Below are 56,907 nucleotides of genomic sequence, written 5' to 3' on the forward strand. Positions count from 1 at the left end.
GGCCTGGCTCACGGGCTACCGCCGGCTCAACCACCGCTACGAACGGAATCCCCGCAACTACCTGGCCTTTCTCGGCCTCGCCGCCGCCATCTGCTACTACAAGCGACTCGTCCGCCTCACCACGTAGGACACGGTCTAAGCGTCGTCTGGTAGCCGGGCCTGGGCAAAGCGGCGGACGATAGGCTCCAGGTAGTCCGCGTGCGGCCCGGCCAGGTCCGCAAGCTGGCCTGGCCGGCCCACCAGAGCGATCCGGTCCAGCTCAGGCTCACGCCCCTTGGCCCGCTCGGCAGTCGCAGCTGTCATGAAGCTTTCATGCATTTCGGCCGCCGACCGAGAAGGGGCCAAATAGACCAGGCCGACGCTGCGGTTCTCGCCGCGAGTGACCGCCCAAAGCCGCAGCTCCTCGGGGGCCGTGTCGAGCCCGGTCTCTTCCACCAGCTCGCGCGCGGCGTTGCGGCGCAGTGCGGCCTCATCAAGCGCTTCACCGTTCTCGGGCGGCTCAACGGAGCCGCCGGGCAGTTGCCAGCGGCCGGGGGCGGCTGTTGAAGGCGACATTCTGGCCGCCATCAGAGACCCGTCGCGCGCCGGCTGCACAATGTTCACGAACAGCGACGGCAGCCACGCGGTGTTGCCGGGTACCCGGCGCAGTGCGTAATGCCGGTAGCTCACCTGCGCCCAGGAGAGGACGACGCTGTGCGGTCCTTCCCATTCCATCCCGGCGCACGCGACCACCGGACCATCGAAGAGGGTGGGGTTGGCCTGTACTGCCATATCCCACACACGGTCTCTGGCCAGCTCATCCTCCGACGACAGCCCTGGCGGTTCAACCTCCTTCAACTGCACCTGATACACATCGAAGAGGTCAACACCCAAAGAGGGAAGCGGCTCGGTCACCCGCCCATGGTAGAGCTGCTTCGACTGCAAATGGCGAAGTGCCCAAGGCACACAGGGAGAGGATGCCTGCCGGCCGCCTTGGTTTTTGCCACTACCTAGTGCCGTATCAGGCAACGTTTGCCTTGTCGTGAGGACGACTCGCTGCGCACCTGTCAAAGCGGTGCGGCTGAGGAGCATCGAAACGGCTAGAGGAGGCACGTTGTCGACGGTCGGCTAGCTGAGCGACCGGATTATGGGGCTGCTGGTTTGTCAGTGGGCGGCCGTACGCTCAGCCCGTGAATATTGATGATCTTAAGTGGCAGTCACGGGGTCTCGGTGGCTACCCACCCGTGTTGGTGGACCTGTTGGTAGAGCAGGGGCACGTGGAGCTGCTGGTCCAGGCGGCTTCAAGGGGAGCGTGGTCCTGCGCGAGGGCGGCAGCGCGCGAACTGTGCAAGATAGCGGAGTTCGAGCGGGCTCTGGGCGTACTGAAGCCGTTTGTCGAGGTTGGCTGGGAGCCAGCACGCTGGGCGGCTGCCGACATCATGCTGCAGGCGGGACGGGTACAGCAGGCGCTGGACTGGGGCCGCCCGGACGATACGGATCTGGCGTCGGAGCACGTGTACCGTCGGCACCGTCGTCCTGGTCGTCTCGGAGCTCGTCACCAACGTCCTGCGTCACGGCGGCGGCACCTGCACCCTGGACCTGACCGAACACCCGGACAGCATCGAGGTGGCCGTCCACGACGGCAGTACGCAGCCCCCGCGCATGCGCACCCCCGACCTGAACGGCGCCACCGGAGGCTTCGGCTGGCCCATGGTCAACCGCCTCGCCCGCACCACCGCAGTGACCCACCGGACAATCTGCGGCAAGACTGTCAGCGCCCTCCTCCCCCGGTAGCACCAAGGCACCTGCGCCAGTCGGTATGCCGGAGCGCGCTCTGCAGGGCAGCGGGAGGACCTCATGGCACTGGCGCACCGCCTGCCGAGGGCGCCCCTCGTCGAGCAGCAGCCGCGCGAGCCGCAGATGGAGGTCCCCTGCGCGCCGATGGAGCCGTGCCCGTGCCGCTGGAGCACTACGCCTACGGCCCGTTGCACGACCCGCGCGTGTCCGCCTGGGTAGACGTCCACACCGAGCCCGCCCGGGACAACGAGCACTGGCCGCGCTGCGCGTTGCCCGTGCTGGAGCAGGAAACCGGGCGCTGCGGATGGACCCGAATCACCCGCCGCCGGAACGCCTATGAGGCGATCGCGTACGCCTACCAGGAGGCGACGGCGGAAGCCCGGATGCGGACCAAGCCGGACCCGAGCACAGCAGAAGTCCATGAGCTGGCCGAGCAGATGCGCGCATGGTGCTGGCGCGTGCACCGGCAGGCATGCGCCCAACAGATGCTCATCAGCGCCGGGAAGCCGCGCTAGGAGAAGCCGGAAAAGCGCAGGTCAATCGCACTCGCCTTCCACTAGGCGTGCTCAATTGGCGCTGGAATTCTTCATGTCGAGAGGTTGGCCCCTCCCGACACCCCGAACCGCAACACGCGAAGGAGTGTCACTCTATGGCTTGTGCCCGCAGGACCGGTTCCTGACTGCATAAGCTGAGCCACCTCGGCGCGGCTCAAAGCGGCATGCTCGGGTCAGTCCGGTTGAGGGCGTGCGCGTGACCATGCCGGAACCGACCTGCTCTGCCGCTCCTGCGCAATCCCGGCGTGAGGATGCTCAAGAGGTCTGCCTTGGTCGAGTTCGGAGACGGTGGCGGTGGAGGCGGGGCTCTCGGGGAAGTAGTCGGCGTCCTTGGGGCGTGTGCGCGCGGACAATGCGCGGGGTGCGGGTTCGAGGTGCGGAATGTGTTTGGAACAGTGCACGTAGGCCTCGTGGACGCTGATCAAAGTCCACAGCACGGGTCTGCGCCCCGGGGCAGTGTCGGCCGGTATCCAGGGGTGGGCGCCTCGCAGGTCGTGATCACCGACGAGCCCGGCGGAGCCGTTGACGTGCAGTCCGATATGGTCCTGGGTGAAATCCATGAAAAGCAGGCCGATGTGCGGGTTTTCGGTGATATTGCCCGCGCTGGCGAGGACGCCGTTGCCGCGGTATTCGGGGTAGGCCAGGGTCTGGTCGTCCAGAACAACGACGAAGCCGGGGGGGCCCGCGCGGAAGGTGGCATCGCACTGCCCGCGGGCATCGGCGGTGGAGAGGAAAACCATAGATTGGCGGTGGATGAAGTCACGCATGGCCGCTGTGAGGTGTGCGTGGACCTGCCGGTCGTAGAAGGCATCGGCTCGCTCCCGACTGCCCAGGTGGTCCTGCAACCGGCGTTCTCCGTGTGAGGGGGTGGTGTGGTGGTGCGTCACAGGGGGTCGTTCTCCAGACTGGTTCGCGGCGGTGTGAGGGGAGCGGTGAGCACGGGAGTGTCGATGGGGTCGTGGTGGATGTGAGCCCGTGGGGTGCCCTGACGCAGGAGGGTGTCAACGGCTGTAGTGACCATGACGGGCGGGCCGCACAGAAAGGCTTCGTGCCGGTCCCAGGGGCCGAATTCGCGCAGGACCTGCGGGAGCGTGCCTTGCTGGCCGGGAATCTCCTGGTGGGAGACGGATGCGCGGACCGTCAGCCAGTGGTGGCGCTGGGCCATACGCAGCATGTCGTCGAGGCCGTAGAGCTCCTCGGCGGTGCGGGCTCCCACGAACAGGTCGACGTACCGGCGCATATCATGGACGGCTGCTTCCTCCAGCAGGGCACGAATCGGCGCAAGGCCGGTACCGCCAGCCACACACACCAGATCTCGGTCACCTGCCGACGCGAGTGTCATGTCGCCCTGCGGCGGCCCCAGCCGCACGGTGTGACCCGGCGTTCCGTGATACACCAGCGCACTACTGACCGGCCCATCGGGAACAGCCCGCACATGAAACGTGAGGGTGCCATCCGAACGCGGCGGGTGGGAGGGGGAGTAATGCCGCCAGGCACGGGGATGCCAGGGGGTTTCCATGCTCACGTACTGCCCGGCCACGAAGGGGTAGGGCAGATCAGGACGCACGGTGATCTCAGCGATTCCGTGCCCGCGGTACGCATGATCGATGATCTGCGCCTCCCAGGTAGCCGGGCGCAGGCGCACGTCATCGGCCGCGGCCGACATCATCACGTGGGCAGCGAGGGAGTACGAGCGGGTCCAGGCGTCGGCGACCTCGTCGTTCCAGGCCGGCCCCGCATAGCGGGCCACAGCGGCCAGCAGACACTCGCCCACCGCGGGATAGTGGACGTCCATGGTCCCGAACTTGCGGTGGTCGCGTCCCAGCCGGGAGCAGAATTTCACCAGGTTGTCCACGTCGTCGACCAGGTCGATGATACGCAGCAGTCCGCGCAGCAGCCGGTCACGCTGGACGTCCATGTTGTCGGGGAACAGGCTCCGGACCTCGGGATAACGGGCGAAGAGGATGGCGTAGAAGTACACCGTCAGGTCCGTGGCCTGCGGTGCGACCACCGCCAGGCTGGAGCGCACCAGGGAGATCTCCCGACTCGTGGGCGCTATGGGCATCATCTCCAGCCACCATCCGACGCAAGGCGGAAGAGCTCTGGGGCTCGTGCATGAGACAGGTGGGGGAAGCAAGGGGCCGGGCCGGATGCTGAGGTGACCAGGATGGACAGATGTGCAGACAAGAACAGCTTCGCAATCGTGAGGGGCTTCCAACTCTGGCAGGCAATGAGCCGTGAAGCATGATCAGCGGACGCACCCTTGTGCCCGCCGCATTGCACTGCCAAACGAGTCTCATTCAACCTTCGCGACAGCTTCACTCGAAGCACAGAGAATCGGCACTCTTCAGCGGGCCCGCTCCGAACGTCAGCGGTAGCGTCGACAGCAGGCCGGCCTGGCGGCCGCGGCCCGGATGCAGGAGCGGCTGAAGCGGTTTGGCGCGCGGCGGCCGGGCGAGGACGACGTGTGGTGCGGGTTCGGATTCGCGGCGCTTTCCAACGGCACCTGCACCGGGCAAAGTTCGAGCAGCAGGATGCGCGTTGCGGACCACTTGTGTTCCCGGCGTAGCCGCTCGGTTTGCTCCACTAACTACCTCGCCCGGCGTGGCTGTCGGTTGGTGGCGAGGCGCGGAGGACCGGTCGTGCAGACCCAGTTCGCCATAGCGGCGGAACCGGTTTGCCCACTTCGACGCGCACGCCCTTGAGATCCCCATCTCCGCGGCCACGTGGGCGATCGGGCGGGACTTACAGCGTTCGACGAGGCGGCGTCGGCCTTCAACGGACAGCGGGGCGTTGCGGTGAAGCGACGGCCTCTTCACGCTCATCGGGTGTGCCGTGTGGGTGCAGAAACGACAGGAAGGCGAACTGCTACCAGCGGTAGGAAGCAGCCGACGAGGGGCCCCATGCACAGTGCGATCAGCACGGTGCCGACCCCGACGGTTCCACCCAAGAGCCAGCCGCCGCCAGCAACGGCGACGTCGATGCCGGTGCGCACAAGGGCGACGGGTAGGTGGGTGAGCCGAACGAGTCCGGTCATGATGCCGTCGCGTGGTCCCGGCCCGAACTGCGCGCCGAGGTAGAGCGCGTCAAAGAATGCCAGTGCGACGAGGCCGAGGACGAGGTATCCGATCTCGGCGAGTGGCCCCTGTGCGTTGGGGAGCACAGCCGCGGTGGCATCTGCGGCGAAGCCGACGATCGCGACGTTGAGGAGCGTGCCAAGCCCGGGCAGTTCTCGCAGGGGATCCATGCAATAAGCACAAGCAGCGAGATCAGATTTGTCGCCCTACCGAACCCGGAACGGTTCAGGCGCAGTGACGACGGAACCTCGAGCCATCAACACCAAGACGCGCGTGCACCTGACGGCGACACCTCCGACGTCCAGTACGCCTCCCGAGCAGGGCGCCCTCTGGTGAGGAGACCCTGAGGGCGCACCAACTACGCGACGGGACTCGCCTGAACAGGCCGGCAAGCTCGCCGCGTCAGGGCCCGCCCATGCAGAACCCGTGTCGGAACAAGCCGCCAGAAGTGCCTCACGTGTCACGCATCTATCACCAACAGCGTTGACGCCCCTGGACCACAGCAACCAGACCTACGCAAACGCTTCTGAACTGGACCAGCTAGACCCCACAGGACGCATTCGCCAACCTGTGCCATGTGGTGCCACAGGATCAATCCCCAGCTCCACGTTCAAGACGACGCCGCCCGCCTACCAAGATCCGGACCATACGCGGGCCAACTCCGCATGTTCGACGCGTCGGACCAGCATCATTGCTGTTCAGAAGGGCGTAGCCGCCTGTACCACCAGCAGACGAAGAACCTCCTGGTCTCGTACTCGCCGAAGAAGCTGGGCTTCTTCTAGACACAGAAGAAAGGCGCCTGACCAGGGGGTTTCCCCATCAGGCGCCCTTCCTTCCGCACATCGAAGGCACAGGTCGGAATATGAAGCCAATCCCGGTACCGTCCCGGGTCATTTCCGGGCCAAGGTCCTGACCGGGCGCGCCCTACGCACCGCTCTCCGGCTCGTCCCACCGCCGCATCGAATGCGCAACACACGCGTCACCACCGCGACACGCCGTGAATCCTCGTTCCTTGATCAGAAATGCACTTCGAACTTGGGTGTTGTGACGCGTGTATCTGTTCGATACGATCGCAACGCTCAACGTCCGTAAGTCCGCCTATTGCAGGGGGCATTGTGGGTGCGTCAGCGTCAGCAATACCCTCCGAGCGGGACTCTTGATGGGCGAGGCCGAGGAGAAATCAAGAACTTCCGAGCCTGAATTATCGAAGGAATCGTCCTCGTCACCATTCCGAAGACGGGACTTCTCCCTCTTCTGGGCTGCGGGCACCGTCGACGGTCTCGGCACCTGCGCATCCTCCCTCTTTCTCCCGCTGATCCTGCTGGGCGCCGGGTATCCGCCCGGACTCGCCGGACTCGTCGCATCGGTGGCACTCATCAGCGGACTGGTGGTCTCGCCGGTCGCGGGCGTGTTCGCCGACCGGTGGCCGCGCAAGCCGATGATGTACGCGGCGGCCCTGGTCGCGGCGGGCGCCATGGGATCGGTGTTCGTGGCCGTGGCCCTCGGCCACGTCGTCCTCGTCCACGTACTCGTCGCCGCCGCGGTCGAGCAGGCGGCCAGCGCCACCTACGGAGCGGCGGCCAGCGGAACGATCCGGCGGCTGGTGCCGCCCGAGGGGTACGCCCGGGCGATCGGGTACCTGCAAGCGCGGGACCAGGCGGTGCAGATCGTCGGACCGACGCTGGGTGGCGTTCTGTACCAGCTGGCGCGATGGGTGCCGCTGCTCGCGGACGCGGCGTCGTTCCTGCTGGTGGCGGTGTTGACCAAGGCGATCCGCGCGGATCTGACGCCCGGCCGGGAGGGCCCGGCCGCGTCGTTCGCCCGTGACCTCGCCGAAGGACTGCGCTTCGTGTGGGCCGAGCCCTTCCTGCGCTTCGTGGTGGTGTGGACCGCCGGGATCAACGCGCTGCTCGGCGCTCTGTACTTCCACGCGGTGTTCGCCTCCCACGCCCAAGGCGCCAGCCCTTCCTCGATCGGGCTCATCCTCACCCTGGCAGGCGTCGGCGGGCTGCTGGGCGCACTCGCCGCGCCGTGGCTGGTCAGGCGGGTCCCGGCCGCGCGGATCGTGACGGGTGCCTCGTGGGCCATGGTGCCGACGGCGGCCGGGCTCGCGTTCGCGTCCCGGACCTGGTCCTACGGGCTGCTGTTGAGCGGGGTGTCGTTGATCGTGCCGTCCGTGGTGATCGTGCTGCAGACCCGGGCGGTGCTGGTCACCCCCGACCGGTTACTGGCCCGGATGGGGACGGTGCTGGGCACCGCCGGCCAGGGCGTCGCGGTGCTGGCGCCGGTGGCGGCGGGGGTCCTGGTGGCCGCGTACGGGGGCCGGACGGTGGCGTTGGGCTGCTCGGGCGCGTTCGCCGGGCTGGCGCTGTACGCGACCGTCAGCGCCGGGCTCGTGGCCCGGGAGGCACCGTGACACCGGCCCCGCCGAAAGCGGCCACGCGCACCTACGGCGTCTACCGGCCGGTGCTGCCGGTGACCAGCCCTCGGAATCCGGACCGGATGGTGTACACCGGCGATGCCGACGGCCGGTGTGAGATCTTCACATGGGACCGCTCCAGCGGCGCCGGACGCCAGGTGACGGACCGTCCGCACGGCACGCTGCTGTGCGCCATCGACGGCGACGAGGCCGTGTGGTGGTTCGACGAGGACCGCGGCGGCAGTGGTGGCTGGCGCACCCAGGACTTCGACGGCGGCCCGGACCGTCCTGCGCTGGCCGGGGTGCCGTACGGGCGGCCCGCCGGACTGGCGCTGGCGGACGGGGGCGCGGTGGCCGTCGGCATCCGCAGCTCCGATGGACTCAGCGTGCATCTGGGGCGACGCGGCGGCACGGGCGCACCCGTCCTGCACACGACGGATGCCGGCACGCTGTGCGACCTGGCGCCGGACGGACGGCTGCTGGCGGTGTCCGGACCCGCGCACTCCGCCCGTGCTGTGACGCTGCTGACCCCGGACGGGACCACCGTCGCGGTGCTCTCCGGCACCAGGGAACGCACCTGGGCGCTCGGCTTCGCGCCCGCGCTCGCGTCATTACCCGGGCCGGTGCCCTCACCCGGTCCGACGCCGCTATCCGGACCGAGGTCGTTATCCGGACCGACCCCGTTATCCGGACCCGGACCGATGCCCGGCCGCACCCTGCTGCTGGTCATGCGCGAGCGGGCCGGCCGCTACCACCTCGGCACCTGGGCCCCCGGACGCGGACTGAAGCTGCTCCCCTGGTGCTCGTTCGACACCGAGACGACCGCCCGCTGGTATCCCGGCCCGGGTAGCGCGCGGGTGCTGATCCGGCAGGACCGGCACGGCCGCAGCCGGCTGTTCACCGCCGACCTGGACCGCCGCGAGCTGACCCCGGTGCCCACCCCGGAAGGCAGCATCCTGGACGCGTCACCGGCTGCCGACAGCGACGTGCATTTCATCTGGACCGACGCGGTGAACGTACCGCGGGCGCTGTCCCTGTCGGGTGCGCCGCTGCCGGGGCAGAGCCAGTGGCGCCTTCCCCGGTTCGGCCGCCGCCAGGACCTGTGGACGCCCGGGCCCGACGGCGAGGTGCACACGTTGGTCACCACACCCGCCGACCGTCCCGCACCATATCCGCTGGTCTTCCTCGTGCACGGCGGCCCGGCCGACCACGACCGCGACGCGTACGACCCCATGGTGCAGGCACTCGTCGGCTCGGGTTACGCCGTGGCCCGCGTCAACTACCGGGGCTCGACCGGCTACGGGCCGCGCTGGCGCTCCGCCTACTCCGAGGGCGTCGGCCACACCCAGGTCGCCGACCTGGTACGGGCCCGAGCCGCGCTGCTGGACCAGGGCATCGGCCGCGAGGGCGCCGTGGGCCTGTGCGGCACGTCGTGGGGCGGCTATCTGACGTTGTTGGCCATGGGGACCCGTCCGGACCTCTGGGACGCCGGTGTGGCCGTCAAGCCGCTCGCCGACTGCGCCACGGCGTTCCGGCACTCCACGCCCGCCCTCCAGGCACTGGACACCGCACTGTTCGGAGGTACTCCGGACCATGTGCCCGACGCCTACGCCCACGCCTCCCCGTCCTCGTACGCGGCCGCCATCCGCTCCCCGCTGCTGGTCGTCGCCGCACGGCAGGACGCCAAGTGCCCGCCGGAACAGGTCGAGGCCTACCTGGCCGTGCTGCGTGCGGGCGGTGTGACCCACGAGGTGATGTGGCTGGACTCGGGCCACGACGGCTACGACGGAGCCGACCACCTGGCCGTGATCCAGCGGTCCCTCAGATTTCTCGGCCGAGGGCTGCCTTCGGCACCCGTACGGGCCGAGCCGCTCCCACCCCCGGAGGGGAGGTGAACATCATGCAGAAGGACATCATCCACGGCGACCCGCTCGACGGCGACGAGGAGAGCCGCAAGCCGGGCGTCGGCGTCGTCGTCTACCTCCGCTCCGCGGAGGAGATGGAAGACGAAGACAAGTAGCACCAGGGGGCCGGCCCGCACCCCGTGTGCGACCGGCCCCTACCACGCCGGGCTGGCCGGACCGTGACTGGACCGGGCCAGACCCCCGGCTCCAACCAGGAGCCGGTCCCGGGCCTGGCGCCCCGTGCGGTGCCCACCCGGGGAAGTCGGCAGGTGCCCGGTCCGGTGCCTGCCGGCTACCCCGGCCGGGTGCCTGACAGCTCTCCGTGCACTGATCACATGAGAAGAGGCGAGCCATGCGCGTACTCCTGGTAAACATGCCCTGGGCCCCGATCGATCTCCCGTCGCTGGCTCTCGGAATTCTCAAGCGCAGTGTCGACGAGCGCGTCCCGAACGGATCAGCGGACGTTCTCCACGCCAACATCGAATACGTCGACTGGATCACCAAGAACACGGAATTCACCTTGGAGGACTACTCCTACTACGCGCTCGGCTCCTACTTCCTGGGCTGCGGCGACTGGGTGTTCTCCTCCGCCCTTTACGACGACCCCGAGTGGCGGGTTCCCGAATTCACCGAGGCGATGAGCAGCCGGGTACGCGGAGCCCGGATGGAGATGACGAAGGCGCTGCACGTGACCGCGCCCGATTTCGTCAGATACATTGCCGAACGAATCGTCGAACTGGCCCCGGACGTCGTCGGTTTCACCTCGACGTTCCAGCAGAACACGGCTGCCCTGGCGGCCGCCAAGTACGTCAAGCGCCTCGCCCCGCACATCGTGACGGCCATGGGCGGCGCCAACTGTGACGGCAAGCAGGGCGAGGCCGTTCACCGCAACTTCCCCTTCGTCGACTACGTCCTGCGCGGCGAGGGAGAGGTGTCGTTCCCCGCGCTGATCAGGGCGCTGGACGCCGGCGAGCCGCTGTCAGAGGTTCCCGGACTGTGCCGGCGCGACGCGGACGGCGCCTCCGTGGTCAACGCCATGAGCACCAAACCGCTGCCGCCGGCCGCGATCCTGCCGCCGGACTACTCCGGGTACTTCGAGAGGCTCGCCTCGTCACACGCGCGGCACTGGGTCGAGCCGAAGCTGGTCGTCGAGGGCGCGCGGGGATGCTGGTGGGGCGAGAAGCACCACTGCACCTTCTGCGGGTTGAACGGCTCGTTCATGGAGTTCCGCAGCAAGAGCCCGGACGTGTTCTACGACGAGATCATGGAGATGGCCCGCAGGCACCGGGTCCTGGACATGTACGTCGTGGACAACATCCTGGACATGGGGTACGTGAACACGGTGCTGCCGCGCATCATCGACAGCGGGTTCGACCTGCGCATGCACATCGAGATCAAGTCCAACATGCGGCGGGGACAGCTCCAGACCCTCGCCGACGCGGGCCTGATCTTCGTCCAGCCGGGCATCGAGAGCCTCAACAGCCGGGTGCTGACGCTGATGGACAAGGGCGTGACCGGCGGCCAGAACGTCCGCATGCTCCGCGACGCCGCCACCGTCGGCCTCTCGGTGGCCTGGAACTACCTGCACGGCTTCCCCGGTGAGGACCGCGAGGACTACGACGACGTGGTGGCCCAACTGGCCGCGCTGGAACACCTCAACCCGCCCGTGGGCCCGTCCTCCCGGATAGCGATCGAGCGGTTCAGCCCGTACTTCAGCAACCCCGGGCTCGGCTTCTCCGAACTGCGCCCGGCCGAACCGTACCGGCTCACCTACGACCTTCCCGACGCCGAGATGTTCGACCTGGCGTACGTCTTCGACGTGCCGCCGCGCGGGATCGGCGAGGACGTCGTCGACCGCCTCGACAAAGGCATCTCGCACTGGAGGCGGAACTACGCCGGCAGCCGTCTCACCCACTGCGATCTGGAAGACCGGATCGTCCTGGTCAGTAAGCGCCGGGCCTTCGACTGGACGCACCTGGAACTGACCGACCCGTTCGAGCTGGCCCTGTTCCGGCTGCTCGACCAGCCGCACACGGTGAAGGCGGCAGCCCGCAAGCTGGACAAGGACCACCATGTGGGCGAGGACGCACTGCGGCAGGTACTGACGCGGTGGCGGGCGCTCGGGGTGGTCTTCGAGGACAGCGGGCAGTTCGTGCAGATCGCGCCGCCGGCACGCAACGAGGAGTACCTGCGGATCGACTTCATGCGGCACGGCTCCGCCCGCGAGACCGAACTCGCCGCGACGACCGCCTGACGACTGCCCGACAGAGAGACGACGATGACTCCTGCACTCACCGGCCCCGCACCCTTCACCGTGACCGCCTCACGGGACTACGACCCCGAGGTGGGCATGCTGCCCGCCATGGCCCTGGGCCGCTACGAGATCGACATGAGCGGCGGCGAGGCCGCCCGCCGGCTGTTCGCCGCCGGGGCCAGGCACGTCACGCTGCCCCGCCCGGTCGACGTGACGGACACCGCCGACGCGGCCTGGTCGGTCAGGGCGCTCAGCTTCGTGGGAGACCTGTCCAGCATGGCCATCTCGGTCGACTGGCAACTCCACACCGGCCCGGACCCCGACGCCTGGCGCCACTACAGCCATCTCCACCCGCCGACCGCCGTCCTCGGCACCGCCGACCCGGCCGCGACGGCACTCGCGTGGCGCAACGCGTACTACATCTGCAAGTGCATCTTCCGGTACGGCCCCGGATTCATCCAGGTCCGCGACCGGCGCTACGGCGAGCTGCGCCGCTTCACCATCGACGAACCGGAGTACCACGAGGCCATCGAGGCCCTCACCGACGGTGCCCTTGCCGACGCCATCCCCCGGGCGGTCCTGGACGACCTCATGGCCGAGACCCTCGTTCTCCGCCTCGGCGACCACGTGTGGTGGGCCCCGTACCGGGTCCGCCGCTGGTCGGAGGCACCGCTGGTGATCTGATCGCCCGGCCCGCGCCGCCTGGGGGCAAGGCGCGGGCTCGCCACCCTGGGTGACCGTTCCGACGAGACGGTGGCCGTCGCCGACGGGCTGGGGCACCACGCGGGCGCACGCGCACATGTCGGTCGAAGCAGTGCTCGACGACGTGGCAGCGTCGGCAGGCGGCCGATGAGGTCCAAGTTCACGCCAACTCACTGCGGTTTTCAGGCGGTCTTCGGAAGGAAACGTTCAGTTAACCCAGCGAACAACTGCGCCGGGTTAGTGTGTTTCTTGACCGACCCTTGACCATCCATTGGTGCACGCATGGGGTAGTGAACTGCTCAGGAAGGGGCGCACGACGTGCGGATTACGACGCGGACCGTCCTTTCGCTCCGCGCCGCCGCCCTGTTCGCCCTCCAGCTCTTCGCCCCCACCGCACCCTTCGCATCTGCACAGACGGTCCGTTAAGCCGTGGCCAACGCTCAACCCGGAATCAAGCTTTCCGGAATACCACCGCGTGCGAAGTCCCCCACCCGCCGGGGCTCCGACACCCTCCGGGACCCGAACGGTCCCCCGCGTACCCGCGACCGTCACCGTACGGCCGACTCGGCACCCAATACGTCCGACCGCCCGCTCGTGAGGTTCTGCGCCCCGACCGCGTCCACGTCGGCCGCACCAGGTGTCACCCACCACAGCGCGTCGAGACGGACGCCGGCCCACTCCCGGGCCCCATTGCAGGCGTTTCGCTTCTGAGCAGCGGAACAGCACTCACCTTCTGCCCCCGTAAGCCCGACGCGTCCCCACGCGCGCCAGGAGGAGTCACCACGATCATGCAGCCCCTCATCGACAACGCCCGCACGTTCGGACAGCGCCCTGAGGAATTCGTCGAACTGGCCGAAGGGCAATCGCCCGAGGTCCTGTTCGTCACCTGCTCCGACTCCCGGGTCGTACCGGCCCTGATCACGGGCGCCCGGCCCGGCGAGCTCTTCGAGCTGCGCACCGCGGGCAACATCGTCCCCCCATACCGCTCCGAGCACCCCACCAGCGAGGCAGCCACGGTCGAGTACGCGGTGGAGGTGCTCGGCGTCCAGCACATCGTGGTCTGCGGGCACTCCCACTGCGGCGCCGTCGGCGCGCTGGTACGGGGCGACGACCTGACCGCCGTACCGGCCGTGCGTGACTGGCTGACGCACGCCGCGGACGGGCTCGCGTACTCGGACGCGGACGACCCGACGGTCGCCGAGGCTGTGCAGCATCACGTCCTGGCTCAGCTGCTCCGGCTGCGTTCCTACCCCGCCGTCAACACACGCCTCGCCGCGGGGCGGCTCCAGCTGCACGGCTGGTACTACGAGGTGCACACCGGAGCCGTACGCGAACACCGTACGGACACCGGCACGTTCGAGGCGCTGTGAGCGGGCCGATGATGGCGACGACTCCAGGAGCTGCCGGCACCTCGAAGGCCAAGTTCCCGCATCTGCGCCAGGACTTCGGGGCCTCGCTCGTCGTGTTCCTGGTCGCGCTGCCGTTGTGTGTGGGCGTCGCCGTCGCCTCCGGCGTCCCGGCGGAGCTCGGACTGGTCACGGGCATCGTGGGCGGCCTCGTCGCCGGCCTGCTGCCGGGCAGCAGCCTGCAGGTCTCCGGGCCGGCCGCCGGAATGACCGTGCTCGTCTTCGAGGCGGTCCGTGCGTACGGGCTGCCCGCGCTCGGCATTATCGTACTGGCCGCCGGTCTGCTCCAACTGGCCATGGGCGCCCTGAAGCTGGGGCGCTGGTTCCGGGCGATCTCCCTGTCGGTGGTCGAGGGCATGCTGGCCGGTATCGGCCTGGTGATCATCGCCGGTCAGTTGTACGCGGCGGCCGGCCTCGAAGCGCCGGCCTCCGGTGTCGACAAGATCCTGGGACTGCCCGGGGCTACCGTCAGCGCGCTGGACAGCACCGGGGCACTGGCCTCGCTGGCGGTCGGCGCGGGCACCATCGCGGTGTTGGTGCTGTGGAAGCACTTGCCCAAGAGCGCCCGGACGATCCCGGGGGCGCTCGGCGCGGTGATCCTGGCCACGGTGGCCACATTGGCGTTCGACCTACCGGTCGCCAGCGTCGAGGTACAGGGCCTGCTCGATGCCGTCCAGCTGCCCGGCGCGGAGGCCTTCGGTGCGCTCGCCGGCCCGGCCGTTATCGGCACGATCCTCGCCTTCGCCCTCATCGCCTCGGCCGAGAGCCTGTTCAGCGCCGCGGCGGTGGACCGGCTGCACCGCGGTCCGCGCACCGACTACGACAAGGAACTCATCGCTCAGGGCGCGGGCAACGCGCTGTGCGGTGTGCTCGGCGCGCTGCCGATGACCGCCGTGATCGTGCGCAGTTCCGCCAACGTGGCGGCTGGCGCGAAGACCAAGGCTTCCCGGGTGCTGCACGGCGTGTGGCTGCTGCTGTTCGCCGCGCTGCTGCCCTGGGCGCTGGCCCTGATCCCGCTGCCCGCGCTGGCCGGCATCCTGGTCCACGCGGGCTGGAAGCTGATCCCGTTCCGCCAGTTGGTGTCGCTGTGGCGGACGCACCGGGGCGAGGCGCTGATCCTCGTGGTCACGGCCGGTTCGATCGTCGCGGTGAACATGTTCGAGGGCGTCCTGATCGGTCTGGCCCTCTCGGTGATCAAGACCGCCTGGGAGGCATCGCACGTCAATGTCGAGGTCTTCGACAAGGGCGCCGGTCCCGTCCAGGCGTATATATCGGGCAACGCGACCTTCCTGCGGCTGCCGAAGATCCTCGACAACCTGGAGGCGCTGCCCAAGGACCGGCCGGTCGAACTGGACCTGTCCGGCCTGCACCACCTGGACCACGCCTGCCGCACGGCCCTGGAGACCTGGACAGAACGGCACAGCGCGACCGGCACGGACCCGGTCAAGGTCACGGCCGACAACACCTGACCGCCCAGCAGCCGGGCGGTACACACCACACGTGTACTGCCCGGCCTGCCGGGTCCGAGCAGCCGAAACTGCTCTCATGGGCCTCCGTGGCAGATCCGCGTGGGTACCCCTGCCACCGCTCGACGAGGCGCCGGCCACGGGCAAACCGAAGTACGCTCCGTGGGCACGGACAAATAGACGCATACTGGCCCTATGGCTTCGTCCGCACGCGCCGTAACCGGCCTGCGCGAGCGACTCGGCAGCGCCGTCTTCACCCGGGTCGCCGGCCCGGCAGGCCCGGAAAACCGCGCCCGCATCCACGGGACACCCGGCCCACGGTGGTTCGGTCCCGACCGGCCGATACGTACGGTCCACGGGGATGCGTCCATGTTCATAGGTGGACTTCGGGCTCTCCTCCTGCAGTCCCTGCATCCTTTGGCCATGGCTGCTGTCGCCGCCCACTCCGGTTTCCGCGGCGATCCCTGGGGGCGGCTTCAGCGCACCAGTACGTTCCTCGCCGTAACCACATACGGAACAGCGGACGACGCACAACAGGCGGTCGACCGGGTGCGAGCCGTACATAGCCGGGTGAGCGGAACTACCCCGTCCGGAGAGCCATACCACGCCGCCGATCCGCACCTTCTCGGCTGGGTGCACGTGGCCGAGGTGGAGAGCTTCCTAGTCGCCCACCTGCGCTACGGGGCCACACCGCTCGACGCCGCAGCGTACGACGGCTACGTCGCCGACGCGGCACGGGTCGCGGAAGCACTCGGCGTCACCGATCCCCCGCACGATCGCAAGGAACTCGACGCCCGCCTCCAGGCCTACCGCTGCGAGCTGCGCCCGACAAACGAAGCTCGCGAGGCAGCACGCTTCCTGCTCCTGCACCCGCCTCTGCCCTGGGCCGCGCGTGCGCCCTATGCGGTACTCGCCGCGAACTCCATCGCCACGCTCCCCCAGTGGGCCCGTACGTCGCTGGGGTTGCCCCGGCTGCCGGGCGTCACCGAAGCCTGCGTGACCCCGACCGGCCGCGCGCTGACCGCCGCGATTCGCTGGGCCATGGCTCCGCCACGCCCCTAGCTGTGATCAGGGCACCTGACCAGGCATCCCACCTGTCAGGCGCCCTGCGGACACCGGCAGCGGTGCGCCTCCCGTCGTCGGGAAGCCGGTGCAGCCGGTCTCGCCTTTCTGCCGATGACGCTGGTCAACTTCGTCTTCGCGGTCCAGGTGCCGCGGCTGCTGGAGCATGCGAGCAGTCCGCAGGTGCTCACCGCCGGGCTCGCCCTGACCATGGTGGGCATGGTGTGGCTCAGCCGTCTCGACCTGCACACGCCCTACCTGACCGGCATGGCGTTGCCGATGGTGCTCATCGGCGCCGGCCAGGGCCTGGCGCTGGCTCCGCTGACCTCCAGTGGCGTCGACGGCGTCGCCCCTGCGGACGCGGGAGCCGCCTCGGGCCTGGTCAACACCGTGCACCAGATCGGCAGCGCGCTGAGCCTCAGCATCCTGACCGCTGTGGCCGCGTCGGTCTCTACCGGTCATGGGGTCGCCGACATCGCGGCCCGCTCGGGTGCCGCGCTGACCGGGCCCGCCGTCCTGCTTGCCCTGGCCCTGGCGGCCACCCTCACCCTCATCGTCCCCGCACGTACCCGCCCGCACGAAAGGTCCCTGTGATGCAGACCCTCACCCTCAACAACGGCGTCGAGGTGCCCGCCCTCGGACTCGGTGTCTTCCAGTCCCCGCCGGAGGAGACCCGGGCCGCCGTCACGGCCGCGCTCGAACTCGGCTACCGGCACATCGACACCGCCGCCGCGTACGGCAACGAACGCGAAGTCGGCCAGGCCGTTCGCGCCTCAGCCGTGCCCCGCGACGACGTCTTCATCGAGACGAAGATCTGGATCAGCGACTACGGCTACGACGAGACCCTGCACGGCTTCGACAAGAGCGCCGCCAAGCTCGGCGTGGACCAGATCGACCTGCTGATCCTGCACCAGGCGCTGCCGTCGGACTTCGACAAGACCCTCGCGGCTACCGCGCTCTGGAGCGGCTCCTGGCAGACGGCAAGGTCCGGGCGATCGGCGTCAGCAACTTCATGGTCGACCACCTGACCACGTTGCTCGACGCCACCTCCGTCGTGCCGGCCGTCAACCAGCTGGAGATCCACCCGTACTTCCAGCAGCGCGCGGTCCTCGACTTCGACTCCGAGCACGGCATCCTCAACCAGGCGTGGTCTCCCATCGGTGGCATCACCTTCTACCCCGGATATGGCGAGGACCGCAGGAGCGTCCTTGAGGACCCGGCCGTCACCGCGATCGCCGAGGTGCACGGGAAGAGCCAAAGCGACTTGGGGCCGTTGTTCGCTGCGCTGAACCAGGACCCGCCCGGCTCCCTGGACGCGGTACGGGACGAGGCGAACATGCCGCTCGACGCCGAGCCGCAGCGGGTCCGCGACGACCTCGACGCTGTCCGAGCACGCGCCGCAGCCTGACGGCAGTCCGGGCCCGCCGCGCAACGCCCGCCGCGTAAGAAGGGGGCAGCGTGCCACCCGCCCCCAGTCACGCGCTTGCTGAAACCAGTTGGTCACCATTCCTGCGACCAACGGCGAATTGCCAGTCTTGGCGGAACCAGTCCGGCGGGCTGGAGCCCGCTATGGCGTGAACGCCTTCGCTGGTGGCATTCGACATCGGCCCAGGGGGGCTTCAATCCCGTGGTCCACGGACTTCCAGGACTCTGGCGGTGAAGGCCCTCAGCTGAGTCCGCATCTGCTCACGAGTCGTCCGCTGTTGGCCGACGAGGTGTTCGACGAGGTCGGCGCGGGTGGCGGCCAGCAGAGCATGCGCGGTGAAATCGCTGTCGGCCAGCCCGGGAATCTGCTCCAGCGCGGCCTGGAGTGTGCTGTGCCACCGCTCGTAGTGTTCTGCCGCGTAGGGGCTGTCCCCGCCGGTCCCCTCCAGTGCCAGGGCAAGATGGCGGTTGTCGATCTTGAAGCACAGCACGGCGTCGAGGAGGGCGGGTACGCGCTCCAGCGGCGGGGTGGCGGGCCCCAGAGGTGGTGGCCCCTCTTCGGCGGCGAGCCTGATCGGGGCGAGCCGCAACGCGTAGAGCGCGTGGATCAGGCCGGTGCGGTCACCGAAGCCACGGAAGAGCGTTGCCTTGCCGACGCCGGCTGCTGCCGCGATGTCAGCCATGGTGACCGCCTCAGGGCTCTCGCAACGGGCGAAGAGCGTGTCGGCGGCCGCAAGGACGGCCTCCCGGTTGCGAGCGGCGTCCGCGCGTGGCTTGCGTTCGGGCATGCCGTTCCTCCGATCCTCCGATTGCAAAACGGACCCTGGGTCCGTATCGTCGAAAGCGTGAAACGGACTCAGAGTCCGTATCGTACGGGACGGAGCACCCCATGAGCACGAACACCGCACCGGCGGACGTGTACCGCCACGGCCTGCACGCACTGCTGGACAAGGACATCTCCGCCTGGGCCGACCTGTGGGACGAGAACGGGATCCTGGAGTTCCCCTTCGCGCCGGAAGGCTGGCCACAGCGGCTGGAGGGCAGGACGGCCGTCGCCGCGTACATGCGCGACTACCCCGATCACATAGACCTTCACGACTTCCCCTACGTGGAGATCCATCAGACCATCGCCCCCGAGACCATCGTGGTCGAGATGCGCGGTGTGGGCCGTCTGGTGGCCACCGACAGCCCCTTCGACATGTCCTACATCGCCGTGGTCACCGTCAAGAACGGCCTCATCGCCCACTACCGCGACTACTGGAACCCACTCGCCGTCCAGAACCCCGCCACTCATTTCGCCGGGAGCAACTGATGAACGTTTCCCAGGAGTTCACCCTGGTCATCGGGGCCACCGGCACCACCGGCAGTCGCGTCGCCGCCCAACTGGCCGCCGCAGGCCGGCGCGTCAAGGCCGCCAGCCGCCGCGCCACCTCCGTCGACGGGGCCCGCCCCGTACGTGAACGGCAACCGGCGCCGGCCGCGTCGGGTTCGTCGACGCCGACGACATCGCCGCCGTCGCCGTGCATGCGCTGACCGAGGCGCAGGCCCCGCAGACCGACCTGATCATCACCGGGCCCCAAGCGCTGAGCTACGACGACGTCGCCGCCGTCCTCGCCCAGGTCACCGGCCGGACCATCACCCACCGTCGGCTGACCTACGAGCAGATGCGCGACCGTCTGCTGGCCGACGTGCCCGCCGAGTTCGCCGCGATGCTCGCCGGCATGGACCAGGCCATCGCCGAAGGCGCCGAGGACCGCACCACCGACACCGTCCAGCGCCTCACTGGCCGTCCGCCGCGCAGCTTCCGCACGTTCGCGGAACGGGAGATGCACCGAACCCGGAGCTGACATCCCCCCGGTTCCAACTCCCGTGTCCTGGCTCACGCGGTGCGCGTACAGTCCGGACATGCCCGGCCTCACGTCTCATGTGTCTCGATGCTCAGCCGGGGCAGCAGGACCCGGAAGCAGCACCCTTCCGCGGGCTCCGAGCGCAGTTCGATGCGGCCTCCATGCGCGCTGACGAGTGCGTGGACGATGGCGAGGCCGAGTCCGGAGCCCCCACCCGCCGTGCGGCTGCGCGAGTTGTCCGCACGATAGAAGCGTTCGAAGACCCGCTCCTGCTCATCAGCCGTCAGGCCGGGGCCCGTGTCCTCGATCTCGATCACGGCGTAGCCGTCCAGCGAGCCGACGCCGACACGGATGCCGCTGCCGGGCGGGGTGTGGTTCACCGCGTTTCCAACCAGGTTGCTGACCACCTGCCGCAGTCGCGCCTCGTCCGCCAAGGCGGGAGCCGAGGTGGCCACACCGGCGTCCGGGCCGGTCAGAGTGACGGACCGGGTGGGATCCATGGCATGGATGTCGTGCAGGGCGTCGACCCCAAGAGTGCGCAGGTCCATGGGCGCGAGCTCCAGCGGGTACTGATCCGGCGCGGCGGCCCCCGGCCGGGCAAGGTACGTACTCTCATCGAGCCTCGCGAGCAGCAGCATGTCCTCGACGAGTCGCCCCAGGCGCTCGGACTCCCGGGCGATGCGTTCCATCGTCTCGTCGACGTTCTGGCGGGTCGGCAGCGCACCCATGCGGTAGAGGTCCGTATATCCCTTGATGCCGACCAGAGGGGTGCGCATCTCGTGACTGGCGTCGGCGACGAAGCGGCGCATTCGCGCCTCGGCCTCCTCCCTGGCCTGGAAGGCCGTCTCGATCTGGACGAGCATTCCGTTGAGCGACGTGGTGAGCCGGCCCGTCTCGGTTCGCGGCCCGGCCAGGGCCGGCACACGGCGGGAGAAGTCACCGTGAGCGATCGCCGCCGCGGTCTCCTCGATACGGGTCAGCGGGCGCAGCCCCGAGCGCACGGCCAGCCAACCGGCCGACGTGAGGAGGCAGAGCAGGACGCTGCCCACGGTGGCGGATATCGTGCGGATCTCGCTCACGGTCTCGTCGACGTGGGAGAGGGACGCCGCCACGATCACGTTGTCGGGCTGGGGGGCACCATCGGCCGGGGCACTGGTGCCCGAGATGTAGGGCACGGCCATGCCCCGCCATCGCCCCGACCCGTTCTGTGAGTCGACGGTGAACGGATCGCCCTTCCGTGCGTCGACGGCGTGACCGTCGAGGGCGGGCAGGTCAGGCCCACCCCCCGGCGGAAGCTTCTCCGGTGGTGGTATCCGATTGAGGACCGTGCCCTGATCGCCCACGTAGAAGACCACAGGGTTGCTGAACTGACTCCACTGTGAGGGAAGTCGCTCGGCGCCCTGCGAGGTTTCCAGCGCGGCGACGGGCAGCCGGGCACAGATCTGCGTGGTGACCTTGAGACGAGAGTCGGCCTGCTCCATCAGGTACCCGCTCAGCGCGCTGCTCACGAAGATCGCGTTGGTCACCAGACCGACGGCGAGCAGCGTCACGGCCAGGAACAGCAGACGCGCGCGCAGAGACGATCCTGGTGTGACAGGGCGGGCGCCGTCCTGACCGTGGACGGAACCCTGGTGCCCAATCCGGAGCCCTTGGCGAGTGTCCCGGATCCTGGAAGGGACATGTGGAATGGGTGTTGACGTAGTGCTGATGCAGGTGACGCACCGAGGGACGAGCCCTAGGAAGCGTCGGCTGACCACGGTGGAATTCGTACAGGACGGGGCGGACCTGTTCTCCGGTCTGTGCGTGAACAGCAGTCTGCCGATGCTCAGCCGCGTGGACCCGTACCGCACCCAGATCCTTACGTCGGTGGACATGCCACAGTTCATCTCCGAGGTCGACGCCACCTGTGACCTGGTGAAGGGGCAGCGGGAGCGGGGCATCCTGGAGAAGATCCGCGAGCTGGCCGAGCGTTGCGCGGAAGCCGCGAGCCTGGAGCTCCACCTGCAGGGCGACTAACTGATCTTTTCAGAATGCCGTCCTGCGGAGACGCTGGCGGCCCATGGAACAATCCTTTGAGCCACGGGCTCAGGGGGATGACGCCGTATGGAACGGGTTGGGGATGCACGGGGGCTCGTACTTGGTTACGTCGACGCTCTGAACGCGGTTGACGAAGCCATGAGGGCAGCGGTCCTCTCGCTTGAGCGACTCGCAGATGTCCTCGGCCTGGTCCACTCGCGCCGGATCAGCTGGAGTGGGCAGGTCGGCACCTACTCATACACTGTTCATGGGGCAGGGTGCCGCTTCGTCAGTGACAACGGCACTGAGGTCGATGTCGACTTCGCAGTCGACGGGAGCGAAATCTTCGACCTCTGGCGGCTGCGCTGGTATGGGCTGAGCCTGCCCGAGCCTCTTGACGTCACGGATCAGGACCTACGGACCGCGTTGCGGTGCCTGCAACCGCTTCTGACCGAGGTGCGACCGGGGTGGTTCAGCCTCGCCAACTGATGGCTTCAGAATGAGGTGCGCAGGCATATGAGGCTGCAGGCCAGTTCGAGCGGACCCTGGTGGAGATCAGAGCGTCGCTCGTAGCGGGTGCGGAGCCGTTTGAATTGGTGCAGCCAGGCGAATGCGCGCTCGACCACCCAGCGCACCTTGCCCAGTCCGCAGCCGGGAGCGACGCCGCGTCGCGCGATCAACGGCTTGATGCGTGTGATCACGGCGCCGGAGCCGTCCTGGACAGGTCCGTTCGCCAGGCTGGGCCCGCGCTATGCGCCAACTGGTCCCACTGTTCGTGTCCTCGTCCTCACCCGCGACCACACCATCGCCGAGCAGTCGAAGAACTGCCGTTATTCCACAGCACATCAGGTGGTCATCGACGCTGACACCCGCCTGGTCGTCATGGTCGGCCGACCACTGCCGGGCAACCGGCGCGACTCCCGCGGTCGGCCATCCCGCCGCGGCGAAGGCGAAGAGTTCCGGACTGGAAGGAGCGGCACAATCACTCGGATAGGCGGGAGGCCGCACGCAGATGGCCCCACTCCCACCAACTCCAAGATCAGTTAGGGGACAACCCTTAGCTAGTCCTTCGGGGTAAGCACCACGTACGTAACTCGTGTCCCGTCGTCCATGGCGCCCCTGAAGAATTGTTCATTCAGCAAGGGTGAGGTTGTGAGTACCGAGGCTAGAACGCCGGCAGCCGAAGCGAGGAAACCCAGGACTGCAGGTGCTCCATCAAGGAGCGCGTCCTCGATCACTTTCTGACCGGTCTCGGTAAGGACGTCGTCAATCAATTCGCTGACGTCACTCGGCGGATCGGGGGGACCGTTGTAGATCTGTACGTAGTAACCGTTCTCCTGACGTGCAGTGACCGTGATCCGGGCGTCGTCCCGAATCACTTTCCCTTGCGGTGCCTCTGAAGGTATCGGGATCAAGGTGCCGTCAGGTTCCGGCGCAGATTCGAATCGGGTCGTGTCGTCGCTTGCCGGGTTAGGAAGTGTGTCCGCCATATCAACACTCCATTCTCATGCGGCTTCGACGTGAGTCATTAATGACGTCTCGGCAGGGGTGAGTTAATTGCCTCAACAGAAAGTTGATCTGACCTGACGTCTGGCGCTGGAGTCTCACAACAGAGGCTGCAGGGCCAAGGCTGTCGCCCTTGTTGAGGCGCAGGCCGGGAGTTTATTCGAGAGGGATGATTTCCTGCGCGCTCCCTGCCTCAGTACCCACCCCGCTTACCGGGGTATTGAGACATCAGCCTGACTGGGGACAGCGAGCACAAGAAGCCTGGTCAGGCGGACTCTCAATTCCCGAATTGATGGCTGACATCAGGATAAACCGAGGTCATGCTCTCTGCAGGTGCTGCCGCCTCCTTGGCAAGGATGCTGGAGCCACAAGGCTCAAGAGGTACGCCGCCGGGGGCAGGGGTGAGATGATCTTGACGCGGCTGGCGTGATCACGGCGTCGCAGCCCTCTTGGATAGCCCCGTTCAGCGGGTTGAGCCCGTGCCGGTTCGGCAGGCTGGTCACCGCGGTCCGGCGCGAGGGTGCAGATCCGGTGCGCGAAGGCCGGCGGTGGAGCCTGCCACTGGAGGATCGCGTGCTGCTGGTCGCCGCGTACTGGCGGACCAACCTGACCCTGCGCCAACTGGCGCCGCTGTTCGAGGTGTCGAAGTTCGCGGCCGACCGCATCATCGACCACCTCGGGCCATCGCTCGCGCTCCAGCGACGCAAGCGGTTCCGCAAGGACCCCGTGCTCATCGTGGACGGCACCCTGGGGGCACCGCTCTGGTCATCCCGACCCTCGCGAACCCGGCCAGAGCCAACTCGAGACGTGGAAAGAGGAACACGACACCTCGCACCGCAAAGTCCGCGCCCGCGTCGAGCACGCCTTCGCCCGGATGAAGACCTGGAAGATCCTCCGCGACTGCCGCCTCAAAGGCGACGGCGTTCACCACGCCATGGTCGGCATCGCCCGACTCCACAACCTCGTGCTCGCCGGGTGACGAAGGAACGAGCAGGTCAGCGACACGTCGTAGATCATTTGCGGGACAACGCTTACGAGCTCGCGCATGGTTACCGCCTGCGCGTCGGCATGGTGATCGTTGATCAAGGTTGACGCGGTGGGGAACCGGGAGCGTGCAGCGGTCATCCGAAGTCAGCGGATGGCGCGGGCTGAGACCCGACGTGATTGCTGAACTCGTCGCTGAGATCGGCCCGTTGTGGCACGAGCGGCACCCAATCGCGCTCGTTTCGCGACCTCGTCGCAGGGCGTCTCGGCGCGAGTGGCCGGACCGGGATCATCGACGGGACCGAGATCCGCGTACGGAGGCCCGCCAGAGGGCGCGAAGACCGGGAGAAGTTCATCTCTGGCAGGAAGTAGAACGCCGTCAAGTCCACGGTCGCCACGGACTCCGACGGGCGGCTGTTGTTCTGCAGTCCGGCCGAGCCAGCGAGCTGTGCGGATACCACTCATGCCCGGAAGCTGGGCCTGGTCAAGCCTCTTGGCCGACGGTCCCGCAGTGGAGATCCTTGCCGACGACACCACGGCCGCCGCAAGCACATGACCGACACTGTCCAAGCCGTCGCCGGACTGCACTCGCACCAGCAGACCGCCACCCTGCGCGGCCATCCGCGAATGTGAACCAGAGGGCAAACCGCGCCCCTCGACGCGCCGACGCCGACTATGCACGAGCTCGTTGGGCTGATTCGAAGGAGAGTTCGTCAGCCCAGGGCGAGGGGGCAAGGACTCTGCTGAGGGGGCGTGCCGATAGGGATCGTCGTATCTTTGAAGAGAGCGATGCCCGGGCAGCCACGCACAACTCCTGGGCACTCCCGCCCCAGCAACGTCACTGGCTACCCCGGCGGATCGGATTTCGGGCAGTGCCAGGGAAGTTCAACTGACACAACTTCCTGATCTCCCCGGCCAGGGCGCCGGCTACGAGCGCGCTCGCCAAGCTTCGGCGGACGGCGAGCTGCCCACACCGCCTCCCGTACGGCGGCTTCAGCCACGTACGCGCAGGTCATGGCGGACGCCTCGGGGGTGCCGATGAGCACCTCGGTCGACGATCTCAGCGAGGGCCAAAAGCGCCTGATGCGAGGAAAGATCGCCGAGGTGGAGGGCGCGTCCCCGGGCTACGTCCTCACCGCGGGCTCGGCAAAGCTGCCGGAGGAGATCAGAAGCAGGCTCTCACCGCAACAGGAACCGCGCCGGCCGGATTGCCACCCGACCGTCACTCACCATCCGACGCGCAGGCTCGAACAGCAGACGGAGGATCCGCCATGGCTCTGGACGAACGCATCGCACTGACCCTCTACGACAGCATCTTCCAGGTGATCAGCGGCTCGGACCCGGAAGTGGGACTGCCGTCGGCCTTCGACAGCGCCACCACCGCCTTCGTGATGGCACAGCGCGGCATGGTGCTCAATGCCGCCGACTACCGTAACCCCTGGACCCCGGGCAACACCGAGGGCAGTAAGCCCGCAGCCGCCAACACCGCGTCGGTGGTGGACGATATCCCGGGCCCCGGGCCGGTCTACGCGCCCATCGGCGGCACGGTCTCGGACGTCTACCGCAAGATCGTCAAGGGCGTACAGGCCCACGAGCCGCCCCCGTCTCCCGAGCTGGAAGCCAAACGCCAGGCACTGAAGAAGATACTTCTGGAGGATGGCAAGGACGACGAGGGCCGTCCGACCGAGAAGCCCACGGCGCTCGCTGACGCCGAGCAGAAGGCGTTCAACAACTACCAGGACACCTACACCGCCTACGTGGGCGCGTGGGCCGCGGCCCAGAAGGACCCGGCGCTTAAGTCGATGTGGCCGATCGTGGGCGCGCAGGCCCTGCAGAAGCCGAAGCGGGCGTTCGCCGACTGGGGCGCCGCGGGCCGGGACCAGGTCGAGTCCGCCAAGGCCCAGCTGGCGACTCTCAACGAGGGCCAGGTGGCGCGCGCCTTCGCCGACGCGCAGTTCCGGCTGAACGCGTTCGAGCTCGTCAATGAGGCCACAGCGGAGACGTTCCTCCGGACGAGCATCACGCCCTCGGACTGGGCCAGCGCCGACGCGTCGAGCTGGCCGAGCTACCACTTCAACGAGTCGACGTTCGCCAGCGAGTTCACCACCGAGGCGACATCGTGGGGCGGCGGGGCCAATGTGCAGGTGGGCCTGTGGAGCTTCGGCGGTGGTGTGCAGCACTCCGACAGCCGCCAGGCGATGTCGCAGGACACCACGAACATCGGCGTCAGCTTCAAGTGGCGGGTCTGCCCCGTCCAGCGCAAGTGGATGGACGCCTCCCTCTTCCGGCTGCCCAGTTGGAGCCTGGGCTCGCTCGGCGGACCCGGCATCGTCTCCGGCGGTCTGATGCCGCTGATCCCCATCGCGCTGGTGATCGTCCGTGACGTGGAGATCACCGCCGCCTGGAGCCATCAGGACTCCGAGAAGATCGCTGAGGCGACCAGCGGCTCGGCCAGTGTCGGCTGGGGTCCGTTCGCGGTGTCGGGCAACTACAGCCACAGCTCGACAAGCGACAAGTTCTCGGCGAAGGCGTCGGACAAGGGATTCATGGTGCCCGACATCCAGGTGCTGGGATTCGTGTGCCTGCGAGTCCCGCCGTGCCCGCCAATGTGACGACGCGGCCCGGATCGGGGAATCGCGGTGATGTCGCGGTAAGGGGTGAATGCGGTGACAGGGACGACAGCACGCACGGCGGCCGGAGGTCAGCTCTTCGCGCAACTGGCGGATCTACTCGCGCCGCTGGGCGTCGGCGATGCCTCGGCGCTGGTGATCCTCGAACCGTCGGGCAAGGACGTGGCGGACGGCGGCGCGGGGACCCCGGCCGCCGCCGAGGCGCTGGCGGACCTCGCCAACACCGTTCCCGCGGCAGCCACGACCTTCTTCGACACCGGCGGAACGTACGACGACCTGTGGGACTTCGTCCTGCGCAGCGCCAGGCCGACCGGCCCGGGCGGTGATGCGGCGGGAGTCACGCTGGCGAACCTGGTCAACGACAACAGGGCCGACTTCGAGCTGATGGCCCGCGCCCGGCTGGGCTCCGCCGGCGATCTCTACCACCCCGTTCTCGCCGAACCCGCCGACTGGCTCAGCGAGGCCGGCTGGACCAGCGCGTCGTTCCGGGTCGGCGGCGACGACCCCGACCCGACGCCTGCTCCGGCCCCCGGTGTCCAGGTCCCCCATGAGTTCCCGGGTCTGGAATGGCGGCTGATAGCCGCCCGCGAGGACGTACAGCCGCAGCAGCTCTGGCAGGAGCCGGAGCTTGCTGCGGCCGACCGGATCCAGATGGAGGCGTTCGACAACCCGGACCGCGTCGTGGACGTCACGGCGAAAGTGGCCCCGGCGGCGACGGATACGCCATCAGGCGTCGAGCTGTCATTCCAGTACCGCGTCATCGGGCTGCAGCGCCCGTGGCTGCGCGCGCACCTGTGCCGGCTAGGAGGCTGGGCGATTCCCGGTCTGCCGGCCGGCGGGCTGTCCAACGGAATGCCGGAGGGCAATCCGGGGATCCTGCCGGTGCTCACCACGCGCATGCTTGTCGTCCGCAATCTGGTGGCGAAGGCGCACTGGAACGATGCTGACCGCGCCCGCGCCGTGAGCGCCGAGACCATCGCGCTCGGCCCCTTCACGCTCGCCGGCGCAGCCAACGGCGACGGCTCCGAGCTGACGCGCCCTGCACCGCAGGTTGTGGCATGGCTTGCGGCAGTGCTGCCCGCCTGCCCGCCGCCGGGCGAGGTGAAAGACGCGAACACGCCTGCGGGCCTGGGCAAAGTGGTCTCGCGCGGGCCGCTGACCGTCCGCAGCGACCACACCACCAAGGCCGCCACGGTCGGCAGTCTCAACGCGGGCCAGACAGTGGCCCTTGCGTGCAAGGCGCAGGGCGATGCCGTCGACGGCAACACCGTCTGGTACCGGCTGGGCCAGGACCCGCAGGGCTGGGCCACCGCGCGCTACATCAAGAATCTGGGCCCCGTCCCGCCGTGCCCCGCCCCATGAGGGCGGCCAGTACTCCAGCAGCGGTTCGTGTCCTGAGCTGGTGGTTGTCGATGTCCTGGCATGGCACGAATGGTCGACGCGGATGTCGACCGACCCGGACACAGGCCCGGCCGCGTCGCCGCATCGGGAGGTGATGTGGCGGGGCCCCGGTACGTTCACCTCCCCCCGCATCCCGGGTACCGGACACGTCCCGGCCAGTCAAAGAGGCTCCGCCCACCCGTTTCGCACCGCGTATGCGCCGAGCTGCATCCGGGTTCGGACTCCGGCCATGTCCATGAGGTGGCGCAGGCGGCGGTGCAGCGTGCGCGGTGACAGACCGAGTTGTGTCGCGGCCGTCAGGTCCGTCAGGCCGGCCAGGAGCAGGGCGAGGATCCTGCGGTCCAGCTGGGTCGGCCCTTGCGGATCGGCCTCGACGGTGGCTTCCGACTCGTCTCCCGTGCCCGACAACTCGAGCGGGCGGGCCGTGCTCCATACCGTCTCGAACAGCGCGTCCAGTGCGTCCAGCAGGCCACTGCGGTGCAGCAGCACGGCACCGGGCTCTCCCGCCGGTGTGACCGCGAGCGGGACAAGGCCGAGGTCGGCGTCGGCCAGCACGAGTTTCATCGGCAGGTTGTCGGCGACACGCAGTTGCACGCCGTTGCGAAGGGAATCGATCGCGTCGGTGACGATGCCCGGTTCTGACAGCACGGCCCGGTCCAGTACCGCTCGGAAGACAACTCCCCGGTCGAGGGCCATGGGCTCGGCCGTGTTCTCGTCGGGGGGCAGGGCGACGAACGGTGCGGTGATGAACGAGCGGACCTGCGTGCGGGCCGCGTGCTGGACCTGTAGGAAGCGGTGACGGATGGCGTCGACGCCCGTGACGACCTCGAACAGATCGTTGATGCTGCTCCCGGTCATCGCCGCCCGGTGTTCCTCGGCGAAGGTCACCAGTGCATGCTCAGCCATGCGCAGCCCGTCCCGGCGCTGGCTGATGAGAGAGCCGAGCGCCATGGCCGGTGGCGCGGCCGTGAACAGCTCATCCGCCGACCTGATCACCAGGCCCCATCCGACCAGGCGGGACAAGGCCTTGTCCACGTCGGCTCGCGATACGAGGAGAAGGTCCGCCAGCAGCATCGTGGTGGAATTCGGCCGCCCGAGCAGCGCCCGATAGACGTGCTCGTCATCGGGTTCGAGTCCCAGGACATCCAGCATCGGCGACCGACTCCCTTCCGCTTGCCGCAGCGGAGAGAGTATGCGCCATGGCGGCAGACCCTGAATAGTCCCTGATGGGAGCAGGTGTGACGGGAGGGGTCCCGGGGAGTCGCCTCCCCGGGACCCGACAGAGGGGTTCATCGCAGGCCGTATGCCCGGATGATCTCGTTCTTCACGCTGAAGCCCTTGTCCGTCGCGGCGCCCGCGCGGACCGAGACGAAGCCGCCGGGCTTCTTGGCCGTCCTGAACGCCCCCGTCCAGTAGCCGTGGGCGCCCTTGGCCAAGGTCACCTTCTGCCAGGTGGCGCCGTCGTCGTACGAGACGTCCAGCGTCACGTTGTTGACGGTGCCCGGCACGGCGCCGAGGTCCATCGACACCGGCTTGAGCGCGATCTGCTGGGTGGCGTTGGCCTTGACATCCCCGTGCAGGTCCGACTCCAGCTGGTAGTCCAGGTTCAGCACCGAGAACCGCTCGAAGTAGTCCGACTCGACGGTGTCGGACATGAAGGTCCACTCCGTGTGGGTGCGCGTCGACAGCCGGAAGACGTCACCGGGCCGCTCCACGTCGAGGACGGCGCGGTACGGCAGGTTGCCCGCAGGCACCTCCTGCCACTGCATGTCTCCGCTGACCGGGTTGTCGTGGATCAGGGTGTCGCCCTGGAAGACCTTCAAGTGGGACGGCGTCTCACCCCATGGCAGGAAGCCCCCCAGCCGCATGTTGTCGCTCGCGGAGGCCCATGCCTGCACGTTCCAGGTCATGTAGTTCTGCCACCGGGAGTTGTAGACACCGAAGGACTCGCCCTGGCCGGGCCGGGTTGCCGGAGCGAACCAGTCCAGTTGGGTGGTGCTGCCCTTGGTGTACGTGTTGTCGCCCGACACCATCACCCACGGCAGGTTCCCGTCGACGCCCTGCGCATGGAACTCCCTCCAGACCTGGCCCGGCGTCACCCATTCGGTGCGGGTGCCCGGGTGCCACTCACCCTCGGGGAAGTTGAACGACGGGCTGAGGGTGAAGTCGGACCGGTAGCCTTCCGCCACACCGCCGTCCGTGGCGGAGTAGTAGCGGGCATCGATCCGGGCGAGGTCCTCCTTGGTCGGCTTGTAGACCAGGGCCCGGTCCGGCACCTGGCCGGGGTATTCGCGGGTCAGGTCGTAGACGAACGGCGTGTACTCGGTCTGCTCCAGGGTCAGCTTCACGATGTCGGCCTTGGCCATCGAGACGAGGGACTTGCCCGCGTCGCGGTGCACAGTGGCGACCGGGATGCTCGACTCGCCGACGTACTCCATCAGGGCACCGGCACCGTCATTGACCACGACCAACGCCTTCGCACCGGCCGCGACCGCGGCCTCGGTGCGCTCCTGCGGCGAGACCTCGTCGCTGCGCGTGATGACGACGACCTTGCCCTTGGCCCTGATCTTCTCGTAGGAGGCCGCCGCACCGTCGCCCGCGTGAACGACACCCAGCCTGTCCGTGGCGGTGCCCAGGGCGCTGCCCGCCTGCACCAGTGTCTCGAAGCGGAGACGACCGTCCGGCGTACTGAGGCCGAGCCGCGGCTCGCCCTTGCGCCAGCGGGTGGTCAGCATGAATTCACCGTGCGCCATCGGCTTCGTCGGCGCGACGTAGACATCGTCGTACGTCGGTGGCAGCACGTAAGCGCTCCGGTAGTCCATGTACGGGTCGAGGCCCTTGTAGTGGACGTTGAAGTCGACCTTGCGCTGGCGGTCCTCGGAGCGCTGCGGCGCCTCCGTCTGCAGCAGGCGTGCCTTGCTCGCGTCCAGCACCACGTCGGCGGAGCCGTCCTTGAGCACGGTTTCCGGGGCGACCAGCACGGCCAGACCCGAGCGGTCCGCCTTCTCGCCGGCCACGTCGAGGTACCCGGCGACGGTGTACAGGCCAGGTGCCATGCGCATGGTGGTCGAGCCGTCGACGTAGACGGACCACGGCCAGAAGTCGCCGGCCAGGTTGATGGCGACCTGGCCGGCGGCGGGCTTGCCGTCCCGGCCGACCAGCTTGATGTTCAGGTTGTAGCGCTCCTCCTCCTTGAGCAGCGCCACCGAGGTGCGGGTCACCGGCTTCCCGGTGGCCGCGTCGGTTCCGATCACATAGCCGACGTGCCGGCCTGCCGAGGCGGCTTTCGGGTCGCCGGTCACCGGGACCGCGGCGGTGCCGCCCGCCGGGACGGTCACCTCGGTGGCTCCCAGCGCGAACGGGCCGGTGTCGTTGGCCAGAGCCAGGTTCAGCGTGACGTCGGTGGAACCGGTGTTCGTGAAGGTCAGGTCCTTCGTGACGGCGACGTCACCTGGCTCGTGCGGCCATGTGTAGTTGCCGAAGAAGAGCGATCCGGAGCCGCGGACCGTGGTGTGCACGGCGGCTGCCACGTCGACCCGTCCGGTGCCGACCTCGTACGGTGAATACCCGTCGTCCAGGCCCTTCGCGGTGCTCATCAGGTGTTCTTTGAGCTGCGCGCCGGTCCAGTCCGGGTACCGCTGGGACAGGATCGCCGCCGCGCCGACCACGTGCGGGGTGGCCATCGATGTGCCGCTGATGGTGCGGTAGAGGCCCTCACCGCCGTCCGTCATCTCCTGCGAGCGGGCCGCGGTGATGTCCACGCCGGGCGCCGCGATGTCCGGCTTCATGCCGCCGGAGTAGGCCAGCGGACCAGTGCTGGAGAAGGACGCGAGCTGGTCCTGCTTGTCCGTGGCGGCCACGGTCAGCGCCGAGGCGGCTGCACCGGGGGCGGAGATGCTCTCCGGGCCGGAGTTGCCGGCGGCAATGACGAACAGTGTGCCGTACTGCTCGGACAGCGCGTCGACCGTCTGCGACATCGGGTCGCTGCCGTCCGTGGGGTAGGAGTCGCCGAGGCTCATGTTGACGACGTCCGCACCGGACTCCGCGGCCCACTGCATGCCCGCCATGACCCAGGAGTCCTGGCCGTAACCCTCCGCGCCGCCGAGCACCTTTCCGACGAACAGGTCGGCACCGGGGGCGACGCCCTTGTTGTCGCCTCCGGAGGCGGCACCCGAACCGACGATCGTGCCGGCCACGTGCGTGCCGTGCCCGTTGACGTCGGTGACGGCCTCGCCCGGCACGAAGCTGGCCGTGCCGTCGATCAGGCCGGCGAAGTCGGGGTGGTTGACATCGATGCCGGTGTCGAGCACCGCGACCTTGACGCCCTTGCCGGTGTACCCGGCAGCCCAGGCCTCGCGCGCGCCGATCAGCGGCACGCTCTCCTTCAGGCTGGCCTTGACGCGACCGTCGAGCCACAGCTTGTCGACACCCGCGCCGAGCGCGGCACCGCCCTGCGGCGCGACGGAGGTCCAGAAGGTGCGGGCCTGCCGCTTCTCGGTGCTGAGCACCGCGCCGCGGATGCCCTTGAGCTTGCGGGTCAGCTTGCTGCCGCGGGGGGCCGTCGGCTCGGCGGTCGCGCGGGACGCCGGCCCGGCGTACGTCGCGATCAGCGGTACGACAGCCGACTTCGCGTCGTCGTACCCCATCTCGATCAGGTCGGTGACGTTGAACAGCCGCCGGTCCAGCTTGTCCGTTCCCAGCAGCGGCGCCGCCTCGTCCGGGATGACGAACAAGTCGCCCTTGATCTCTTGGAGCTTTACGCCGCCGACGGCGCTGTCCGGGCGGTCGACTTCGGCGATCTGCTTGCCGTCGGACGTCGTGGTGACCGTGACGACGTCACCGGTGACGAGGGTGACCTTGTGAGACCCCGAGGCCTTGGCGGGGACGGGGGGCTTGGTCGGGGCGGCTTGCGCGGGTGCCTGCAGAACGGCGAGACCCGAGGCCAGCAGCGGCACCGCGGTGGCTGCCGAGATCAGCTGCCAGCGCCTGCGCCGGAAGGCGGAAGCATGAAAGGGGGAGTACATGCCATGGGTCTATCGACCCCTGGCTGCTGTCGTGAAGGCCTCATGACGACAAGTCCTTGCCATGGCAGATGCTTGTCAGGCGTGAACCCCGCGATTCCGGGCGGTATGACGCCGTACGGACGGGGTTGGTCCGCCGGAACACCGGGTCTCACTCACCGGCCTGCTCGTGCCGCTGACAGGCGGAGATGGTCCTCCCGTCGCACGGGTGGGCGTGGCGACCCGCGCCTTCTCGTTCGGCCGACATGCGCCGGGGCCGAAGGGGGGTCAGATTGGAGGTATCCGACCCACCGGACGGAGACGCCTCGGCGGGCAGGCTGGACGACATGGAGGAGCCAGTCATGACGACCCACACGAGTGCACCGGGTAGGCGCGAGGCAACACACAGCAGCGGTTGGCTGGTGTTCGCCGCCGTCATCATGATCTTCAGCGGCATCATGACGGTGCTGGGGGGCATATCGGCCATCGCCAAGGACGACGTCTTCCTGGCCACTCGCAACTACGTCTACGAGCTCAATCTCACCGGCTGGGGATGGATTCATCTCATCCTGGGCATCTTGATCGTGCTCACCGGCGCCGCCCTGTTCAAGGGTGCCACGTGGGCCAGGATCGTCGGCGTGGGGCTGGCCGGCCTCAGCATGATCGCGAACTTCATGTGGCTCCCCTACACACCGTGGTGGGCACTGGTGTTCATCGCCATCGACGCTCTCGTCATCTGGGGGCTGTGCGTCGCCCCCCGGCCGACGAGGGGCTGACGGCGGGACTGTCCCGTGGCACACGGAACAGCGACAGGGGAACTGCCGCGGCTGGTGCTCGTCGTCGGCGTCTCCGGGTCGGGCAAGTCGACAGTGGGGCGCCTCCTCGCTGAGCGACTGAGCTGGGCGTACCGGGACGCGGACGAGTTCCACTCCGAGGCCCACCGCGCCAAGATGGCCGCCGGTCATGCCCTCACGGACAGCGACCGGGGGCCGTGGCTCGAAGCGATCAGGGAGTGGATGGACCAGGTGATCGCGTCCGGTCGGCAGGCCGTCGTGACCTGCTCCGCGCTCAAGCGTGACTACCGGGACAAGCTGCTGACAGGGCGCCCCGAAGTTCTTCTGGTGTACCTGCACGGCTCCCGCGAGCTGCTGAGCTCCCGGCTGGCCGCGCGGCACGGTCACTTCTTCCCGGCAGGCCTGCTGGACAGTCAGCTCGCGGACCTCCAGGAGCCCGAGCCCGACGAACACCCGCTGGTGGTGGAGTCGGACCAGACTGCGGAGGCCGTCGTCACAGCGGTGCTTTCGCGTGTACGCGGGGAAGCCTCTTCCCGGGAGCCGCCGGCAGGCTCCCTCACGGAGCGGACCGTCCACACCTTCGTGGAAGACGGCGTGGGAGACGGCCCTGCCGCGTCCCCGAGCCCGACAGGCGTGTGGTGGCGGTTGGGCCACGGAGAGCAGAGTGCGGTGGTGGTCCAGCTGGGCGGCGCCCTGCGCGACTACACCGTGAACGGCCGACCGCTGCTCGACGGATTCTCCGCCGGATCCGCCATCACGGGCGGACGGGGCCAACTGCTCATCCCCTGGCCGAACCGCGTGGGCGGCGGGCGCTACCACTTCGGCGGCGAGGACCGGCAACTCCCGCTGACCGAACCGGAGAAGAACAACGCGATCCACGGACTGCTTCGCTGGACCCTGTGGAGGCTGCTTGCCCGCACGGACGATGCGGTGATGCTCGGCACCACGCTCTGCCCGCAGCCCGGATATCCGTTCCTCCTCGACGTCCGTGTCGAGTACCGACTGGGGCCCGAAGGGCTCACGACCACCGTCCACGCCACCAACACCGGCAGGGAGCCCGCCCCTTACGGAGTGGGCCAGCATCCCTACCTGACGGCCGGCACCGGCCTCGTCGACAGCGCCGTGCTGACCGTTCCCGCCCGATACCTGCTGCGTACCGACGACCTGGGTCTGCCGATCCGCCGAGAGCCCGTCGACGGCACCCCGTACGACTTCCGAACCGCCCGCCCCATCGGCGATCTGCGACTGGACACCGCTTACACCGGGATGGACCGCCTTCCTGACGGGCGGTCGGTCGTGCGGCTGGCGCATCCCTCCGGGTCGCGCGGGGTCGATCTCTGGCTCGGCGAGGGAACCCGCTACGTGCAGGTGTACACGGGCGACACCCTGGCCGAACCCGAACGGCGGCGGCGCGGAATCGCCGTGGAGGCGATGTCCTGTCCACCGGACGCCTTCCGTGACGGCACGGATCTCACCGTCCTGCAGCCGGGCGACTCCCACGTGCTCCGGTGGGGCCTGAGCCCATGGGGGTGGTCGTGACTCCGCCCACGGCCCGTCGGCGGCGACCGATATGACCACGCACGGCTTCCGGTCAACCCGTCCTCGACGGCCATCGCCCATGCCCTGCGGGCCGGCGACCACCTCCTGACCCGGCTGGGCTGGACGGAGGACCGTCCGCTGGGCCGTTAGGACGAAGATGCTCGGCCCAACGGCCCAATGGTGACGCTCCGAGGGTGCCGGCACCCACGGCCGGTGGTTGCGTGACTGTGCCCGGCTGCGCTGCCGGGCACAGCGCAGCCGTGCGCATCGAGGAGGCAGGACGGCATGGACTCCACCGTCGGAGCACCGCAGGGCGTGATCCCGGCTCGTTTGCTACAGGGACAGAAGGCGTTGGTCACCGGTGCGAACTCGGGCATCGGCAAGGCCACTGCCATCGGCTTGGGCCGAGCCGGCGCCGACGTCGTCGTGAACTATGTTTCGGGCCGCGAGGCCGCAGAGGAAGTGGCCGAGGAGATCGCCTCGTTCGGTGTGCGCGCGGCGGCCTACGAAGCCGACGTGTCCCAGGAGGACCAGGTCGTCGCCATGATGGACCGGATGGTCCAGGAGTTCGGCACCATCGACGTCCTGGTCGCCAACGCGGGACTGCAGCGTGATGCCCGGTTCACGGAGATGACCCTCGCCGAGTGGCAGAAGGTCATCGATGTCAACCTCACCGGTCAGTTCCTGTGTGCCCGGGAGGCGGTCAAGGAATTCCGGCGTCGCGGCGTGGTTTCCGAGGTGTCCCGTTCCGCCGGGAAGATCATTTGCATGAGTTCGGTGCACCAGATCATCCCCTGGGCGGGCCACGTCAACTACGCGTCCTCCAAGGGCGGTGTGCAGATGATGATGCAGACCCTGGCCCAGGAGCTCGCACCGGAGAAGATCCGGGTGAACGCGGTCGCGCCGGGGGCGATCAAGACGCCGATCAACCGCGATGCCTGGGAGACCCCGGAGGCCCGCGAGGACCTCCTGCGGCTCATCCCGTACGACCGGATCGGCGACCCCGAGGACATTGCCCACGCCGTGGTCGCGCTCGCCTCCGACCTCATGGACTACGTAGTGGGAACCACCCTCTACGTCGACGGCGGGATGACCCTCTTCCCGGGGTTCGCCACGGGCGGCTGACCGGCTCCCGGACTGTCACGAACGAACAGCGAAGGCGTCTATGCCCACCTCGCTCCACCTGCTGGCGGATGCCCCGGCGCAACTCCTGCCGGCCCGGGAACTCATGGCCTTCACGCTGGCTTCCCACATCATCCTGGTGCCCCTGGGCGTGGCCTTCCCGTTCATCACCCTGGTCATGCACTACCGCGGCCTGCGTCGCAAGGACGCCGCGGCCCTGCTTCTGGCGCGGCGCTGGTCAGCCGTCATGGCGGTGCAGTTCGCGCTCGGTATCGTGACCGGCACGGTGCTCTCCTTCGAGTTCGGTCTCCTCTGGCCCGGCCTGATGGGGAGATGGGGTGACGTCTTCGGCATCGGATTCGGTGTGGAGGCCTGGGCGTTCTTCCTGGAGGCCGTCCTCATCGCCATCTATCTCTACGGTTGGCGGCGGTTGAAGCCCCGTACGCACTTCCTGCTCGCGCTACCGCTCCCGGCCGCCGCGCTCCTCGGGGCGTTCGGCATCCTGGCCGCCAACTCCTGGATGAACACGCCACAGGGCTTCTCGCTCGACCCCGAGGGCAACCCGGTCGACGTGAACGTCTGGAAGGCGATCTTCACGCCGATGTTCGGGCCGCAGTACTGGCACTTCGTCGTGGCGATGATTCTCACCGCGGGCTTCATGGTGTCCGGGGTCTACGCCGTGGGATGGCTGCGGGGCCGCCGGGACCACTACCACCGGCTCGGCTTCGCCGTTCCCTTCACCATCGCGGCGCTGGCCACTCCCGTGCAGTTCGTCCTGGGCGACTCCATCGCCCGGTCGGTGTTCCACAAGCAACCCGTGAAGTTCGCCGCGATGGAGATCGTCTGGAAGACCGACACCCGAGTGCCGGAGTACCTCTTCGGGCGCCTCAACGAGAACGGAACCGTCTCGGGAGGCATCAAGGTCCCCCTGCTCGACTCGTTCCTGGCCGGATTCAGTGCGGATACCAAGGTGGTGGGCCTGACCTCGGTCCCGGCGGACCAACGGCCGACGGCCACTCAGGCGACCATCGCCCACTGGGCCTTCGACATCATGGTCCTGATCGGGTCCGCCCTGGTGCTGCTGGCCCTCTGGTACGGACTCGTCTGGCTGCGGCACCGCCGGCTTCCCGCCTCGAAGTGGTTCTACCGCTCCGCGGCCTGTGCGGGCGTCGCCTCCGTCGTGGCTGTCGAGTGCGGTTGGATCGCCACCGAGGTAGGACGACAGCCCTGGATCGTCTACCAGAACATGCGGGTCGCCGAGGCGGTGACCGCGACTCGCTCCACCACCCTGTGGATCATGCTCGGCGTGGTGATGGTGGTGTACGTGTTCCTGTTCGGCTCATTCCTCGTCATCCTGCTCAGGATGCGCACGCGCTGGCGCCTCGCCGACGAGCAACGGGCCGCCGGGGATGTGGCCCACATGCCGGAGGGGGACACTCCCTACGGGCCGCGGACGCCCATCCCCGCGGGTGGCGGTGGAGCCGCCCGGCCCGATGAGCGCCGGCCATGACCGCCGCCGACGTCATCGCCGTGGTGCTCCTCGTCGCCCTGGCCGCGTACGCCTCGGCAGGCGGGACGGACTACGGGGCCGGCTTCTGGGACCTGACGGCCGGCGGCACCGAACGCGGGAAGCGCCCCCGGTGGCTCATCGACCACGCCATGGCTCCGGTCTGGGAGGTCAACAACGTCTGGCTGATCTTCGTTCTCGTCATCATGTGGACCGGCTTCCCCACGCTGTTCGAGACCGTGTTCTCCGCGATGTGGCTCCCGCTGGCGCTGGCCGCCATGGGCCTGGTCCTGCGCGGCGCCGGCTTCGCGTTCCGCAAGCCCTCCCGGCGGCTCGTCGGCCGAAGGTTCTACGGCGCCATGTTCGCCGTGGCCTCGGTCGTCACGCCGTTCTTCCTCGGCGCCGCCGTCGGCGGTGTCGCGTCGGGACGGGTGGCGGCCGGTACCGCGGCTTCGGCGGACGCCTGGTCCAACCCCACCTCTCTGACGTTCGGGTTCGTGGCCGTCGCGACCACGGCCTTCCTCGGCGCGGTGTTCCTCACGGGAGACGCCCGCCGGTTCGACGCGCCCGATCTGGTCGGCTACTTCCGGCGGCGGGCGCTGAGCAGTCTCGCCGTGCTCACGGTCCTGGCGGTGGTCACCGGGTTCGTCACGCACGAGGACTCCCCGCACGTGTGGCACGGACTCACCCACGGCCTGGGACTGCTCTTCGTTCTCGTGGCCGGGGCGGCCGCAGTCGCGACAGGTTGGCTGCTCATGCGGACGCCCGGCACCTGGGTGCGCGTCACGGCGATCGGGGTCGTCGCGTCCGCCGTCATCGCCTGGGGCATGGCCCAGCGCCCGTACCTGATCCCCACCTCGATGACCGTGGCCGACGCCGCGGGCGCACCCGCCACGCTGACATGGCTGGCGATTGTCACCCTGGTGGCCCTCGTGCTCGTCATGCCGGCCGTCGTCCTGCTCTACTGGCTGGACACCCACGGTGAGCTGGAAGAACTCACCGACGCCGAGCTGCGAAGACCAAGCGGTACGGACGGTGACGGTGCGGCACCCGCAGGCTGAACGCCCGCCCCGCCCGACCTCCTCCCTCGCACCCGGACTCGAAGGAACCCACTGTGACCGACGACGAGATCCTTCTCGGACTCGCCCTGACGGTGGTGCTCGCCACCGGCTCGCAGATCCTGGCGAGCAAGCTGCGCCTCCCGGCCCTGATCATTCTGCTGCCGGTCGGCTTCGCCGCCGGTGCGATCACGGATGTCATTCATCCGGACAGGCTGATGGGGCCCGCATTTTCCGTCCTTGTGTCGCTGTCCGTCGCGGTGATTCTCTATGACGCCGGTCTGGGGCTCGACCTGCGCAAGCTCACCGGCAACACCCGGGGGATCGTAGGACGACTGCTGGTGTACGGGGTGCTGCTCACGTTCCTGGTCACCGCGTCGGTGGCACCGGCGATGTTCGACATGCCGTTGCGAGTGGCCGCGATGCTGGGCGTGATCCTCGTCGTCTCGGGGCCCACCGTCGTGGGCCCCCTGCTCGATTTCGTGCGGCCGAGTGACAAGGTGCGGCGCATCCTGATCTGGGAGGGGACGCTCACCGACCCGATCGGCGGCATCCTCGGCGCGCTCACCTTCCACGCCATCGCCAGCACGCATCAGGTCGATATCGGCCGGGGTTACCAGCTGGGCCAGTTCGGCCTCAGCCTGGCCGTCGGGCTGGTCGGCGGGGCCGTGGGAACCGTGCTGCTGTGGTTCACTCTGCGGGTCCTCCGGCTCGGCGAGACCCTCGGCACGCTGGCTCAACTCGCCACGGTGATCGCCGTGTCGGCCGGCTGCGACGTCGTGCGGGACGATACGGGGCTCATCGCCGCGATCGTCACGGGACTCGCCGTCGTCAACATCCGGGGGTTCGACATGCCTGCTCGGCGCCCCTTCTTCGAGACCCTGGTGCAGCTGATCATCGGGCTGCTGTTCGTCTCCATCTCCTCCACCGTCACCCCGGCGTCCCTGGTGCCGGTACTCCTGCCCGGCCTCGCCCTCATCGCGATCCTCGTCCTGGTGGTGCGGCCGCTCGTGGCCTTCGCCGCAACGGTGCGTTCGGGTCTGACCCGAGGAGAGCGGGCCTTCATCGGGTGGATGGCCCCGCGCGGCATCGTCGCGGCGGCCACCGCATCGGCGTTCTCGGCCAGCCTGGTCGACCGGGGGGTGAGCGGGGCCGCAAGAATCCTCCCCGTCACGTTTCTGGTGATCGTGGGCACCGTGCTGCTCTATTCGCTGTCGGCTGCGCCGATGGCCCGACGGCTGGGTGTCGTCAAAGCGGCGGGCACACGCGTCCTCCTGGTGGGCGGGGAGCCGTGGGTCGTCGACCTGGGAAGGGCCCTGCGGTCCGCGGGACTGGACGTGCTGATGTGGGCGGGGCTCGACGAGCAACGGGCCCTGATCAAGGCCGCGGGGCTCGACCTGGCCAAGGGCGATCTACTGGCCACCGGCATCAACCCCGGGGCGCGGCTGGAGGGAGTGGCGGCTGTACTCCTGGCCACCGACGACGACGACTTCAACGCGCTCGCCTCGGTCGTGATGGAGGACAACGTCGAGGGGCCCGTCTACCGGGTCGGACCACCGCACGACAGCCATGGGGTGGTCGCTCCCTACACCGGCGGCGACATCCTCTTCGGCCGCTCCCTCGTCCGTCACATCCTGGCGGAGCGCTACGAGCGGGGCGCCCGGTTCGTGGTGCAGCCCGCCTCCGCCCCGCTGCCGACCGAACACGACACTCTCTTCGTGGTGCGGGCGGACCAGCGGCTGGACCCGGTCACCGAGAGGCATCAGGCCGTCCCCGAGGAGGGCGACACCGTCGTCCTCCTCGGTTCCGTCCCGGCGGACGCCGGCCCGTGAATCGCGCAAGCGGGCTTCGTGCGACTACGCCCCGCCCCTGTGCGCCTCATTGAGCTTCGCGTCCAGGGTGATCGCCGCATCGATCAGCGCCAGGTGCGTGAAAGCCTGCGGGAAGTTGCCCAGTTGTTGCCCCGTCAGGCCGATCTCCTCGGAGTACAGGCCCAGGTGGTTGGCGTAGGTGAGCATCTTCTCCAGCACGAGCCTGGCCTGATCGGCGCGTCCGGCCCGTGCCAGGGCGTCGACGTACATGAACGTACACAGGGAGAAGGTTCCCTCGGACCCGCGCAGCCCGTCGGGTGACGCATCGGGGTTGTAGCGGTAGACCAGGCTGTCGCTGACCAGTTCACGGTCCATCGCGTCCAGGGTGGACTTCCACATCGGATCGTCCGGCGTGATGAAGCCGACCGTAGGCATACGCAGCAGCGAGGAGTCGAGCACATCGTCGCCGTAATGCTGCACGAATGCCTGCTTCTTCGGGTCCCATCCCCGGCTGAGTACCTGCGCGTAGATCTTGTCACGCGCCTCCACCCACCGGCCGCCGGCCGCGGGGCGGCCGTCGTCGTAGGCGATCCGCAGGGCACGGTCGAGAGCGACCCAGGACATCACACGGCCGTAGGTGAAGTCCTTCCGGCCGCCACGGGTCTCCCACAGCCCTTCCCCGGGCTGATCCCAGTGGTCGACCAGCCAGTCGAGAAGGGTGTGCAGCGCGGTCCAGCCCCCGTGGTCGAGATGCATACCGTGCTGGTGCGCGAAGTAGATGCTGTCGAGCGCCTCGCCGTAGATGTCCAGTTGCAGTTGGCTCGCTGCTCCGTTACCGATGCGGACCGGGGCCGAACCGCGGTACCCCTCCCAGTGATCCAGGGTCTCCTCGACCAGGTCGGATGAGCCGTCGACGCGGTACATGATGTTCAGCGGCCCGGCGCCGTTCCCTTGGCCGGCCTCTTCCTTCACCCGGTCGTGCAGCCAGCTGATGAACGCGGCCGCCTCTTCCTTGAAGCCCAGGCCCAGCAAGGCGTACACCGAGAACGACGCGTCACGGATCCAGGTGAACCGGTAGTCCCAGTTGCGCTCCCCACCCAACTGCTCGGGCAGTGCCGTGGTGGGGGCGGCGACCAGGGCGCCGGTCGGCGCGTAGGTCATGAGCTTCAGCGTGACGGCCGAGCGTTCCACCGCTTCCCGCCAACGGCCCGAATAGGTGGACTGGGCCAGCCACGAGCGCCAGAAACGGGCCGTCTCGTCGAAGAGCTGCTCGAACTCCGCCACGCGGACCTCGCGCGGCGGCCCGCCGGGTGACGACTCCATGACCAGGCCGCGCTGTTCCCCCGCCCGCAGAGTCAGAGTGAACCGCAGGTCCTTGTCACCCGAGAGGATGTTCAAGAGCCGCTCGTCCTGTGGTTCACGGACGGCGTGGACGGCGAGGTCCATGTCCGCCGAGGTGAACAGGGCCCCCTGCTCGGTGATGTGGAGCTCGTGCGGCTTGCGGCCGTAGTCGAAGCGCGGAGCGATCTCCCCTTCGAACGTCATGCTGCCCCGGACACAGCGCAGCATCCGGACCAGGCGGTGGCGGTCCGTGGGCGTCGTGCCGGTCACCGGCATGAAGTCGACCACTTCCCCCGCCCCGGCCTCGGTCATGAAACGCGTCACCAGAACCGCGGTGTCCGGGTGGTAGAGCTGCTTGGTGGTGTACGTGTCCGCGACCGGTCTGACGGTGAAGTGGCCGCCCTTCCTCCGGTCGAGCAGAGCACCGAAGACGCTGGGCGAATCGAAGCGCGGACAGCAGAACCAGTCGATGGTCGCGTCGGTGGTCACGAGAGCCGCGGTTTGCAGATCACCGATCAGGCCGTGGTTCTCGATCAGGGGGTAGTCGTCCATCGTGAGCCCCTTTCGGCCCCGGCTGACAACGATCGGACACCGTCACGCGGCGCATGGGCGGGCCGGGCGCCATCTGGTCAGCTTAGGCCCCGGGTGCCGCCCCGTCCTGGCGGGAGCGTCGCACCAGGTGGCGGCGGGGTTCTGCCGCTGCGCCGGGCCGACAACGGCTCTACCGTGAGGTGACGGCGGTCGCGCCCAGAGAACCGGCCCGCTGTCTCGTATGCCTCATGGGCAACGGACTCCTCCGGGTGAAGGGGGCGTGACGTGGGTGTCCTGACGTCCTGGGCGGCCAGATTCAGGTTGCGGCAATACGTCAAGGCGAGTCTGTGGATCGTGCCGATGTTCGGGTTCGTCCTCGGCGCCCTTCTCGCTGAGCTCGCCGTCGCCGCGGACGACGCGAACTGGCCGCCGAGCGTCTGGCACTACTCCGCGACGACGGCGAGCGGCGTGCTCACCGCCATCGTGGGGGCCATGGTGGCGTTGCTCGGATTCGTCGTCACCATCGGCGTACTCGTCGTGCAACAGGCAACCGGAACCCTTTCACCCCGCTACATGCGCCTGTGGTACCGAGACCGGCTGCAGAAGGCAGTGCTGGCGACCTTCACCGGAACGTTCGCGTTCGCGTTCTCCCTGCTGCGCACCATCGAATCCGACTCCATCCCCGACCTCGGGATCACTCTGGCCGGTGCGGCGGTGGCCGTCAGCCTCGTGCTCCTGCTCATCTACCTCAACAGGTTCACCCACAGTCTCCGACCGGTGGCCATCGCCGAGATGGTCGCGCGGATGGGAGAGGACGTCTTCACGCGCGGGGCCGCGGCGATCCGGGGCGCGGCCCCGCGCGGGGACGTGTCCGTACCTACCGACAGCCCGGTGATGCGCATTCGTACCGCTCGCGGTGGAGCCATCCAGGCGTTCAACGTGACCGCGCTGGTCGCGGAGGCAGCGCGCCACGACTGTGTCTTCGTCGTCACCCGGCTCATCGGGGACTTCGTACCGCCCGGCACCGTTCTCTTCGAGGTCCACGGGGGCACGTCCAAACCGGACCCTGACCGGGTGACCGCCCTGGTTGCCCTCGGGGCCGAGCGCACCATCGAACAGGACCCCGCCTTCGCTCTGAGGGTCCTCGTCGACATCGCCATCAGGGCCCTCTCCCCGGCGGTGAACGACCCCACGACCGCGGTGCAGGTCATCAACTACATCGAGTGGTTGCTGCACACGGTCGGCGCCACGCCCCTCCCCGCTCGTCACGTGCTGGCCGATCGCCACGGGCGCACCCGCCTCGCGCTGCCGGGGCGGGACTGGGAGAATTACCTGCGGCTCGCCGTCTGCGAGATCCGCGACTACGGAAGTTCATCCGCGCAGGTCTGCCGAAGGCTCCGTGCCCTGCTCGACGACCTGCTCGACGCCCTGCCGCCGGCGCAGCACGCGTCGGTGCGTGCGGAGATGAGTCTTCTGCGGGAGGCGGTCGAGCGGGAGTTCACCGACCCGGCCCGCCGGGCCATCGCGCAGGCGGCCGACCACCAGGGCATCGGCGGGCAGTACTCGTCGTAGGGTCACGCCTTGAGGCGGCCCCGGTCTCCATACGCCCGGGGCCCCGGCCGTAGGCTCGGGACATGATGGGTACGCAGTCTGGCGGCACCGCACGAGGGCCGGGACGCCCGCGAGAGGAACGGGTCACTGGAGCCGTCCTCAAGGCGGTCGTGGACATGGTCCACGAGCAGGGGATCGGGGCGGTCACGATGGACGCCGTCGCGGCACGGGCCGGCGTGAGCAAACCCGCCATCTACCGGCGGTGGCCCACCAAACAGGATTTGATCATCGCAGCCGCGGAAACCCGCATCGGCATCCTGTCAGTGCCCGACCTGGACGACTTCCGGGCGGAACTCCGCTTCGTACTCACCGCTCGCCTGGAGGCCTACCGGCTGCCGGGTACGGACCGGCTGATCGCGGGCCTCATCGGGGCGGCGGCCGAGACCGGCGCGGTACGAGGCCAGTACGCGGAGTACACCGAGCGGATCACGAGTGAGACACGGCGCATCCTCGAACGCGGGATCGCCCGCGGTGACGTGTCACCGGACACCGATGTCAGGGCCGCCGCCACGCTGGTGGCCGCGCCACTGATCTTCCGGCTGATCGGCGAGCAGGAGATGCCCGACGCCCGGTTCGTGGACAGCCTGGTCGATCTCGTCGCCCGCGCTGTCGGCCCCGTCTGCTGACGGCCTCCGCAACGGCGGCGGTTCCCGGCCTCACATTTTCGTGCCCTCATGCCTCTTGCCTCACTCCGGCCAAATAACGATACTCCGAGTATCGATTTCCGCCCCCGCCCGGAGGACTCATGGCCACCACCGCCCCCGCCCCCGCACTCGACAAGCCGTTGATGCACTACGGGAAGCGCACACTCGACCGCATCGCTCCGGACGCCCCGCAGCCCGACTACCGGATCCTGGACGTCTGCCCGCTCACCCCGCACATCGGCGCCGAGATCGAAGGCGTCGACCTCTCGCTCCCGATCGGCGAGGATCTCGCGGAGGAGATCAGGCAGGCCCTGCTGGAGTGGAAGGTCCTCTTCTTCCGCGACCAGCACGCCTTCGACCCGCAGTCGCAGCTCGCGTTCTCCGGCCTGTGGGGTCAGCCGGAGGCGAACCCCTTCTTCCCCAAGGGCGACATCGTCGGGGTCTCCCGGCTGGCCAAGGACGCCATGGCCGTCGGAACCGAGAACATCTGGCACAGCGACCACTCGTTCATGGCTGCGCCGGCGCTCGGCTCCGTACTGCGGGCCGTCGAGATCCCGCCCGCCGGCGGCGACACCATGTGGGCGGACATGGCTGCCGCCTACGACAACCTCACCGAAGCGATGAAGGCCCGGATCGACGGGCTCACCGCCGTGCACGACTGGGTGCCGAGCTGGGGTGCGCTGATGACCGACAGTCAGATTGCGGCACACCGTGAGAACCTGCCTGCCGTCGAGCACCCCGTGGTCGTACGCCACCCGCGCACCGGCCGCAAGCTGCTGTACGTCAACGAGCCCTTCACCACACGGATCGTCGGCCTGTCGGACCCGGAGAGCCGCGAACTGCTCGACGAGCTCGTCCTCCAGGCCCGTATCCCCGAGTACCAGGTCCGCTTCCGCTGGCAGCCCGGATCGGTCGCGATCTGGGACAACATCGCCACCCAGCACTACGCGATCAGCGACTACTTCCCGCAGCGCCGTGTCATGGAACGCATCGCCATCGCCGGCGTCCCGCTCTCCTGAACGAGCGCTCGGCCCCACCTTCCCTCTCCAGTCACCGCGGAGCCCTCGTGACCGACACCGATGTCGCACCCGCAGTCCCCGCCGGCACCCTGAACGCGCCGATCAGAACGCGGCGCCGCGCCTGGACCGTCACTGCCCTGCTCGTCGTCTTCATGATGATCAATTTCGCCGACAAGTCCGTGCTCGGCCTGGCTGCGGATGAGATCCGAAAAGACCTCGGCCTGTCCGCATCAGCCTTCGGACTCGCCAGCAGCGCCTTCTTCCTGCTCTTCTCGATCTCCGGTGCCGCAGTGGGACTGCTCGCGGACCGCATACGGCCCAAGTGGCTGCTTCTCGCGATGGCCCTACTCTGGTCCATCTCCCAGGCGCCACTGGCGGTGGGCGGAGGGCTCGCGGTGCTCATCACCTCACGTGTTCTCCTCGGCGCCGCCGAAGGCCCCGCCTTTCCCGTCGCCCAGCAGGCCGCCCTGTCCTGGTTCCCCAACCACCGACGCAACCTGCCCGGGGCCTTGATCGTCCTCGGCATCACTCTGGGGGTCCTGGTCGCCGCTCCCGTCCTGACGTGGGTGATCCAGAACCATGGCTGGCGCTCAGCCGTAACCGCGATGGCGCTCGTCGGTGTCGTGTGGGCGCTGCTGTGGATCCCCCTCGGCGGGGAGGGGCCGTACGCGGCCGCACCGGCCACCACGACGTCAGCCGACTCCACGGCCGGGGTGAGTGAGGGGCCGGCAGGCGCCGAAACGGGGACGGCCCCGCAAAGGACGTCGTACCGGCGGATCCTGGCGACCCGGACATGGATCGGCGCCACGGCCGCCTACTTCGGCACCTACTGGGTCATCGCCTTCGCCCTGGTCTGGCTCCCCTCGTACCTCCAGGACGCGCTGGGCTACTCCTCGGCCGGTTCCACCCGGGTGCTGATGCTGGTCTGGGGGCTGGGCGGGGTCGTGGTGCTCGGACAGGCAGGCCTGACCGGGTGGCTGCTACGCCGGGGGATCACGAGTCGGTGGGCCCGCGGCGGGGTCGGCGGCGTTCTGCTGCTCATAGGCGCCGCAGCATGCCTCGCCCTGCCGTTGGCTCCGGCCGGTGCCGTGACCGCCATGCTCCTGGTCGCGGGATTCGGGCTGGCCGGAGCGATGAGCAGCGTTGCCGTCACCACCGTCACGGAACTGGCTCCGGCGGATCGCCGCGGCGGCACCCTCGGCATCATGAACGCCGTGGTGACCACCGCGGGTCTGATCGCCCCGACCCTGATCGGGCACCTCGTGGACACCCGGGGAGCGGCGGGTTACCAGCACGCGGTCCTCATCACCGGCGCCGTTCTCCTGCTGAGCGGAGTCGCCGCCCTCGCGTTGATCGACCCGGAGCGCGACGCCCGTCGGCTGTCCGCGTGAGCAGGCGGGCCTGCTCCTCGCGCAACTCACGGAGCGGGCCCGCCCTTTCCTCCCCTACCTTCCGCAAGGATCGACTTTGAACACCAGCGCCCTCGACACCTCCCTGCTCGACCGCACCGTGGCCGACGTACGCGCCCATGCCGCGTCCTGGTGCGCCACCCCGCTCTCCGAACGCATCGCCCTCCTGGAGCGGCTGCTGCCGCGCGTCGTCGCGAGTGCGGCCGAGATCGCCGGTGCGGGTGCCCGGGCGAAGGGGTACGGACCGGGCTCCCCCTGGGCGGCCGAGGACTGGACCGGCGGGCCCTGGGCCCTGGCGCAGAACGCTGCCGCGCTCCTACACGTCCTGCGACGGATCGCCGCGGGCGGGGACCCACTGGACGGCAGGACGGTTTACGAGGAGAACGGCCGCACCCGCGTGGACGTCTTCCCCGCCACCGGCTGGGACGTTCTGCTGCTCAACGGGTTCACGGCCCAGGTGTGGATGCGCCCCGGCGTCACCGCGGAGCAGGCGCGGGCGCGCGCCGCGGGAGAGTACCGGGGCAGGCGGGGAGACCCTGGCCTCGCCCTGGTGCTCGGCGCCGGCAACGTCGCCGCCATCACCGCGCTGGACATCCTGCACAAGCTCTACGCCGAGGGCCAGGTCGTCATCGCCAAGATGAACCCGGTCAACGCCTATCTGCGCCCCCACTTCGAGCACGTCTTCGCCGAGTTCGTCGAACGGGGCTGGCTGCGCTTCGTCGACGGCGGCGCGGCCGAGGGCAGCTACCTCACCCGCCACGAAGGCGTCGACGCCATTCATGTCACGGGTAGCGACCGCACCCACGACGCCATCGTCTGGGGCACGGGCGAGGACGCCGAGCGACGCCGCCGTGACGACCTCCCGCTGATCGCCAAGCCCTTCAGCAGCGAACTGGGCGGCGTCAGCCCCTGCATCGTGGCGCCGGGCCCGTGGAGTGAAGCCGACTTCCGCTTCCAGGCCGAGCACATCGTCACCAGCAAGATGAACAACTCGGGCCACAACTGCATCGCCAGCCAGATCCTGGTCCTGCCGCGTGACTGGGACGGTACCGAGCGGCTGCTCGACGAGATCCGGAAGGTGCTGCGCCGGCTGCCCCCGCGCGCCGACTACTACCCCGGCGCCGCCGACCGTCTCGCCTCCGTACGAGCAGCTCACCCGACGGCGGAGGCCCACGGCGACGGCTGCCGACTGCTCGTGCCCGACGTCACGGATCACGACGACCTCCTCGTTCGCGACGAGGTCTTCGGCAGCGCCCTGGGCGTCGTACGTCTGTCTGGCGCATCCCCTGCCGAATTCCTGCGGCAGGCCGTCGACTTCGCCAACGACACCCTGCCCGGCACCCTCGGCGCCACCCTGATCGTCCACCCGAGGACGGAGAAGACCCATCGGGAGGCGGTGCGTACCGCCATCGCCGAGCTGCGCTACGGCACGCTGGGCGTCAACTGCTGGTCAGGGGTCGGTTTCCTGCTGGGCTTCACCCCCTGGGGCGCCTTCCCCGGCCACACGCGGCAGGACATCGGCAGCGGCCTCGGCTTCGTACACAACGCGTTCATGCTCGAGGACATCGAGAAGACCGTGCTGCGCGCGCCCTTCACACCCGCTCCGCGCGGCCTGGTCACGGGCGACGCGTCCCTGTCACCACGCCCGCCGTACTTCGTCACCCACCGCACCGCTCTCACCACGGTGCAGCGCCTCACCCGCTTCACGGCCGCGCCGAGCCTCACCAAGCTGCCCGCCCTCCTCGCGTCCGCGTTGCGGGGCTGACACCCGCTCGCCTGCGGCTCGCACCGACACACCCTACGGAGACCCCATGCTCAACCTCGCCGTCGTGCTGGAGAACAGCGCCCGCGCCCTGCCCGACCGCACCGCCATCGTCCTGGGCGACCAGCGGCTCACCTACGCGGAGCTGGACGCGGCCGCCAACCGCGTGGCGAACCTCCTCCGCTCGCGCGGTATCGAGCCGGGCGACAAGGTCGCCCTGTCCTGCCCCAACCTGCCCTGGTTCCCTATCGTCTACTACGGCATCCTCAAGGCCGGGGCGGTGGTGGTACCGCTCAACGTGCTGCTCAAGGGCCGAGAGATCGCCTACCATCTGGCCGACTCCCAGGCCAAGGCATACTTCTGCTTCGAGGGAGGCGCCGAGCTCCCGCTCGGGCAGGAGGGCTGGTCCGGCTTCGGTGAGGCGCCGGACTGCGAGCACTTCTTCGTCATGACGGCCGCTCTCTCCGGTGACTCCCCGATCGAGGGCGCCGAGTGCCTGACGGTGGCGCTGGCCGGTCGGAGCGGGAACTTCGAGACGGTGGCCACGGAGCCCGGTGACACCGCGGTCATCCTGTACACGTCCGGCACCACCGGCCGGCCCAAGGGCGCCGAACTCAGCCACTCCAACGTAATGCTCAACGTGCTGACCTGCCAGAAGCTGTTCGGCGAGGTGGAGCACGACGTGCACCTGATCGCGCTGCCGCTGTTCCACTCCTTCGGCCAGGTCGTGCAGATGAACGCCGGCCTCGCGTCAGGGGCGACCCTGGTGCTGCTGCCACGCTTCGACGCCCGGGCGGCCCTCGCCCTCATGCAACGCCACGCCGTCACCTTCTTCGCGGGCGTCCCCACCATGTTCTGGGCCTTGCTGGGAGCGGACACCTCCGACGTGGACGTGCCGCAGATCGCCAGGAACCTGCGTATGGCGGGTTCGGGGGGCTCGGCGCTCCCCGTGGAGATCCACCACCGCTTCGCCGAGCGGTTCGGCCTCACGATCCTGGAGGGGTACGGCCTCTCGGAGACCAGCCCCGTCGCCACCTTCTCGCCCCGGGGGGAACCGGTGCGCCCCGGCTCCATCGGACGTCCCGTCTGGGGCGTGGAGGTGGGCCTTGTCGGTAAGGACTGGACCCCGGTCCGGGGTGCCGACGCGATCGGCGAGGTAGTCGTCCGCGGGCACAACGTGATGAAGGGCTACTTCAACCGGCCCGACGCGACCGCCGAGGTGATGCGGGACGGCTGGTTCCGCACCGGTGACCTGGCCCGCCGCGACGCCGACGGATGGTTCTACATCGTGGACCGTGCCAAGGACATGATCATCCGTGGTGGCTTCAACGTGTACCCGCGCGAGGTCGAGGAGGTACTGCTCACGCATCCTGCCGTGAGCATGGCGGCCGTGATCGGCCTGCCGGACGCGCGCCATGGTGAGGAGATCAAGGCCTGCGTGGTACTCGCCCCGGGAGCGACGCTCTCCGAGGTGGAGTTGATCGCCTGGTGCAGGGACCAGATGGCGGGTTACAAGTACCCCCGTCTGGTCGAGTTCTTCGATGTCCTGCCCACCAATGCCACGGGCAAGATCCTCAAGCGCGAGCTTCGGGAGGCGGGCACGGCGGGGGCCGACACCGTCGTCATGGGGGAACGGGCCGCAGAACTGCCACAGGCGAACTGAGTCAGGGGGTTGGCGTTCAACCGACCGGCCGTATGCGGTCGTGCGGCTCCCGGCTCGTGACCTTCAGTGGCGCCATGACCGGGGCGCTCCCGGAGGGCCCGTGCGGCGTGGCTCCGGTCGCGGGACCTGGAAGGAGCGCGTTTGCTGGAACCGGCGGCGGGTGCTCCGTCGCTCGCGGCCACCCGCGGAGTGCTCTTTCAGGAGATCCGTATGGAACCTCAGCCCAGCAGGCCGGATCCTTCACACGGCTCGCCCTCTCGGGAAGGGCAACCGAGCGAGTTCGCCGATCTGCGGCGCCGTTTCGCGGAGCTGGAGGACGGCGGGAGACCGCGTCGGCATCAGTGGCGGTCGGTTCTGTCCGCTGTGCTGGTGATCCTGACCGCGTTGCTGTCCGTTCTGTCGGTCGTTGCGGTGTGGGCCGACAGCATGGTGGAGGAAACTGACCGATATGCCGAGGTCCACCGGCTCGTGTCGAGTTCCGCGTTCGAAACGCTGGGGACGGACGCCATCCGTGTCCCGCACCGGGCCTTGGACAAAACTCTGACGGGCGGGGCGGCGGCGTTGTGACGCTGAAGGGCGATCAGGTGGCCATCGATGTCGGCCCCATCGCGGGTCGGGCCAAGAACGAGCTGGTGACATCCGGCTCTTCCCGCGCCGCGCGCTGCCACAAGCGCTGGATCGGCGGCCTCATCCTGCTCACCGCCCTGATCGTCCTCGTCACCTGGTCGTATCCGAGCACCGAGGTGGTCATGTGGATCGTGGCCGCGTTCCTGGCCGCCTTCGCCGTGCGCGAATTCCTCGACGATGCGAATGCGGCGGACGGGACCGGCCGGCAGCACGGCGAGAAGGAACCGCGACCCTCATGAACGCGCCCCCGGGGAGTGGCCGGGGCCGGCGGCTCAGTGCGCACCACGTGTACCTGCTCCTGCCGCTCCTGCGTTCCACGGCCGTGGTGGCAGCGGCCGTCACGGCGTACTACCTGCTCCCCCTCGACCGTGATCTCGACCGGCACACCGCCGAGGGGCTCATCCTCGGGCTGTTGGGAATCGGCACACTGCTGGCCCTGCAAGCGGTCAGCATCATCGGTTCGTCGCACCCCCGGTTGCGCGCCGTCGAAGCTCTGGCCACCGCGGTCCCCCTCTTTCTGCTGCTGTTCTCGGCCACGTATTTCCTGTACGCGCACAGGCAAGGAGGGCACTCCTTCTCCGAACCGCTCAGCAGGAACGACGCCCTGTACTTCAAGGTGACCGTCTTCGCCACCGTCGGATTCGGTGACATCGTGCCCGTCTCACAGACGGCTCGGATACTGACCACACTCCAGATGGTGGCCGACCTCGTTCTCGTGGGCCTGATCGCGAAGGTCATGGTCGGAGCGGTACGGATCGGGCTGGAGCGACGTCAGTCCTCCACGGCACCCGAGCAGCCCGAGCCATGACGTCCACGCCCCCCAGTCCGGAAGGACGGAATCCATGACGGCGCCGAACGCCCACCCCGGCCCCTCCGGCGAGCCCGAGGGGGCCGCAGAGGCCGCAGAGGCCGACCGCTTGCGGAATCTCCTGCGTACGCCCGCATACACCAAGCTCCTGGTCTTCAGCGCTCTGATCGGCGTCCCGATCTCCCTGGCGGCCTTCTGGTTCCTCGTCGGCCTGCACGAGCTGGAGCACGTGATGTGGGCGGACCTACCGAAGGCACTCGGCTGGGACACTCCCCCGGCCTGGTGGCCGCTGCCGCTGCTCGCCGTCGCGGGGGTCGCCGTGGGGCTGGTGGTGACCCATCTGCCCGGCGCGGGCGGTCACGTTCCGGCGTACGGCCTGCACGCAGGGGGTCCCTCGGCGGCCGCCCTGCCAGGGGTGATCATCGCCGCGGCCGCGAGCCTGCCGCTCGGTGCCGTCCTCGGCCCGGAGGCGCCCCTGATCGCACTCGGCGGCGGCCTCGCCCTCCTCTTCCGGCATCTCGTCCGCGCCCCTGCCACCCCCCAGAGCACCGCACTGCTAGGTGCGGCCGGCGCGGCGGCGGCCATCGCCGCCATCTTCGGCAATCCGCTCATCGCCGCGGTGCTTCTGATCGAAGTGGCGGGCGTCGGCGGTCCACAGCTGTTCATCGTCATGCTTCCCGCGCTGCTGTCGAGTGGCGTGGGAGCGGTGGTGTTCACGGGCTTCGGACGCTGGACCGGCCTCGATACGGGCAGTCTCACCGTCCACTTCCCCACCACTCCTCCGCGTCTGGACACCGGCGACGTGGTGTGGTCGATCGTGCTGGGGGCAGGCGTGGGTGCGCTGGTGCACCTGGTGATCATCGGCGGTCGGCTGACCGCCACTTTCGTGTCAGTCTCTCCTCTCGTCCGGACCGTGATCTGCGCGGTCGCCGCCGGAGGCTGCGCCGCCATCTACACGGTTGTCACGGGCCGTTCCCCGGTCGAGGTCGCCTCGTCCGGCCAGGCCACGCTGGCCGGACTCGCTTCGGATCCACATGCCTGGGGCGTGGGCGCACTTCTGGCCGTCCTGCTGTTCAAAGCCGCCGCGTACGCCCTGTGCCTGGGCAGCCTCCGCGGCGGACTGGTGTTCCCCGTTCTCTTCCTGGGCGCAGCGGCCGGCGTGCTGCTCGCGCCACTGCCTGGCCTCGGAGTGGTCCCGGGCGCTGCCGCGGGCATGGCCGCAGCAGCCGCAGCCGCTCTGCGGCTTCCGGTCAGCAGCGTGGCCCTGGTGGTCCTGGTGCTCGGCAACGCCGAGACGATCCCCGTCGTGATCCTGGCGGCAGTGACGGCCTTCATCACCGCCGAACTGCTTCCGCCGGGCCCGTCGGCCGCGACGCGCCGCCCGCGCGAGAAGGCTGCGGGCGGCGACAGCGTGAGCGCCTGATCCTCTGTCTGCGCCATCTTCCGCGCCACCGCCTTGGAGGGGCGTCAGGCGATGCGCGCTCTGGGACACGCCGGCCGTGTCCTGTTCGAGAACAGTGATGACGGCACCGACGGCCGCCCGGAAGCACAGCGCGCGGACCTGCGACGGCTGCTGCTCGACGCGCTCCCGATGGCGTGGTCGTCGGGTTCACCGACCGGGCCCCCGCCTATTCAGGCCGGGCCGCGTGCTGGTGAGCCTGCACGATCGTGGAGTCCACCGACACGACCCAGTTGATGTCCTCGCCGGTGTCGGCCGCGGCCACCTGCGCGCCGTCTGGCCGGCAGGCACAGCGGGCCCGGTACTCAGGTCGAGGCACGCCCACCGATCGTCAGCTCGACGTCGTCTCCCATTCGAATGAACTCTCGAACCAGCCAGGTGCGACCGTCGATGGAGGTTCCGGCGCCCGTGGTGTAGGCCGGGACGGTGAGTACGGGGCCCATCGGATCCACGGTGCGCAACTCCGCCTCGGTGACCACGTCGTCGGCGAGGCGCAGTTGCAGTTCGATCGGCTGTGGTTCTTCTACGAAGGTGTGGGGGTCGGCCAACCCCTGGATGCGGCAGCGAGCACCCGGGAAGAGGTGTGTGTGGCCGCATACGGTCAGGAAGCTGTCCGCTTCGTTCGGGCCGGTGGAGGACTGGGGCATGACGGGGCTCCGGAATCCGCGGTGTCGATGGGCCCTTGGCAGTCTGGCGGCCGGACGGATGAGCTGCGGCATTGCACAGCCACGCCGCTCCCGCTGTCACCCGGTCGGAACTGCGGAAGGACCGAAAGGACGCGAGGGGCGGCCCGCGACCCGCACTTCCGCCGCCGCCTGGAGGCGCCGCTGTCCTTCGTGGACGCTGACGCTGACGACATCGCCACCGCTCCGGTGCATTCCGCCCGCCGGAGTGGTCGCCAGCCCCCGCGACATGGTCTGCGAGAACTCATCGGCAGAACTGTCCACGGTCAGTCACGAGACCTGTAGCAGTGGGCCGTGCGCACGTCCGCATGCGCCATCACGGAATCAACAGCTGCGTCACGCCAAGCCGGCGACCCGCCTGCTCTCTCGACGCTGACGGTCCGTCGGCTCGCTCGGCGAGGCGCCCGGCCTCTGGCCCAAAGGCGGTCCCAACGCCTATGCCCTGTCGCTGGCCCGCCGTGTGCCTCCACGCTGGCTCCGGTCGTCGACCACGTCGAGAAGGGCGACCCGTCGGCGGAAGTCCCCCAGTCCGTCCTCGACGCCATCGCGTACTGCCTGTTCTCGGCCGGCGCCGACTTCGTGCGTTGGGGCGTGTCGGCGTCGCCATGGACACGGTCTGCGTGCCCCGGCTGTGGATGCCCTGGCTCGGAGTCCCCAAGGCAGCGGCCGCACTTGGACTGCTCATTGGTTTCTGGATACCGATGATCGCCATGGCTGCGGCGGCCGGTCTCGTTCTCTTCTTTGGCGCCGCCATCGTGACGCACTTGAGAGCACGCGACTCCTCCTTCGGTCTGCAGTACCCGTTCCTTCTGCTAGCTACCGCCGCCTTGGCCTTGAGGGTTGCCGTCTGAGGATCGCCCCGTAACCGCTGACCCCGGGGTGAGATGGTCTCGGCGTGGCTGGTGTGATCACGGCGGCGGAGCCGTCCTGGATAGCCCCGTTCACTGGGCCAGGCCCCCGCAGTTTCGGAACGTCGGTGACCACCCTGCGCCGTGAAAGTGCGGATCCGGTGCCGCCGGTCGCCGCGTGATCTACCTCGGGTTTCTGCACAGCATCCGGGGGGCGCCGGACGGGTCGTCGCCCGGCGCGCACCGGACCATGACACCAACGCGCCATCCCCTTAGCGGCGGCTGTACTGGTGGCAGTCCTCAACGAGTGGCTGTGACCAGCGGATATACAGTCGGTCTCAGTCTGTCGGCGCGGCCCCGGCGCAGGCGTCGGCGATAGCCTGAGTGTCCCAGTAGAACGGCCGGACCTCGGTGATCTGCCCGTCCTTGACCGTGATCGTTTGCAGGATGGGGAAGCTGAGTTCACGGCCGGTCGCACGAGCGCGAGCACGGACCTGAGTGAGCACGACCGCAGTCTCACCGGTGGCAAGAAACTCCTGCTCCACCATGTCGAACGTCTCCCAGACCCGCCCCATCGCGAGGAAGAACTGCGTCATTCCCTTGTGCCCACGCCACGTACCTCCGTAGGGCAGAGCATCCGCTTGATGCAGCTCGACATTGGACGCGAAGAAGGGAGCGAGCAAGTCGAACGAAGCCTCGCCAGGGCCTCCGGCCGCCAGATACTCGGCCTCAGCCGCATACATGCCGGTGAGGACTGTCACTGGGTCTGTAGTGGATGACATCGTCATGGCGCCAGCATGATCAGCAAAGGCGCATCCCGCTCGCGGAAATCAGACATCGTTGTGCGACATGGTCGGCACTTTCACAACACGCCCTGGCTCTCCCTTAACTGGGTTCCGGGTTCATCCGCTTGCCCGGGGCCGCCAGTCGGCACACTCGCGTGGCTGCGGCTTGTGAGGCGCTGGGGCGGGGATCGTAGTGCCATGGACAATCAGCCGTTTGACGTGTGGGCAGTCGGGGCCGCGTACGAGCGGTACATGGGTCGGTGGAGTCGGCTTGTCGCGGAGGAGTTCGTGGCGTGGCTCGACTGCGAGGACGAGCTGCGGTGGGTGGACGTGGGGTGCGGTACTGGTGTGCTGTCGGCTGTGGTGACGGCCCGGTGCCTGCCTCGATTGATGGTGGGTATCGACCGGTCCGAGGGGTTCGTGGTCTCAGCCCGAACAACAGCTCCAGTCTCGGCAT

49 protein-coding genes and 7 pseudogenes (1 of these 56 only partly in view) are annotated in these 56,907 nt (G+C 68.8%); 41 read left to right on the forward strand and 15 right to left on the reverse strand.

What is annotated here, in order from left to right; genetic code table 11:
* Positions 1–127, forward strand: a pseudogene (locus AC07FA_RS33320) (IS5/IS1182 family transposase); the annotation flags it as partial.
* Positions 128–135: 8 nt separating this feature from the next.
* Here AC07FA_RS33320 and AC07FA_RS33325 read toward each other — a convergent pair.
* Entirely contained in the window at positions 136–894 is a 759-nt protein-coding gene (locus AC07FA_RS33325; protein WP_479080086.1) for an NUDIX hydrolase, read from the reverse strand.
* 477 nt (positions 895–1,371) lie between these two features.
* Between AC07FA_RS33325 and AC07FA_RS33330 the strand changes: the two genes are divergently transcribed.
* Both AC07FA_RS33330 and AC07FA_RS33335 read left to right on the forward strand, forming a co-directional pair.
* Positions 1,372–1,773 carry an ATP-binding protein gene (locus AC07FA_RS33330; protein ID WP_479080087.1) on the forward strand — a complete coding sequence of 134 codons (402 nt, stop codon included), beginning with the start codon at positions 1,372–1,374 and terminating at the stop codon, positions 1,771–1,773.
* 206 nt (positions 1,774–1,979) lie between these two features.
* Entirely contained in the window at positions 1,980–2,291 is a 312-nt protein-coding gene (locus AC07FA_RS33335) for a hypothetical protein (RefSeq protein ID WP_479080088.1), read from the forward strand.
* Positions 2,292–2,503: 212 nt separating this feature from the next.
* Here the strand turns inward: AC07FA_RS33335 and AC07FA_RS33340 are convergent, their stop codons facing one another.
* From AC07FA_RS33340 to AC07FA_RS33355, 4 genes and pseudogenes are all read right to left on the reverse strand, one after another.
* On the reverse strand, positions 2,504–3,217 hold the full coding sequence (locus AC07FA_RS33340; RefSeq protein ID WP_479080089.1) for a pyridoxamine 5'-phosphate oxidase family protein: 714 nt from the start codon (positions 3,215–3,217) through the stop codon (positions 2,504–2,506).
* Positions 3,214–4,398 carry a globin domain-containing protein gene (locus tag AC07FA_RS33345; RefSeq protein WP_479080090.1) on the reverse strand — a complete coding sequence of 395 codons (1,185 nt, stop codon included), beginning with the start codon at positions 4,396–4,398 and terminating at the stop codon, positions 3,214–3,216. The genes AC07FA_RS33340 and AC07FA_RS33345 overlap by 4 nt, the downstream gene beginning before the upstream one ends.
* 465 nt (positions 4,399–4,863) lie before the next feature.
* Positions 4,864–5,155, reverse strand: a pseudogene (locus AC07FA_RS33350) (helix-turn-helix domain-containing protein); the annotation flags it as partial.
* Positions 5,152–5,577 carry a YczE/YyaS/YitT family protein gene (locus tag AC07FA_RS33355; protein ID WP_479080091.1) on the reverse strand — a complete coding sequence of 142 codons (426 nt, stop codon included), beginning with the start codon at positions 5,575–5,577 and terminating at the stop codon, positions 5,152–5,154. The pseudogene AC07FA_RS33350 and the gene AC07FA_RS33355, both read right to left, overlap by 4 nt.
* 989 nt (positions 5,578–6,566) lie before the next feature.
* Here AC07FA_RS33355 and AC07FA_RS33360 point away from each other — a divergent pair.
* From AC07FA_RS33360 to AC07FA_RS33405, 10 genes are all read left to right on the forward strand, one after another.
* Positions 6,567–7,823, forward strand: coding sequence for an MFS transporter (locus AC07FA_RS33360; RefSeq protein WP_479080092.1), 1,257 nt, complete (start codon positions 6,567–6,569; stop codon positions 7,821–7,823).
* Positions 7,820–9,721: a S9 family peptidase gene (locus AC07FA_RS33365; RefSeq protein ID WP_479080093.1), complete on the forward strand. Its 1,902-nt coding sequence runs from the start codon at positions 7,820–7,822 to the stop codon at positions 9,719–9,721. The genes AC07FA_RS33360 and AC07FA_RS33365 overlap by 4 nt, the downstream gene beginning before the upstream one ends.
* Positions 9,722–10,082: 361 nt before the next feature.
* Entirely contained in the window at positions 10,083–11,984 is a 1,902-nt protein-coding gene (locus AC07FA_RS33370) for a RiPP maturation radical SAM C-methyltransferase (protein WP_479080094.1), read from the forward strand.
* A gap of 24 nt (positions 11,985–12,008) precedes the next feature.
* Positions 12,009–12,668, forward strand: coding sequence for a DUF5825 family protein (locus AC07FA_RS33375; RefSeq protein WP_479080095.1), 660 nt, complete (start codon positions 12,009–12,011; stop codon positions 12,666–12,668).
* 806 nt (positions 12,669–13,474) lie between these two features.
* Positions 13,475–14,056 carry a carbonic anhydrase gene (locus AC07FA_RS33380; RefSeq protein ID WP_479080096.1) on the forward strand — a complete coding sequence of 194 codons (582 nt, stop codon included), beginning with the start codon at positions 13,475–13,477 and terminating at the stop codon, positions 14,054–14,056.
* Between the two features lie 11 nt (positions 14,057–14,067).
* Positions 14,068–15,561, forward strand: a complete 1,494-nt coding sequence (locus AC07FA_RS33385; RefSeq protein ID WP_479080137.1) for a SulP family inorganic anion transporter — start codon at positions 14,068–14,070, stop codon at positions 15,559–15,561.
* A 192-nt stretch (positions 15,562–15,753) separates the two neighbouring features.
* Positions 15,754–16,620: an oxygenase MpaB family protein gene (locus tag AC07FA_RS33390; protein WP_479080097.1), complete on the forward strand. Its 867-nt coding sequence runs from the start codon at positions 15,754–15,756 to the stop codon at positions 16,618–16,620.
* A gap of 114 nt (positions 16,621–16,734) precedes the next feature.
* Positions 16,735–17,214, forward strand: a complete 480-nt coding sequence (locus AC07FA_RS33395; protein WP_479080098.1) for an MFS transporter — start codon at positions 16,735–16,737, stop codon at positions 17,212–17,214.
* Positions 17,214–17,648 carry an aldo/keto reductase gene (locus AC07FA_RS33400; protein WP_479080099.1) on the forward strand — a complete coding sequence of 145 codons (435 nt, stop codon included), beginning with the start codon at positions 17,214–17,216 and terminating at the stop codon, positions 17,646–17,648. The genes AC07FA_RS33395 and AC07FA_RS33400 overlap by 1 nt, the downstream gene beginning before the upstream one ends.
* Positions 17,615–18,028, forward strand: a complete 414-nt coding sequence (locus tag AC07FA_RS33405) for a hypothetical protein (protein WP_479080138.1) — start codon at positions 17,615–17,617, stop codon at positions 18,026–18,028. Before AC07FA_RS33400 ends, AC07FA_RS33405 begins: the two co-directional genes overlap by 34 nt.
* Positions 18,029–18,239: 211 nt before the next feature.
* On the opposite strand, the gene AC07FA_RS33410 is transcribed toward AC07FA_RS33405, so the two are convergent.
* Complete coding sequence (locus AC07FA_RS33410; protein WP_479080100.1) at positions 18,240–18,833, reverse strand: TetR/AcrR family transcriptional regulator; 594 nt, start codon at positions 18,831–18,833, stop codon at positions 18,240–18,242.
* A gap of 101 nt (positions 18,834–18,934) precedes the next feature.
* Here AC07FA_RS33410 and AC07FA_RS33415 point away from each other — a divergent pair, with 101 nt between their 5' ends.
* Positions 18,935–19,357 carry a nuclear transport factor 2 family protein gene (locus tag AC07FA_RS33415; RefSeq protein ID WP_479080101.1) on the forward strand — a complete coding sequence of 141 codons (423 nt, stop codon included), beginning with the start codon at positions 18,935–18,937 and terminating at the stop codon, positions 19,355–19,357.
* Positions 19,357–19,892: pseudogene (locus tag AC07FA_RS33420) on the forward strand (Rossmann-fold NAD(P)-binding domain-containing protein). The gene AC07FA_RS33415 and the pseudogene AC07FA_RS33420 overlap by 1 nt, the downstream one beginning before the upstream one ends.
* 68 nt (positions 19,893–19,960) lie before the next feature.
* Here the strand turns inward: AC07FA_RS33420 and AC07FA_RS33425 are convergent.
* Positions 19,961–21,442 (reverse strand): sensor histidine kinase, encoded by a 1,482-nt coding sequence (locus tag AC07FA_RS33425; protein WP_479080102.1) that lies wholly within the window; start codon positions 21,440–21,442, stop codon positions 19,961–19,963.
* 136 nt (positions 21,443–21,578) lie between these two features.
* Between AC07FA_RS33425 and AC07FA_RS33430 the strand changes: the two genes are divergently transcribed.
* A complete protein-coding gene (locus AC07FA_RS33430) occupies positions 21,579–21,908 on the forward strand; it encodes a hypothetical protein (RefSeq protein ID WP_479080103.1) in 330 nt (109 codons plus the stop codon).
* An 87-nt stretch (positions 21,909–21,995) separates the two neighbouring features.
* On the forward strand, positions 21,996–22,397 hold the full coding sequence (locus tag AC07FA_RS33435; RefSeq protein WP_479080104.1) for a DUF6896 domain-containing protein: 402 nt from the start codon (positions 21,996–21,998) through the stop codon (positions 22,395–22,397).
* A 5-nt stretch (positions 22,398–22,402) separates the two neighbouring features.
* Here the strand turns inward: AC07FA_RS33435 and AC07FA_RS33440 are convergent.
* Positions 22,403–22,597 (reverse strand): annotated as a pseudogene (locus AC07FA_RS33440) (transposase); the annotation flags it as partial.
* A gap of 34 nt (positions 22,598–22,631) precedes the next feature.
* On the opposite strand from AC07FA_RS33440, the pseudogene AC07FA_RS33445 reads away from it, so the two are divergent.
* Positions 22,632–22,918, forward strand: a pseudogene (locus AC07FA_RS33445) (IS5/IS1182 family transposase); the annotation flags it as partial.
* 51 nt (positions 22,919–22,969) lie between these two features.
* On the opposite strand, the gene AC07FA_RS33450 reads toward AC07FA_RS33445, so the two are convergent.
* A complete protein-coding gene (locus AC07FA_RS33450; protein WP_479080105.1) occupies positions 22,970–23,398 on the reverse strand; it encodes a hypothetical protein in 429 nt (142 codons plus the stop codon).
* Between the two features lie 442 nt (positions 23,399–23,840).
* Between AC07FA_RS33450 and AC07FA_RS33455 the strand changes: the two are divergent.
* From AC07FA_RS33455 to AC07FA_RS33470, 4 genes and pseudogenes are all read left to right on the forward strand, one after another.
* A pseudogene (locus AC07FA_RS33455) lies at positions 23,841–24,393 on the forward strand (helix-turn-helix domain-containing protein).
* Positions 24,394–25,412: 1,019 nt separating this feature from the next.
* Positions 25,413–25,697: a hypothetical protein gene (locus tag AC07FA_RS33460; RefSeq protein WP_479080106.1), complete on the forward strand. Its 285-nt coding sequence runs from the start codon at positions 25,413–25,415 to the stop codon at positions 25,695–25,697.
* Positions 25,670–27,010 (forward strand): hypothetical protein, encoded by a 1,341-nt coding sequence (locus AC07FA_RS33465; protein WP_479080107.1) that lies wholly within the window; start codon positions 25,670–25,672, stop codon positions 27,008–27,010. Before AC07FA_RS33460 ends, AC07FA_RS33465 begins: the two co-directional genes overlap by 28 nt.
* 54 nt (positions 27,011–27,064) lie before the next feature.
* Entirely contained in the window at positions 27,065–28,390 is a 1,326-nt protein-coding gene (locus AC07FA_RS33470) for a hypothetical protein (RefSeq protein WP_479080108.1), read from the forward strand.
* Between the two features lie 198 nt (positions 28,391–28,588).
* On the opposite strand, the gene AC07FA_RS33475 is transcribed toward AC07FA_RS33470, so the two are convergent.
* On the reverse strand, positions 28,589–29,581 hold the full coding sequence (locus AC07FA_RS33475; RefSeq protein WP_479080109.1) for a helix-turn-helix domain-containing protein: 993 nt from the start codon (positions 29,579–29,581) through the stop codon (positions 28,589–28,591).
* A 137-nt stretch (positions 29,582–29,718) separates the two neighbouring features.
* On the reverse strand, positions 29,719–33,453 hold the full coding sequence (locus AC07FA_RS33480; protein WP_479080110.1) for a S8 family peptidase: 3,735 nt from the start codon (positions 33,451–33,453) through the stop codon (positions 29,719–29,721).
* Positions 33,454–33,791: 338 nt separating this feature from the next.
* Here AC07FA_RS33480 and AC07FA_RS33485 point away from each other — a divergent pair, with 338 nt between their 5' ends.
* The 6 genes from AC07FA_RS33485 (at position 33,792) to AC07FA_RS33510 (ending at position 41,281) form a co-directional block, all read left to right on the forward strand.
* The gene (locus tag AC07FA_RS33485; protein WP_479080111.1) at positions 33,792–34,205 is read left to right on the forward strand and encodes a DUF7144 family membrane protein; all 414 of its coding nucleotides are present in this window, start codon (positions 33,792–33,794) and stop codon (positions 34,203–34,205) included.
* A 15-nt stretch (positions 34,206–34,220) separates the two neighbouring features.
* Positions 34,221–35,762: a gluconokinase, GntK/IdnK-type gene (locus AC07FA_RS33490; RefSeq protein WP_479080112.1), complete on the forward strand. Its 1,542-nt coding sequence runs from the start codon at positions 34,221–34,223 to the stop codon at positions 35,760–35,762.
* A gap of 285 nt (positions 35,763–36,047) precedes the next feature.
* The gene (locus AC07FA_RS33495; RefSeq protein WP_479080113.1) at positions 36,048–36,887 is read left to right on the forward strand and encodes an SDR family oxidoreductase; all 840 of its coding nucleotides are present in this window, start codon (positions 36,048–36,050) and stop codon (positions 36,885–36,887) included.
* A gap of 40 nt (positions 36,888–36,927) precedes the next feature.
* The gene (locus AC07FA_RS33500; protein WP_479080114.1) at positions 36,928–38,394 is read left to right on the forward strand and encodes a cytochrome ubiquinol oxidase subunit I; all 1,467 of its coding nucleotides are present in this window, start codon (positions 36,928–36,930) and stop codon (positions 38,392–38,394) included.
* Positions 38,391–39,452, forward strand: coding sequence for a cytochrome d ubiquinol oxidase subunit II (locus tag AC07FA_RS33505; protein ID WP_479080115.1), 1,062 nt, complete (start codon positions 38,391–38,393; stop codon positions 39,450–39,452). Before AC07FA_RS33500 ends, AC07FA_RS33505 begins: the two co-directional genes overlap by 4 nt.
* Before the next feature lie 53 nt (positions 39,453–39,505).
* Positions 39,506–41,281, forward strand: a complete 1,776-nt coding sequence (locus AC07FA_RS33510; RefSeq protein WP_479080116.1) for a cation:proton antiporter — start codon at positions 39,506–39,508, stop codon at positions 41,279–41,281.
* A 24-nt stretch (positions 41,282–41,305) separates the two neighbouring features.
* Here the strand turns inward: AC07FA_RS33510 and AC07FA_RS33515 are convergent, their stop codons facing one another.
* Positions 41,306–43,153, reverse strand: a complete 1,848-nt coding sequence (locus tag AC07FA_RS33515; RefSeq protein ID WP_479080117.1) for a glycoside hydrolase family 15 protein — start codon at positions 43,151–43,153, stop codon at positions 41,306–41,308.
* A gap of 264 nt (positions 43,154–43,417) precedes the next feature.
* Between AC07FA_RS33515 and AC07FA_RS33520 the strand changes: the two genes are divergently transcribed.
* The 10 genes from AC07FA_RS33520 (at position 43,418) to AC07FA_RS33565 (ending at position 54,098) form a co-directional block, all read left to right on the forward strand.
* Positions 43,418–44,704 carry a DUF2254 domain-containing protein gene (locus AC07FA_RS33520; protein WP_479080118.1) on the forward strand — a complete coding sequence of 429 codons (1,287 nt, stop codon included), beginning with the start codon at positions 43,418–43,420 and terminating at the stop codon, positions 44,702–44,704.
* 62 nt (positions 44,705–44,766) lie between these two features.
* Positions 44,767–45,369: a TetR/AcrR family transcriptional regulator gene (locus AC07FA_RS33525; protein WP_479080119.1), complete on the forward strand. Its 603-nt coding sequence runs from the start codon at positions 44,767–44,769 to the stop codon at positions 45,367–45,369.
* A 119-nt stretch (positions 45,370–45,488) separates the two neighbouring features.
* On the forward strand, positions 45,489–46,406 hold the full coding sequence (locus AC07FA_RS33530; protein ID WP_479080120.1) for a TauD/TfdA dioxygenase family protein: 918 nt from the start codon (positions 45,489–45,491) through the stop codon (positions 46,404–46,406).
* Between the two features lie 47 nt (positions 46,407–46,453).
* Positions 46,454–47,797, forward strand: coding sequence for an MFS transporter (locus AC07FA_RS33535; RefSeq protein ID WP_479080121.1), 1,344 nt, complete (start codon positions 46,454–46,456; stop codon positions 47,795–47,797).
* Between the two features lie 76 nt (positions 47,798–47,873).
* Positions 47,874–49,580, forward strand: a complete 1,707-nt coding sequence (locus tag AC07FA_RS33540) for an aldehyde dehydrogenase family protein (RefSeq protein WP_479080122.1) — start codon at positions 47,874–47,876, stop codon at positions 49,578–49,580.
* Between the two features lie 46 nt (positions 49,581–49,626).
* Positions 49,627–51,240, forward strand: a complete 1,614-nt coding sequence (locus AC07FA_RS33545) for a long-chain-fatty-acid--CoA ligase (protein ID WP_479080123.1) — start codon at positions 49,627–49,629, stop codon at positions 51,238–51,240.
* A 141-nt stretch (positions 51,241–51,381) separates the two neighbouring features.
* Entirely contained in the window at positions 51,382–51,807 is a 426-nt protein-coding gene (locus AC07FA_RS33550; protein WP_479080124.1) for a hypothetical protein, read from the forward strand.
* A complete protein-coding gene (locus AC07FA_RS33555; RefSeq protein ID WP_479080125.1) occupies positions 51,804–52,106 on the forward strand; it encodes a hypothetical protein in 303 nt (100 codons plus the stop codon). The genes AC07FA_RS33550 and AC07FA_RS33555 overlap by 4 nt, the downstream gene beginning before the upstream one ends.
* Positions 52,103–52,675 carry a potassium channel family protein gene (locus AC07FA_RS33560; RefSeq protein WP_479080126.1) on the forward strand — a complete coding sequence of 191 codons (573 nt, stop codon included), beginning with the start codon at positions 52,103–52,105 and terminating at the stop codon, positions 52,673–52,675. The genes AC07FA_RS33555 and AC07FA_RS33560 overlap by 4 nt, the downstream gene beginning before the upstream one ends.
* 34 nt (positions 52,676–52,709) lie before the next feature.
* Positions 52,710–54,098: a chloride channel protein gene (locus tag AC07FA_RS33565; protein ID WP_479080127.1), complete on the forward strand. Its 1,389-nt coding sequence runs from the start codon at positions 52,710–52,712 to the stop codon at positions 54,096–54,098.
* Positions 54,099–54,303: 205 nt separating this feature from the next.
* Here AC07FA_RS33565 and AC07FA_RS33570 read toward each other — a convergent pair whose 3' ends face one another.
* The gene (locus AC07FA_RS33570; protein WP_479080128.1) at positions 54,304–54,453 is read right to left on the reverse strand and encodes a hypothetical protein; all 150 of its coding nucleotides are present in this window, start codon (positions 54,451–54,453) and stop codon (positions 54,304–54,306) included.
* Positions 54,440–54,781: a hypothetical protein gene (locus AC07FA_RS33575; protein WP_479080129.1), complete on the reverse strand. Its 342-nt coding sequence runs from the start codon at positions 54,779–54,781 to the stop codon at positions 54,440–54,442. The genes AC07FA_RS33570 and AC07FA_RS33575 overlap by 14 nt, the downstream gene beginning before the upstream one ends.
* A gap of 641 nt (positions 54,782–55,422) precedes the next feature.
* Between AC07FA_RS33575 and AC07FA_RS33580 the strand changes: the two genes are divergently transcribed.
* Entirely contained in the window at positions 55,423–55,668 is a 246-nt protein-coding gene (locus tag AC07FA_RS33580; RefSeq protein ID WP_479080130.1) for a DoxX family protein, read from the forward strand.
* A 44-nt stretch (positions 55,669–55,712) separates the two neighbouring features.
* Positions 55,713–55,829: pseudogene (locus tag AC07FA_RS33585) on the forward strand (IS5/IS1182 family transposase); the annotation flags it as partial.
* Between the two features lie 174 nt (positions 55,830–56,003).
* Here the strand turns inward: AC07FA_RS33585 and AC07FA_RS33590 are convergent.
* Positions 56,004–56,453 carry a nuclear transport factor 2 family protein gene (locus tag AC07FA_RS33590; protein WP_479080131.1) on the reverse strand — a complete coding sequence of 150 codons (450 nt, stop codon included), beginning with the start codon at positions 56,451–56,453 and terminating at the stop codon, positions 56,004–56,006.
* Between the two features lie 195 nt (positions 56,454–56,648).
* Here AC07FA_RS33590 and AC07FA_RS33595 point away from each other — a divergent pair, with 195 nt between their 5' ends.
* Positions 56,649–56,907, forward strand: the start of a protein-coding gene (locus AC07FA_RS33595; RefSeq protein ID WP_479080132.1) for a class I SAM-dependent methyltransferase. Its footprint extends 557 nt past the window's final position; the window shows 259 of its 816 coding nt (coding positions 1–259); it begins with the start codon at positions 56,649–56,651; its stop codon lies off the right edge, out of view.

It is taken from the genome of Streptomyces sp. NPDC045968 (assembly GCF_056430475.1).

Excerpts from the sequence above, each read along its gene's own strand:
- AC07FA_RS33345 (WP_479080090.1), bottom strand. The coding sequence starts at position 4,398 with ATGATGCCCATAGCGCCCACGAGTCGGGAGATCTCCCTGGTGCGCTCC.
- AC07FA_RS33355 (WP_479080091.1), bottom strand. The coding sequence starts at position 5,577 with ATGGATCCCCTGCGAGAACTGCCCGGGCTTGGCACGCTCCTCAACGTC.
- AC07FA_RS33360 (WP_479080092.1), top strand. The coding sequence starts at position 6,567 with ATGGGCGAGGCCGAGGAGAAATCAAGAACTTCCGAGCCTGAATTATCG.
- AC07FA_RS33370 (WP_479080094.1), top strand. The coding sequence starts at position 10,083 with ATGCGCGTACTCCTGGTAAACATGCCCTGGGCCCCGATCGATCTCCCG.
- AC07FA_RS33375 (WP_479080095.1), top strand. The coding sequence starts at position 12,009 with ATGACTCCTGCACTCACCGGCCCCGCACCCTTCACCGTGACCGCCTCA.
- AC07FA_RS33380 (WP_479080096.1), top strand. The coding sequence starts at position 13,475 with ATGCAGCCCCTCATCGACAACGCCCGCACGTTCGGACAGCGCCCTGAG.
- AC07FA_RS33385 (WP_479080137.1), top strand. The coding sequence starts at position 14,068 with ATGGCGACGACTCCAGGAGCTGCCGGCACCTCGAAGGCCAAGTTCCCG.
- AC07FA_RS33390 (WP_479080097.1), top strand. The coding sequence starts at position 15,754 with ATGGCTTCGTCCGCACGCGCCGTAACCGGCCTGCGCGAGCGACTCGGC.
- AC07FA_RS33395 (WP_479080098.1), top strand. The coding sequence starts at position 16,735 with ATGACGCTGGTCAACTTCGTCTTCGCGGTCCAGGTGCCGCGGCTGCTG.
- AC07FA_RS33400 (WP_479080099.1), top strand. The coding sequence starts at position 17,214 with ATGCAGACCCTCACCCTCAACAACGGCGTCGAGGTGCCCGCCCTCGGA.
- AC07FA_RS33410 (WP_479080100.1), bottom strand. The coding sequence starts at position 18,833 with ATGCCCGAACGCAAGCCACGCGCGGACGCCGCTCGCAACCGGGAGGCC.
- AC07FA_RS33415 (WP_479080101.1), top strand. The coding sequence starts at position 18,935 with ATGAGCACGAACACCGCACCGGCGGACGTGTACCGCCACGGCCTGCAC.
- AC07FA_RS33430 (WP_479080103.1), top strand. The coding sequence starts at position 21,579 with ATGGGTGTTGACGTAGTGCTGATGCAGGTGACGCACCGAGGGACGAGC.
- AC07FA_RS33435 (WP_479080104.1), top strand. The coding sequence starts at position 21,996 with ATGGAACGGGTTGGGGATGCACGGGGGCTCGTACTTGGTTACGTCGAC.
- AC07FA_RS33450 (WP_479080105.1), bottom strand. The coding sequence starts at position 23,398 with ATGGCGGACACACTTCCTAACCCGGCAAGCGACGACACGACCCGATTC.
- AC07FA_RS33460 (WP_479080106.1), top strand. The coding sequence starts at position 25,413 with ATGGCGGACGCCTCGGGGGTGCCGATGAGCACCTCGGTCGACGATCTC.
- AC07FA_RS33465 (WP_479080107.1), top strand. The coding sequence starts at position 25,670 with ATGGCTCTGGACGAACGCATCGCACTGACCCTCTACGACAGCATCTTC.
- AC07FA_RS33475 (WP_479080109.1), bottom strand. The coding sequence starts at position 29,581 with ATGCTGGATGTCCTGGGACTCGAACCCGATGACGAGCACGTCTATCGG.
- AC07FA_RS33480 (WP_479080110.1), bottom strand. The coding sequence starts at position 33,453 with ATGTACTCCCCCTTTCATGCTTCCGCCTTCCGGCGCAGGCGCTGGCAG.
- AC07FA_RS33485 (WP_479080111.1), top strand. The coding sequence starts at position 33,792 with ATGACGACCCACACGAGTGCACCGGGTAGGCGCGAGGCAACACACAGC.
- AC07FA_RS33495 (WP_479080113.1), top strand. The coding sequence starts at position 36,048 with ATGGACTCCACCGTCGGAGCACCGCAGGGCGTGATCCCGGCTCGTTTG.
- AC07FA_RS33500 (WP_479080114.1), top strand. The coding sequence starts at position 36,928 with ATGCCCACCTCGCTCCACCTGCTGGCGGATGCCCCGGCGCAACTCCTG.
- AC07FA_RS33505 (WP_479080115.1), top strand. The coding sequence starts at position 38,391 with ATGACCGCCGCCGACGTCATCGCCGTGGTGCTCCTCGTCGCCCTGGCC.
- AC07FA_RS33515 (WP_479080117.1), bottom strand. The coding sequence starts at position 43,153 with ATGGACGACTACCCCCTGATCGAGAACCACGGCCTGATCGGTGATCTG.
- AC07FA_RS33525 (WP_479080119.1), top strand. The coding sequence starts at position 44,767 with ATGATGGGTACGCAGTCTGGCGGCACCGCACGAGGGCCGGGACGCCCG.
- AC07FA_RS33530 (WP_479080120.1), top strand. The coding sequence starts at position 45,489 with ATGGCCACCACCGCCCCCGCCCCCGCACTCGACAAGCCGTTGATGCAC.
- AC07FA_RS33545 (WP_479080123.1), top strand. The coding sequence starts at position 49,627 with ATGCTCAACCTCGCCGTCGTGCTGGAGAACAGCGCCCGCGCCCTGCCC.
- AC07FA_RS33560 (WP_479080126.1), top strand. The coding sequence starts at position 52,103 with ATGAACGCGCCCCCGGGGAGTGGCCGGGGCCGGCGGCTCAGTGCGCAC.
- AC07FA_RS33565 (WP_479080127.1), top strand. The coding sequence starts at position 52,710 with ATGACGGCGCCGAACGCCCACCCCGGCCCCTCCGGCGAGCCCGAGGGG.
- AC07FA_RS33575 (WP_479080129.1), bottom strand. The coding sequence starts at position 54,781 with ATGCCCCAGTCCTCCACCGGCCCGAACGAAGCGGACAGCTTCCTGACC.
- AC07FA_RS33580 (WP_479080130.1), top strand. The coding sequence starts at position 55,423 with ATGGACACGGTCTGCGTGCCCCGGCTGTGGATGCCCTGGCTCGGAGTC.
- AC07FA_RS33590 (WP_479080131.1), bottom strand. The coding sequence starts at position 56,453 with ATGACGATGTCATCCACTACAGACCCAGTGACAGTCCTCACCGGCATG.